Genomic DNA, 40905 nt, shown 5'->3' with positions numbered 1-40905 from the left:
TCCTTTATGCCGCATCCATCATGACCCTCGTCAGACGGATCGCACGCCGCTCATGAATTCTCGGACGGACTCTGAGGCCTGGTTAGTCGCTTGCTGGAACGCATCATCGCGGGCAAAGTGAAAGCCAGGTTGGCCGCCGTCCGACACGAGATCCCCTCTTGCGTCACTGCCGCAACACGCTCTCGCAGATGGTGCGAAAAGGGTCTCGTTATCGAGCTTAGCATCTTTGCCGGCCAGAATGATGAGCCTGATTTGTACCAAAAAGGGAATTGCGTCTAGATCGTCCTGATCTAGCGGAATGGACGGCCACGTGTCGTGTGATCATCCACGAACGATCGCCAGCGGTACGGCGCCAACCGCTGAGGCTGGTCAGTCGGACAGATTGGCGAACTAACTGGCTTCCTGATCGTGCAGTTGTGGGCCAACTGCGCGTATCAACTCAGCAACAAGCATCACCGCGGTATCCATGTCAGTGCGACTGTGCCGGACGAGATGAAGCGAAACCGGCTCAAGGGCGATCGGCACCGGGCGGGAAGTCAGCCGAGCGGCGGCGCTGCCCACCATTACACCTGTCGGAAACGCGGCCAGCAGATCCGTCTCACACAACAGCTCCAGCGCGTGCAAAAAGGTGGGCGCAACAGTGGCAACGCGTCGCTGGCGCCCGATCCGAGTTAGCGCCGCGTCGATCGACCCCTGCCGGTCGCCGTGCCCAGAAACGACGACGTGGGGAAAGGCTAGCCAGCAGTCGAGGTCGAACCTTTCGGCCGCTGCTGCCGGATGGTCGCGTCGCATCATTACGGTATAGGGATATATGCCAAGCGGCTCGGTCCGTAGCAATCCGCGGGAGGCGGGCGCGACGGTAACAACGAGGTCCACCTCACCGCGTTCAAGTCGCTCGACTTCATCACCGACATGCCAAGGGTGAAAGATCAAGTCGATTCCCGGCGCCCGCTTCGCCAGCTCCACCGTCAACGCGGCGCCGAGCGCGGCGGCGAGAACGTCGAACGCGACGAGTCGGACCGCGCCGCGAAGGTCGGTCAAATTCGGCGGTCCGGCCGCAACGATGGCAGCCAGTTGGGCGAGAGCAGTCCGCAGAGGCTCGCGCATTGCCTCAGCACGCGGTGTTCGGCGAAGCCCGTTTGGCGGCGCGCGTGCCAGCAGCGGATCACCGAATAGCACTCGCGCCCGCGCAAGCGCGTTCGAGACGGCTGGCTGGGACAGGCCGAGCCGACCGGCAGCCCGACCTACATGCGCTTCGTCCAGCAGGGCATCCACAATCACGAGCAGGTTAAGATTGATATTACGGAGCTTCATCGCCTGAATACCATAGCATAACAAACATCATTTTGCCAAATGTCGGCCCAGCCGTCATTTTCGATGCGTTGAAGGAGAACGTCGAACATGACCACCCTGCTGCTGCTCGCCCATTCCGATTTTACCGCCTCACGTGCCAACCGCGCCCTGCTTGCCGGGCTGCACGACCAGTCCGGACTCGAAGTAGCCGAGCTTTACGCGCTTTATCCCAGTGGCCAAATCGACTTTGCGGTCGAGCGCGAACGATTGCTGCGCGCCGACAGACTGGTGCTTCAGTTCCCATTATGCTGGTATTCGACACCACCGCTGCTCAAACATTGGCAGGATGCGGTATTGACGCCGATCTTCTATGGGGAGCCGGATACCGCCGCATTGACATCGGGTCTGCCCGTGCTCGCGGCGACCACGACAGGGGGTCCATCAGCGAGCTACCGGCCGGGCGGCCCGGCCGGGACGATCGACGAGCTGTTTGCGCCACTCAGGGCCACCGCGCGCAAATGCGGCTGGCTGTGGCAACCGCCGTTCGCGCTCCATGACGTGCGTACCCTCGATGACGCCGCGCTGACGCGCGCGGGCGAGGACTACAAATCGGCAGTCCTTTCGATGCCCATGTTAGAACGGCGTTTGGAGGCTGTTACATGATTCGTGTTGACCGACTCGAAGCGCAGACCTTCCAACTGACGAGCGGACGCTATTTTGGAGGTGGAGAATATCGCGTAGCTTGAGCCGACGGAGATTGCGTTAAAGCATACGGTTCCTTTCTCCAGCAAGCGCTCCGGTATTATCGGCAAGACCGAGAAAAGATAATTGGCAGGGAGCTGTTGCCGTTCAATGATCGGATGGCGCATCGCTCAACACCACCGAAAGCCATTCTAGATGTGAACCGCGCATTTTATAGAGCGGACTGAGCGCGAAGCGTTCAGCCCAGTCGAATGAGCAGGTGGTGAACACCATTGTGCTCATGATTGCCGGTTACCAATACGGTTTGGTCAACCAGTGGGTGGAAGGGATAGGTGGCCCTTGCTTCGAAAGCCAGAAACCCGGCATCATGAACCCGGCTCGGAGGGTGGTGGACGGACATAGGCCACGTTGGCACCTTGCTGCAGACCTGCAAAATGAACAGCGTCGATCCGCTCCACTGGCTATCTCAGACCTTGACCCGCATTGTTCAAGGCTGGCCGGCAGCCGATATCGAGGCGCTTATGCCCTGGAACTTCAAGCCTGACGCCATCGGCTGACCGCTTACACATTGCTGCAGGTCCTGTGATAAATAAATCGATCGTGAGGTGACGCTGCGAACCGAAAATGAATCAACATCCACCTCGAAAAAGTGGGATGATGGCGCAAGCACTGAGCGATGATCTTCGAATTGGCGAGACGGCATCGCGCTCGAAGTACACTGTTTCGCCAAGGTGATTGCGGGGCCGTAATCGCTACGCATGCTTTAAAACAAGCGGCAGGAATACAAGATCAAGGATTTCAATGATTGCTTGGTCGGAGATGGGCGCCATTGTCATGAATATCTCATGCCTTGCCAAGTCCGTTGGTACGGACACCACTCGTGGGGACAACTTGGTGGGATCGACCTCTCCGCGATCAACGCCACGCTGCAGAATTTCCTGGACGATGCGCGATTCGCCCGAATCGTTGACGATTAAGCATCTCAGGTTTGAGAAGTTCGACTGATTCAGCGTCAGGTCATTCCTCATATCGACCATGAACTTTACCGGAGCTGGGGTCGCGCGCTCGGACCACTTGCGGAGAAGGAGAGCCAGTTCCTCCCGCACGCTTCCCAAATCGGGGATGGTGACCGGATTTTCGGCAAGGTAACGTCCGAGCGCGGCGGCTACCAGTTCAGCGCGACTAGGCCATCTTCGGGCAAGGACCGGGCGGCTCGTGCCCGCGCGTTGCGCAACTCCCTCCAACGTGAAGTTCGCATAACCTTGTTGCTCGAGTTCGAGCCAAGCAGCTTCCAGCAATGCATTCTCGAGCGCTGCGCCACGCCGCCGCTCTGCTTTAGTTTTCTGCATTTCGCTAATCGAGACGTCCGAATCCTGACGGTTTGTAGGTACAAGGTGTACCCTATTCGGGCTCCACCAACAATCACTGGATATCCCAGAACCGGCCGGCCGACCCGTCCATAAAATGCGGCGCGAATCTTGTGCGGGTGTGCGTGGTGCGCGGACAGGTTGGAAGTAGCCGGCCTGAAGGAAAATGCCGACAACGCCAAAACGCGCCGCAATAGGCGCTGCCTGCGTATTTGACCGTTTACACGGTCATTACTCATGTCACCGCCACAAACGAACTCGCGGCCGGTGCGTCTGCGGTCGCCAGCATGATTCCAAGGGCCGTTGGCGTGCCTGTTCCAGTTCCGCGACTTCCAATCGGGCTTGGAAGTCTCACCATAGAAGCGGAGGACTTCCAGTCCGACGAGGGGGCAGGAAGCGACGATGGTATGGGCGCGTGGTGCCAACGCGCTCCTCAGTTCGCCCACCGTCTCAAAGGTTGGAGATGCGTATGCTCTCGGGTCGGATTTCGGGGATGATTTCAGCCATTGTTGGTGACTGGAGAAACACCGTTCGGCAAGATCGGAAATGTACCGTCCATGGATCGGATTGGTTCGCCACTAGGCGGCAAGTCTAAACATGCTGCATGCCGAAGTGTCCGGACGCGATTCCGGCTTGGTGGGAATGATTCTGGTCGATCGGTTTAGCCCCGAATGTACGGAGGCGCTCGGGCTGAGCGCGACACTGGAGCCTTATCTGATTGAGAATTTTGGTGCCATCAAGGCCATCGCGGCGACAGACGGATAGGCCGTCGACCTCAGACAATAAGATGCACAGTGAATCTTATTGAAAGGCAAACCACTTCGCCGTAAGATACAGACAGCATCTTAATTGTCCGGAGCTTTATAATGGATGATGATGGAAGCCAGTCGGGCCGCAGGTTCAGCGTTTTGATTTCCGGTGCGAGTATCGCCGGTCCCACACTTGCATATTGGCTTTCGAGATATGGCTTCAACGTCACGGTGGTGGAGCGCTCTGAAGCCGTTCGAGGGGGTGGCTACGCGATCGACGTGCGTGGAACGGCGGTTGACGTCGTGGACCAGATGGGGATCTACCCCCAGCTCCAGGCGGCGCACATCGGCTCGCGAGAGATAACCTTTCTCAATCCAGACGGCGATGTAGCGGGCCGCATCCGACCCGAGGAATTGACGGGCAGCGAGGAAGGCAGAGACATCGAACTACCACGCGGCAACCTCACCGAACTGCTCTTCGCTCTCACGCAGCGAGAGTCGATTCAATATTTGTTCAATGACTCAATCGAGTCGATCAAAGACGATGGCAACGGCGTGGACGTGACCTTCAAGAATAGCGAGCCGCATCGCTTCGACGTGGTCATCGGCGCGGATGGTCTTCATTCGAACACGCGACGGCTGATTTTTGGTCCGGAAGAGCCGTTCAGTCGATATCTCGGATATTGCTTCAATGGCTTCACGATGCCGAACTTTCTTGGCCTGTCGCATGAATCAATCGCATTCGCCACGCCAGGCAGGTTCGCTGTCCTTTCGGCGTCCGGAGATACCGACACTCTGCACGCTTTCCTGACATTTGCTTCCGAGGCCCCGCCCATCACGGCAAGCCAAGATGAAAAGAGTCAGCGCCGCTTGACGGCGGAAATGTTCGCCGGCGTCGGTTGGGAAGTGCCTCGTCTTGTCGACGCCCTGCAAAAGGCGGATGACTTCTACTACGATGTCGTCAGCCAAATTCATCTTGAGCAATGGTCCAAGGGCCGCGTCGGGCTTGTGGGCGACTCCGCTTTTGCGCCTTCATTTCTTTCCGGCCAGGGTTCTAGCATCGCACTTGTCGGGGCGTACATCCTCGCTGGGGAACTGGCGATCAATCAGGACCCGACCCGTGCCTTTGCAAGCTATGAAAAGCTCATGCGGCCCTTCGCTGAGGCTAATCAAGCATTGGCTGGTAGCGGCGCGTCTTTCCTGCTCCCCCGTACTGAGGATGAGCTAAACGCACGCAATCGAGCTCTCGCTGGCCGTCAGGCGCAGGGCAGCGGAACGATGCCCGGTGATGATTCCCGGACCGTGCATAGCTCGCTTCGCCTGCCGGATTATAGCGCTGCGCTAGTGCCTGAGATCGACGGCAGCGACTGAGGCTGACACTTCAGGAGCATCCTCTGGAAGAAAGGGCCGAGGCGCCTTTTCTTCCGCTGGCGCGGGAGAAAGGGCGATAGCGGCGCAAGTTGAAAGCATTCGCCTGGTGCCGGATATATCGCTCGACCTTCGCTAGTTGCGATACCCTATCTTGGTTTCAACAACCGGCAGCAGCCGGCGGGCGGCCGATATTATGAATGTATCTCAATTGGAGGCAAGCCGACAGATGCTGCAGGTACTACGACTCATCCTCTTCGCGCGAAATTCCTCAAGCTCCTGAAAGCGGTCGATGTCGTCGAAAATCGACTTCAATAGAGCGAGCGCCGGATATAAGATGCTGCCAGCTGTCGCCTCTTCACGATATCCCTCGGTCTGTCGAGGATGAACCGCCAGCTCCCCATAGTCACGGAGGATACACGTGTAAGCAATGCGCAATGCCGCGGCGTGCATCAGCGTTTCAGGATCCACACGGTCTTGCCCATTTGCGAGGCGGCAATCCCGCTCGTCGTTCGAGTCAGCGCCAGGCACCTCTCCGCTTCGCTCTGTTCCGGCCTGATGCAGATTCCCCCAGGCACAGCCCGCCATGTGGGATGGATAGTCGCTATGTTGTCGCTAATGGTTCCACCGCCGTCAGGACGTAACACAAGGATGTTGGATGCTCTCCGCTTTACGATGAACATCTCCCACGGCTTGCCGTCGGCGACCACGCCGGCTAGAAAGTCTTCGCCTAAGGCCGGTCGAGCCACCAGAGACAGAAGGGCGATGACGAACGCGATGAGGAAGCGGCGAGGGCAGGGATCGGCGACCAGGCGCTCTGTGGACATGACATTCCTTTCGGATCTGAGGGCTCGTCGTCGACGTGCCGATGTTGTGCTCCCGACGGGTCCGCCCGGATGTGGAGTTTTGGAAAAAGGTCCGGAGGATAATGGCCGTGGCTAGGTCGAACGGGCCGTGGCCACTGTAACCGACCGTCACTCATCAATGCTGTATTCCTTTCGAAATTGGAAATCTTTGGACCCTCGCGCGTCCAGGGCTGGTTGGGTTTCAAGGGATCAACTTCCCCAAGGGCGTGCATCGGAGGATCGCCTCGAGCGTTTCGGGGTCGGCGGCAAACGCGGAATACGGCATCAGCGCGGACACTGCGGCTCAGACCAAGCCGGCAATCCGCTTCTTCTATGCATGGCGAACATCCTGGCTCATAGATTTCTCCTGTCTCAGGTCGAGGCGCCGCATTTGCGGCTCGTCGGCGACCGTGAAGCCGAAGAATTGCGAGGGCATTACGCATCCGAAGATCAACCCAGCGCTCTTCTTTGAAATGACGTTGCCCGAACGGCGAGTAGGACGTCGACAAAATGGCGTCTGAACGAGCCGCTCTTTCAACGAGAATGAACGCCGACGTGCCGCCGGCGCGAAGCCGGCGGCACGTCGATTTTCACATTGCCCGTCTCAAGTGATCAGGGCGCCACGACCGGCTTCGGCTTTTTGTCGACCCATTGCGGCGGGGCACCGTATTTTGAGGCAACGACGCCCATTAGTCCCGGAGCACGGCCGAACGTTTCGCAGGCCGCATATTTCGGTTTTCCGCCAAGCCACGACTTGACGCGCTGCCGCGAAGGTATCGAGAGGTTCAATCCCTTCGGCTCTTTGCCCGTGATCAGTATCCGCGAGAAGTCACTTGCGAACTTCGTCGCCAGACCGTAGGCATCTCCGACCTGCGACACGCGGGGATTGTCCTGGATCGAGTTCGCGCCCCGCGCCCAGATCATTGCTGCGCTCTGGATTCCGCCGCTGTCGACCGCTTCAGCCTCGACCGCAAGCCCGCCCAATCCGAACGGCAGACGCGGAATGCTGACAGGCAGCGCGAAACCGGAGCCGACGCTGACCGCAGTCGCAACACCGGCCATCGCCTTGTTGGTCGGGACGATATCGGCGACGGTCGAATGAATGGTCAAGTCCGCCTGCTGATCGGCTGCAACCATCTGGTACTTGTCGCTGAGCGCGACGCAGAGCGCCCGATCGAGTGCGTTCGTCACCAGAAAACGGTCTGCGTCGGACTTGATCTTGGATGCAGCACTGAAGGAGAAGGTCGTCGGCAGGATCTTTACGGTTTTCACCTGCGCGAGATGGCGGCCGTCGACATAGATCTGCTTTTTTGCCAGCGTCCCTTTGGGAGGGCTGAGCTTGCTGTAGGAGCCGAGTGTACCGGCCTGTTTGATCGGCACGGACGTGCATCCAGCAGCCGCAGCGGCCAGAAGCAGCATGATCGACGACAGGAAAAAGTGTCCGATCGAAAAGGGGAATGACAGGCGAAATTTGCTGGAATTGCTGCGCACGCTCACTGGCCTCCGTCGTTGACTGTGCGAAGGACAGTGGTCAGCAACAATTGCCGCAGCATTACAAAAATCGACAGGGCTGGCCTTGCCGCACCGGGCGCAGGAAGAGGCGTCGGGGCAGCAACGAACGGCTAAGCCAAGACAGGCGAGGGACCCGGCCGTCAGATCCGGATCGTTACTTCGGTTCCCGTCGGACCGCTCTTTAGGCTGACACCGCCGTCGTGATTTTCGACGATCTGCTTGACGAGGCTCAGACCCAAGCCGGCGCCCTTGCTGCTGGGAGCAACCCGGTAGAAGGGTTGGAACACCAGTTCCTGCTGATCGGCGGGAATGCCGCTTCCCTCGTCGGTCACGCCGATCCGGCCGTCGGCGGACACCGAGATGGTGATTGCGCCGGTGTTGCCGCCATATTCGATCGCATTGCGGACCAGATTGCTGATTGCGCGTTCCAGGGCGGAGGGGCTGCCCTGGCGCACGAGACGTTCGACGTCGCTTTGCAGGGAAATCTGATAGCCGGCCCCGATCGCCAGCGGGGCGAGGTCGGCCACCACCGTCTGGGCGATTTCGACGAGATCGACCGTCTCATGGAGGTCGGTCGCCTGGTCGTTTCGTTCGAAAGCAAGAAGCTGTTCGGCCGTGTCGGCCAGGCGCGCGACGTCTTTAAGCATCCGCCCGCGTTCCACGCCTTCCGGCATTCCGTCGATGCGGGTCTGCATGATGGCGATCGGCGTCCTGAGCTCATGGGCAGCATCGATTAGGAAGCGCTGGCGTTTTCGAAATTCGCTCTCAAGTCGCTCGAGCGCACCGTTGAATGCGATGACGAGGGGAGCAACTTCCCGCGCAACCCCCTCGACGGGCAAGCGCGTATCCGGTCGGTGCGGCTCGATCTCCGAGGCTTTCTGCGCGACGTCGCTTACCTTTGCAAGGGCGCGTCTGACGATCTGCGGAACGGCAAGAAAAATCGCAGGCAGCGTGATCGCGATCAACGACACGTAAATCGGATAGGCTCGCAGAAACAACGCCAGGACCGGCCAGCCTTTGCTGCTTGCGCCGCCGGAGAGTATCCTGACCTCACCGATCGCCGTTTCTGCGCTGTCGATCGTCGCGATCTCTCTGGTGACGGCCGATCCTCGGATGTCGGCATCATCGAACAAATGCACCAGCCCCGCCAATTGGGCGTAGGCCGGCGGGATGGTTCCATAGGAGACATGAGCGCCTTCTGTGGTGGCCGCGACGAACCAGAGCGTGGCATTCTGCTGCTTGAGGGCCTGAAGCCCTGGCGTTTCCCGCAGCAGGAAACGTCCCTGATCGTCGCGTGCCGCAGCTTCGCTGATGACCGCCCCGACCGTTTCCTCCATCGCCATGTTCGGCGACATGATCGTGGTCGCCCATACGCAAAGCCCGATGATCACCGCGGCAACCACGGCGACGATCACCAGGCTGAGCTGCCAGCTCAGCCGCCACCACAGAGAGGGGTTCGATGTTTTCGCCACGCCTGTTATTCGTCCTTCAGCAGATATCCGACCCCGCGGATGTTATGGATGGCGATGCCGGCGCCGGCATCAAGCAATCGCTTGCGCAGCCTCGAGATATGCGCGTCGAGCGCGTTGGACTGGATCTCTTCCTCGTAGTTGTAGACGGCGGCCTCCAGTGTCGAGCGCAGGACCGTCTTGTCTTTGCGCTTGGCGAGCGCGACGAGAACTAGAAGTTCACGCCTTGGAAGATCGAACGGAGCGGCATCGATCGCGACGCTCAAGTTGAGCGGATCAATGCTCATACGCCCGACGGTCACGACAGGTTCGGCAAGGTTCGTCGGGCGGCGGAGCACCGCCCTGACGCGCGCCATCAGTTCCTCGACAAGAAACGGTTTGCCGAGATAGTCGTCGGCGCCGATGTCCAGACCCTTGACGCGCTCCAACGGCTCGTTTCTGGCCGTCATCACGATGATCGGCGTATCTCGCCCCGAGCCCCGCAACTTCGGAATGAGCGTCAGTCCTTCGCCATCGGGCAGACGACGGTCGAGGAGGATGGCGTCGTAGTCATTCTGTAGCGTCAATTCGAAGGCATCGGCAAGGCTCGCCGTTTGGTCGGTGACGATGCCATGCTTGCTCAGCGCGACCGCGAGCGCCGCGGCCAGTTCCCTCTCGTCCTCGATCAAAAGAAGTCTCATCGTTCCGTCGCTTTCTCTCGCTGCCTTCTCAACCGCCAGGATTGCGGCAGCATTACAAGAGACGAAGGACTTATGCGCGCATTATCGCTCCAGGGCGCACCGGCGTCGTCATTCCATGTCGGGCATCGTAGGGATAGTTCGGATGGTCCTTGAGATGATCGTCGGGAATGTCGAGGAGTCTGGCAACCGCCGCGGCCTCGAAACACCAGTAGCCGAAATACTCGTCGTATTTCGAAAGATGGTTCTCGTGCCAATGAGCGTCGCTCTTGGCCGTGTACCATCGCTGCACGAAAGCGCCGAGTTGCAAGGCCCGGTCCTCGCCCTCCACAATAAAGCACCGATATAGGCTCGAATAGGGATCGGGCCAAAGCAGCCGCCGGGACGGATCGTGAGGCCGCCTTCCGAGATATCCCGCGAGCGCGTCAACCAGCGCGTCGCAGAACAGTCCCTGCAGCGGCGCATGCGCGAGAAATTCCAGCACAAGGGTGCATTTGTGGCGAGGGACTTCGAAGAGAATGCACCAGGCAAGGATGCGGCATAGTTCGTCGATCGTAGCGCCTTGAAGCCTGCGATCGCCGGGTCGCCCGCCGAAAAGTCTGTTCAGCCGAAGGATCATCGACAAGGCGTCGAGTGCGCTGTGGACCAAATCTAGCACCTCGGCATGTGCGCGATGCGCCGAAAAGCCGGCGACGGCGTTTTGACAGGACGTGCGGAACAGATCCCACGCAAACCCCAACCGCTTGTGAGGGTCGAGCCGGGGGTCGTCGGCGCTGAAAGCAAGCTCCTCGGCGAGTTCCGCGTTTACCGCAAGGTAGGTGGTAAAGTATCCTTGGCTCTTGATTTGATGTTTCACGTCTTTTTTCGCTGCGGGTCTCACCTCGCCGGTCCCTCCGGATCGATCAGGACAGTGCGGGCCTCGTCTTCGGAAGAAGACCGCCCTGTCTTTCTCGGACTGGCGACGTCGAAGAGCCGCTTTACGAACGCAGCCGTGTCGAATCGGCTTGCGGCTTTCGTGTCGTCGGCCCGTGCGGCGCTCTGGAAAACAAAGGCGTCGATATTGACCACCGGAAGCGCGGTGATTTGGCGTATCGTCTGGATACCGGTCGTGTGGGCCGCTGTCACGTCGAAGCGTCCGATCCCCGCCGCATCCTGAAGTTCGGACACCGTGACGGCCGTCGTGACGGCCATGCCGTGAGACGTCAGCAGTTCGCCGATGCGGGCGGCGATATCCGGCTGTTTGGCATAAAGGAGGACGGCGATCGGTCCTGGTTCGCGAGACGATTGCACTGAAAGATCCGATGGAAGACGCTGCCGGTCGGCAGAGCTGGTTGCGATGTAAAGCCAACATCGCGGCGATCGGCTTGCCGCGATGTCTTTTGGTGGCGCCTTAGAACCGGTAGCCGACGCCGAGCATGGCGAAGGGCTGGACGTCCTCCTTGACGATCGGACTGTCTTTGACATCCCCCAGCAGGAAGCCCGCGCCCGCGGCCCCAGTGACCATCCAGTGCTCGGTCCACAGATACGTGATCGTTCCCTTGATATCGACGCGCTTGAAACTGGCCTCGGCTTCGTACTCGGCGAGACCGGAGCGCGCCGACTGGGCGGCGTTGATCCCGAAATAGGATTCCATGTGCTTGTCGTCGGCCCAGGTGCCCGAGAGATCGGCCGAGAAGATGAATCGTTCGTACTGATAGGAGGCTTTCGTTCCGATGGTGCCTGTCAGCCCCTCGCTGCCGCCGATCGTTTTGTCGAGCGCAGCATAGAACTCGAAAGGCCCCGTCTCGAAGCTCACCAGGCCTCCGACCACACCGCCCGGATCGATATCGCCCAGACCGCGAAGGTAATCGGAATCGTCCTCCTTTCGGCCCATGTCGACGCCGCCGGTGATGGCGAACCGGAAACCGCTCTGCTTCCAGACGTCGACCTTCAGCCCGTCCGTATCGAGGAAGACGCGGTCGCCGAATTGCGCGGAGATGAGCGGGAAAGGCTGGACCTCATATTCGTCCGACCCTTCGTACTCGGGAAGATAGACTGCGCCGAAGCCGGCCGTCACCTTCCAGTCGTGAAGCTTTCCGCGAATGCCGCCGACGCGTTCCTCCTCCTGGCTCGCGACGGGGATGTCGGCTTCCCCGGTATTGAAGTCGGCGGCGAGCGCGGCGGCCGGAGACAGCATCCAAGCCATCGCAAGCGCCGCGAACGCTATATTGGTCTGCCTTCGGTCACGCATTGAGACGAAAGGGACACGCGCGAAGGCTTCGGACCTCGCTGTTTCATGGCGAAGTCGTTTATCTGTGGTCACTTGGATATCTCCTGTTTTGACTGCGCAGAAACCGCAAGCAGGCGGTTTGCGCGAGAAGAGTGGGGGAGGAGAATTGCCGCTGCATTACAACGCGAAACTCCAAACGCTGGAGGCGGTACCGACAGCCGCAGCGCGGCGGTGGACTGACTGCGGGCGAGGCCGGCGAGCCAAGCAAGCGGTCTCGTCTGCTTGCTGCTATTGAAGCATTCGCCCGGAAATGATGATCAGCATGACGATCGGACCACCGAGCAGCGCTGCGAACATCAGCGCCGAAAGCAACACCCGCCCGAAAAGGCGCGATAGAAATCTCTTCTTGCCGCCCATCGAGCTATCTCGCCTGCGTGGCATCGGAACGCTGCCGTGAAGCCCTGCGTGGGCGGCGCGTGACCCTAAGCCTTACGCTGTCGATCAATGAGAGGACGACAGGAACGACGACGAGCGTCAGGATGGTCGAACTGAGCAGGCCGCCGATCACGGCGTGCGCCATGGGCGCCCGCTGTGCGCCGGCGCCTACAGCCGCCATGGCGAGCGGCAGCATGCCGAAGATCATCGCGAGCGTCGTCATGACGATTGGGCGCAACCGCACCATGCCGGCATTCTCCAGCGCTTCGCAGAGCGGCAGTCCGCGCCGGCGTTCCCGGTTGGCGAAATCGACCAGCAGAATGCCGTTCTTGGTCACGAGCCCCATCAGCATGATGAAGCCGATCATCGAGAACATGTTGATCGTGCTTCCGGCGACCAGCAATCCGGCAAGCACGCCCACGAGCGATAGGGGAAGCGCCGCCATGATGGCGATCGGCTGACTGAAGCTTTCGAATTGCGACGCCAGCACGACATAGATGAAGATGACCGCCATGACCAGCGCCTTCAGCATGCTGGTCGCCGCCTTGCCGATGTCCTCGGCATCTCCGCCGAACTTGATCCGGTATCCGGACGGCAGCTTCTGGCGGGCGACGAGGGCTTCGAGATCCTCCGTCGCATCTCCGACTACCCGGCCGGAAACGTCGGCAGCGATCCTGACCTCGCGCATTTGGTCCAGGCGGCGGATTTCCGATGCGGCCGGAGCGAGATCGATGTCGGCGACCTGATCGAGCCGCACCAGAGCGGGCTGTGCGTCTTCGTGCGAGCTCGACGATTTAAGCGTCAGCTGACGGATGGCGGCGAGGTTCGCGCGCTGATCCTGCGGGAGCCGCACGACGACATCGCGGGTTTCTCCAAGTTCGTCCGACCATGTGGCGACGTCTTCGCCGCCGACAAGCGCCGAAAGCATGTCCGCAAGCATTGCGAGATCGATGCCGAGATCGCTTGCCTGCTCGCGCTTCAGGCGAACGGACAGGATCGATTTCTCCTCCTCGGCGCTCGAGTTGATGTCGACGATGCCGGGAATGCCACGCATCCCGGCGATCAGGTCCGCGGCAACCTTGTCGAGCACGGTTCGGTCGTCGCCGAGCACGCTGATTTGGATCGGGCTTGCACCGCCGGCGAGACCCTCCTGGATGATCGCAATTTCGATCCCGGGAATGACCGAGAGCCGCCTGCGGATGGGATCCGCCAATTCGACAGGCGTGCGCTCGCGCGCCTCATGCGGCACGAGGCTGACCAGCAGGGTGGCCTTATGCCTGCCCGGGCTGCCGCCAGTGTTGACGGTCGAATAGACCAAGGCCACCTCCGGAAACTCCCGCAGAGCCGTCTCCACCTGGCCGAGTTTCGCGGTCGTATAGTCGAGCGAGGAATCGGCCGGCGTCGTGACGGTAATCTGGAATCGGCCTTCGTCCCCGGCGGCGACGAATTCGACGCCGACGAGCGGGACCATGAAAATGCTGCCGACGAAGATGGTGCCAGTCAGCCCCAGGACAATGAGACGATGGCGCAGCGTCCAGCGGATGATCAACCGATAGTGTTCCGAAAGCGTCTTGAAGCCGTGGTCGAAGCGCGCGACAACCCGGCCGACGGGACCGCGTGCCGCATCCGGTGCGGCGTCCGGATCATGCCATACGCTGGACAGCATCGGATCGAGCGTGAAGGCGACAAAAAGCGAAATCAGGACGGCCGCCGAAACCGTCACGCCGAACTCGTAGAAGAAGCGGCCCACCATGCCTTCCATGAAGGCGACCGGCAGGAAGACCGCGACGATCGTTGCAGTGGTCGCCAGGACCGCCAAGCCGATCTCGCGTGTTCCGTCCAAGGCGGCGCGAAAGTGCGACTTGCCCATATGCAGATGCCGCGTGATGTTTTCGCGCACAACGATCGCATCGTCGACCAAGATGCCGATCGACAATGTCAGGGCGAGCAGGCTCAGCATGTTCAGCGTAAAGCCCAGAAGGTCGATGACCGCAAGCGTTCCGATCATCGAGATCGGCAGCGTCAGGGCCGTAATGACGGTGCTGCGCCACGAGTTCAGGAACAGAAACACGATGGCGACGGCCAAGGCGGCGCCTTCGATCAGGGTCGAGCGGACCTCGGCCAGCGACTCTACGATTGGCTTCGATGCGTCCTTGACGATCTTGAGCTCTACGTCCTGGCCCGCGAATTCCGCGCTGAGCTGACCGAGCCGGGCGCGTACGTCGGCAACGACCTGCGCGGTGTTGGCATCCTGGACCTTGACGATATCGGCCGCGAGCGAGGTGACGCCGTTGATGATTGCCCGGCTTTCCGGATCCGCCGGATCCGTTTCAATGGCGGCGACGTCGGCAAGATGGATGGCGGCTCCCCCCCGTCGGGCGACGATCACCTCCAGAAATTCCCTGGGGACCCGTACCCGACCGCGGATTTGCAGTCCGCGCTCGGAGATCCCGTTGATCATGCTGCCGGCAGGTCGGTTCCGGTTGTTGGCCCTGATCGCGTCGACGACCTCATTCACGCCGATGCCGAGGGCGTTTAGCCTTGTTTCGTCAAGGCGGATGACGACCTGCTGTTTTTGTCCGCCGACCAGCGTGACCTGTCCTACGCCGGAGACGGTCGCGAGTGCACGCACGAGATGCCGTTCGGCGAGGCTGGTCAGGTCCGGCACGTCGAGTGAGGTCGAGTTGATCACGACGGAAAGAACAGGCTCGTCCGAGGGGTTGAATCGCGACACGACCGGCGTATCGGCTTCGTCCGGAAGTTCCGCGTTAAGGGCGGCGACCTTGTCGCGGACGTCTTGCGCCGCGATCGCGCTTTCCACTTCGAGCTTGAAGCTTGCGATTACCACCGAGCGGCCCTCGTAGGAGGTCGAGGTGACTTCCTCGATTCCGCCGATCGTGCTGAGGGCTTCCTCGATCGGCTTCGTCACCTCGATCTCCACGGTTTCGGGGGAAGCCCCGGCATAGGCGGTGGTGACCACCACGACCGGAACATCGACATTGGGAAACTGATCGACGCCGAGCCGATTGTAGGAGAAGAGCCCGAGCACCACGAGGACCACCATCATCATGGTGGCGAAGACGGGATGGTCAACGGAAACGCGCGTCAGAAACATCTCAGCCAGCCTCCGTCATCCTGACGGCGAGGCTGGGATGCAGCTCCCGCAAAGGGGCGGTCACGACGACGTCGCCGCGCACAAGCCCTAGGATCTGCGCCGTCTCGTCGTCGTGCCATCTGGAGATGACGGTCACCGGCTGGCGAACGAGGAGGTCGTCGGACAGCTTGAGGACGTAGGCACCGTCCCGGTCCTGCCGGAGCGAGGCGATCGGAACGGCGATCGCATCCTCGGCCTGACGCACGAGGATCGTACCGGTCACGAACATGCCTCCCTTCAGGCGCGGATCCTCGTGCGCCAAGCGGATATAGACGGCGACGGAGCGACTGCCCTCTTGGGCCGTCGGATTGATCCGGGCGACCGTCCCTAAAATTGTCTGCTGCTCGATGCCGTCGATGCGCAGTTCCGCCTCTTGCCCGACGGCAACGCGCGAAACGTCTCGCGTCGAGACCAGGACCTTCGCCTCCATCACGCTAACGTCGACGAGCGTCAGGAGCTCCGCATCCGCCCCGACGCGCGCGCCGCGGCCGACGGACAATTTCGAGACGGTGCCGTCGAAGGGAGCAAGTACATCGGCGTCGCGCAACGCGATGCGGGCGATTTCCACCTGCGCCGAAAGGCTGTCCAGCCGCGCCTTTGCGGCGCCGACCTCGCCTCTTGCCCTTTCGAGCTGCTCCTGGCTTGCGACATTCTTGCCGGCCAGCTGTTCGATCCTGGCAAGCGATTGCATCGCCAGAAGCAGGTCGGACACCGCCCCCTGCCGGTCGGCTTCCTTCTGATTGAGGACCGAATGGAGATCCTCGACCTCGAACCGGACCAGGACGTCGCCGGCCTTGACCGCCTGACCTTCCCGGACGTCGGACTGAACGATGCGGCCGCCGCTTCGGGCGCGCAGGGTCGCCTGGTTGAACGGGCGGATTTCGCCGCTGACGCGAAGACGTTCGGAAAGAGCCATCGGCTCAACCTTGGCGATTTCCATCGGGGAGAGTTCGAGCGGCGGTCTGGCGCTCGCCGCTTCCACGGAGGCAACGACCTTTTTCAGGCGATCGTTCGGATCGCTCGTGCCGCCGGCCGGATCAATCGTGACGATGGCGGCATAAGCGCATGCGAGAAGTGCTGCCGCCATCATCGATCGCCTCGTCCATTTAAGTGTCATTGTCGAATCCTCATTGCGACCGAGCATATCCTGGCGCGCGACTGGCGCCGGCATGTTCATCGCTTGGCCTTAGAACTTGGAGATGGACAATTGCGGCAGCATTACCTTCCGATTTCGACCTGCGCGCTTGTGCGCATGCGGCCGTGCCTTCTTGAACCGGCGGAGGCAATGGCTTTCAGTCTCTCACCGAAGCCCTCTTTGCCGATACCGACCGCCGACCATTTCATTTGGAAGCGCTCCAGCCGCTGCGGCGTTGCACTACCGCAAGGGGCAGGGGGCGACGGTGGAGCCAGCCCATCGAAAGTGCAGTGTCACGTGCCCGTCGCGTTGATACGCCACCCATTCGGACATCTGGGCCGGGTTCGGAGCCCAGGCAGCCATTTGAAGCGGACTGATCCCGGCAACGCAGTCGTCGGTTCACTATTCCGCGAAACGCAAATTTCCGCAGACACCCTTCGACGAGCTACGTCTTTTCGCCACGCCGTATTTCGCGGCCTGTAGCGGCCTTTCTTAGTCGACCTTGAGTGTCTCCTGGCACATTTGCGAAAACTTGTCGCGCGAGTTCTTCAGGCAGCTTTTGATTGTGAGGGGGTTTAGCCCTCCGCATATCTGCTTCATTTCCTGCTGGCAGATGTGGGCTGTCACCCAAAAAGCCTGGCATTCCGGAGACAGCTTAGATTTATTTTCTTCCATGCAGTTTGAGATGGCATCCGGCGTGAGCCGCCAAGGTCGAAGGCAAAGGGACCGCATTTTCGCTCCGCAGATTTCCTTGACCTGAGGACTCGGCGGCGCGGCCACTACTGATTGCGACGACATTAGAAGGATGCCGAGCAGCACGGCGGCATGAGTGCAAAGGTCTCGAACCGAGGTCAATGACATACTCATGCGGAAGCATCTTTGAAGTCCACGGTGGCGCGCAGGACAAGTTCGGCTTGGTATCGCGCGCACGTAGCCCGCACACAACGTGCATAAATCAGCGCTCACCGCCCATGAACGGAGATCGCGGCTCATCGCTTCGATCTCATCTGCGGCGAAAGTGGCATAAGGGAATAACAAGGTCGCAACCACCGAAGCGAGACCCGAGATCAGTTTTATCAAAATATGGCTATGGTCGTCGCTCATCGTTTCCTCTTACTCGAATGGTGAATTGCAAATTAGCTTCGATGTGACGATCATCCTCGTGGATTGCAGTGACATTACAGGACAACAAGATCTGCCCACGGTATCGCTGTCTCTATTGAATGCGAAGCGGCCGATGTTCGATATGAAGCTGTGCCGCTGCTCGAGGCATCGTTCGGCAGCCGTGCCATGACCACTACAATGAGATGCTGCAGCGACATCCAATCTGCTTGAAGCAATTCCCGAACGCTGTAGCTGGACATCCGGTCGTTGCGGCCTCTGCACGGCCAAGCACAGGAAGCGAACTCCGTGAGGTTCTGAGTGGGCTCGGCGGGATTTGTCGGACCTTCTGCTTTACCAGCAAGGGACTGGGCGTGAAGCCTCCCCAGATCAGGATCCATTTCAGTCTGGGCCGACGTGCGTTATCGTTATGACAGCGCGAGCGGCCAAGGCTGTCCTCAGTCTGATTAGTTCCTGTGGAAGCGCCAATGCCCACGGCATCATAGCGAGATTGATAGCCAGCATGGTCGCAGTAGCACCGATATTAATGCACTTCGTTCACTAATGGCCCGTGTCAAACGTCGCTACAGGACAGTTTGTTGAAGTTTTACAACAGCTTGCTTACGACGGAAGCGCGAGGTGACGGCAGTGTCCATCTTCGACTGCGGAACGACGCACGTTGACTGCATCAAACTTCGCGAGAACAACGAGCTTCAACTTCTTGGGTGATTTACCAACATCAAACGTTCGAAGAGGCGCTCGTGTTCAAGAAAAAATATTTAGCGGCCATCGCTATCATCCTCGCTCTTGCAAGCCAGACAGGCGCCGCCGATCACGAGATCATTCGCGGTTATATTGTTAAGCCTGGAGCCACAGTAGAAACGGTATTTGATAAGGGGTTCTGGCTTGAGGGGCCTGCCGTTGGACCAGATGGCCGCGTCTATTTCAGTGACATCACCATGACCTTTAACACGAACATGGGCGCGGGCACTATATGGGCTTATGATCCGAAATCCGGAGCCACTTCGGTCTTCCGCTCACCAAGCGGGATGTCAAACGGCATCAAGTTTGACCGGGCAGGAGGCATGATCGTCGCGCAAGGTGCGGATTTCGGCGGACGTCAGCTCATCCGCACCGACCCAATCACCGGCCTCAGCAAGATAGTAGCAGGCCTCTACGAAGGTCGCCCCTTTAATTCTCCCAATGACCTGGATATTGATGAGCAGGGACGAGTATATTTCACCGATCCAAGATATTTTGGCCGTGAGCCGATTGAGCAACCGGTCATGGGAATCTACCGCATCGAGACGGATGGAGCAGTCAAGCTTCTATCTGCAGAAGCGAGGCGACCGAACGGCATTGTCTTATCGCCCGATGGCAAGACGTTGTACGTGTCCGACAATGATATCGGGATGAGCGACATCCGTGTGAGAGGGAGCGGCGTCCCGGTGCCCAATGGCGTCATGCGGATCTTGTCGTTCAAGATCGACAAGGAAGGGAATGTCGGAAAAGCTCATGTCTTCGTCGATTTCGGTGAGGAGCAGGGTGCGGATGGATTGACCGTCGATCGAGAAGGAAATTTGTACGCCGCAGTCCAGAGCGCGACGCGGTTTGGCGTTCGCGTCTATGATCCTAAGGGAAGGGAGATCGCTTCGATTCGTACGGAGAAGCGGCCGACCAACCTCACTCTTGCGACAATAGAGTCGCGTACAGATCTTTATATAACAGCCGGAGGCGCCCTCTACCGGATTGAGACAACCGTACCGGCGCGCCGATACAAGTAGGTGTGACCAAAAGCTGCAGTAGCCGATAACTCGGGATCGGCTGGCCGCCACCCTTCGCCTCAAAGGCGGGTGACGCCGCATAAATTGCTACGGCACGCTACGATCACAGCGTCGTTGGAGGTGCGCGACGGCACGCTCCGGGCGCTTCTGGCGGTCACCGACTTCGCAAACCTTGCGAAGCCGCAACAGGCGAGCTCTCGCTTCTCTGAGCTCATTCGCCCTTTTCCTTACCATGCGCGACTTTCATCAAAGATGGCAAATCATTCATTTGATGTGAGGCCGAGGCGGCCGGATAAAATCCATCGCGGGCCGCAGGCTCCGCCAAAGTGGGGCCGTGATGGAAGGAAGAGCATTGACCCAAGACGTATCGATTGAAGCGCATGGCGCTGTTTCTATTATCCGAATCAACAGGCCCGGCCACCGCAATGCGCTCACTCTCGACGTGGTCAGGAAGCTACAGGATGCCTTCGCGGATTTTGATCGATCCGAGCAGCGTGTAGCGGTTCTTTGTGGCGAGGGCGACAACTTCTCGATGGGTTCCGATCCCACGCTGCCGGTCGCCGAGTTGTGGCGCTGCATGCCGACCATCGGCCTTCGGACTGAGAAGCCAATCATTGCTGCGGTCAACGGGGAATGTCGAGGGGCGGCGTTCAGCATTGCCATGATGGCGGATATCACGATAGCGGCCGACAACGCCGCGTTTTGTTATCCGAAGGGTATTCATGGCGCGACGGGAGCACTTGTCGCCAGCCTCGCCTGCCGAATACCACACAAATACGCGATGGAAATCATGCTGATGGGGGGCGTCATTTCGGGGCGCCGAGCATTTGAGATGGGGCTCGCCAATGCTGTTGTTCCCGATGGTGAACATGTTTCGACGGCACTTCAGTGGGCCGAGGTGATGGCGACGCGGGCCCCGATGGTACTCGCGCTTCTCAAGCAGTTTGTTGGGCAAACCCTACCCAAGGGACCTTCGGAGATTCAGGCGATAACCATTCGCGACCTTACCATGGTGCGCACCAGCGATGATTCAGCTGAAGGCAAGAGAGCGATGGCCGAAGGAAGGACGCCGGTCTTCCAGGGGCGATGATGGCGGCGACATTTCTCGATAAGCTTGCGAAGCGTGTCCTTGACGTTCGTTCACGGGATGGATTGTTCATCAATGCACAAGCCATTGGTCCTCGCGTGAGCGCAGGGATTGTCTTCGTGCACGGTTTCGCCCAATGTCATCTGTCGTGGAAGCGGCAATTTCAAAGTGCTTTTCTGAAGGACTACCAGCTGGTGTCCTATGATCTACGGGGGCATGGCGGTTCGGTTGCCCCTGCAGCAGCCCGCTACTATGGCGATTCGCAGCTGGCCGTTGGTGATCTCGAAGCAGTGCTGGATGCGGCAGAGCTGGAAAAAGCAGTTCTTGTCGCATGGTCGGTTGGCGGACGGATCGCACTGGACCATCTGGCAGCGATCAGAAGCGGACGCATTGTTGGTGTCAACATGGTCGGTACCGCTCTGTTTCGCTACGACGATCAGGCACCCGGCGTCAGTGCCGGGCTTCTATCGCGGATGATATCAGACGATTTTATCGACGCGAACCTCGCGTCAATCGCCTTCCTGAAATCCTGCTTCCATCAGGCTCCGACGCCCGATGACTTCGAGGAAATGCTGGCCTACAACCTGATGATACCCGCAAGCGTCAAAAGATTGATGGTTGGCAGACAATGCCAGTCTCCCTCGATTGCGCAAACCATTTCAATTCCGATGCTGTTCACAGTTGGAAGGCACGACCGTCATCTCACGGTCGATGCGGTTCTGCGCACCGCGAAGCTCTTCCGCAATGTAGGTGTTTCGATCTACGAAAACGCCGGCCATGCACCCTTCTTTGAAAATGCGGCGCGCTTTGATGCTGAACTCGCAGCGTTTGCAGGTCCGCTCCTCACGTGATTGATACATCAAATTCATCAATCTCGCAAAACCAGTCGCTTGCGTAATAAACGGGAGGGTGGAATTTTTGCGCCGAGAGACGCTTGTAGAGGCGCTGATCTTGGGAGGAAAGACAATGAAGCTTCTGTCTGTATTCGGTGCCCTGCTTGGCCTGGCGTTGGCTGCCACACCAGCGGCAGCAGAAAAGCTGCGTATTGGCACGTTGACGGGGCAGTATCCCATCTACATCGCCATCGAGAAAGACTACTTCAGGGAGAAGGGGCTGGATGTCGAGATCGTCGAGTTCCAGGGGGCCCAACCCGTGGCCGTTGCGGTGGCTTCGGGCGATATCGATATCGGTGTGACAGCATTCACCGCCGGCTTTTACAATCTCGCAGCGCAAGGTGTCCTCAAGATCGTTGCCGGTGCCACCAAGGACAATGCCGACTACTACACGAACGTCATTTACGTGTCGAAGAAGGCCTATGACGGCGGGCTAAAGTCGGTCGAGCAATTGCCGGGCAAGGTCTTCGGCACGACGCAGGCAGGATCGTCGACACACCTGACGCTCGGCAAGTTCGCAGATCTCTACAAATTCGACATCAAATCCGTCGATGTTCGTCCCATGCAAACGGAGCCCGCTTCCCTTGCCGCACTCAGCACCGGCCAGCTCGACATGGTCATCACCCGTCCTGAGGTCGCTGCCAGTTTTGTGGATAGCGGCACGATCGTCAGGCTTCGTCCGGTCGTTGACTATTTCGCCTTGCAGTTTTCGGGCGCATTCACATCGCAGTCCTTCATCGGCAAGAACCCGAAGGCGGTCGAAGGTTTCGTGGCGGGCTATGTCAAAGCCATCGGCGAGTATAACGCGGTGTTTCACCGCAAGGGCCCCGATGGGAAACCGCTGAAGGACGGCAGGACGCGTGAACTCCTGGATATCGCGCAGAAATACGTCTTCAAAAACCAGCCGGATGCGGACGAGAAAATCTTGTCCAGCATACGCAATTACGTTCCCAACGGTGCGGTCGATGCGGCCGATATCGCCTGGCAGCTGGACTGGTACAAGCGAATGGGTTTCATCGACGACGTCAAGGCGTTGAGCGATGTCGTCAACGCCTCCTTCCTCCCGAAGTAAAAGGGAGACAGGCAACATGCGCCTTCACGTGCAAAACGTCAGCCACGACTATGGCTCGACCCGCGCTCTCGACGGTATCGGCTTCGTCGTCGAACCCGGACATGTGGCAGCCCTCATCGGTCCCTCCGGTTGCGGAAAGTCGACTTTGCTGTCGATCATCGGCGGCCTCCTGCAGCCGACCGCCGGTGGCGTCCTGACCGAGGGATCCCCGCGGGCAGAGTGCCTGAATACCATGACCTACGTGTTCCAAGACTTCGCTCTTCTGCCGTGGCGGACCGTCGAAGGCAATATCTCGGTCGTCCTCGAGGATCACGCGTTGCCGGCATCCGAGGTTCGCGATCGCATCGACCGGGTGCTTGCGACGACTGGATTATCCGATTTCCGGAAGGCATTTCCCAAACATCTGTCCGGGGGTATGCGTCAAAGGGTCGGCATCGCCCGCGCTCTTGCCGCCAGTCCCGCCGTCATGTTGATGGACGAGCCGCTTTCGGCCTTGGACGCCCAGACGCGCGCCCTTCTTCTCGACGAGTTTTCCTCGATCATCGAACGCTCAAATGCGACAATCGTCTATGTGACCCACAATCTGGCAGAGGCCGTTCATCTCGCGGACCAGATCATCGTCCTGTCCCGTCGGCCGGGCAGGATCAAGGAGATCGTCCGCATAGATCGCGCCGACCGGCGCAGCGAGACGGGTATGGCGCGCATTGCCCGTACCGAAAAACACATCTGGGACCTGATCCGGGATGAAGCGAGCGCCGCGGACAGGGAGGTCGGTCATGGCGATCACTAGCATCGATATAAGTCGAATGGACAGCGCGCTCAAAAGTCCCGTGCCCTTCCGGGCGAAAGGATTTGCGCCGCGGCGCTATTGGTGGACGGCCGCGGTGTTCTTCATTGCCGTGATCCTTGGTCTCGAACTTGGATCGCGCGCCGGCTGGATCACGCCACTTGCCTTTCCCGCTCCGTCGGCGATCCTGACCTCCCTGCACAAGCTGACTTTGAGCGGCGCCATCCCGCTGCATCTTGCTGCATCTCTTCAGCGCATCATCATCGGATGGACGCTCGGAACCGCGCTTGGGATATCGTTCGGCCTGGCGATCGGCCTCTTCACCTGGGCTCGCTCAATCGGCATATCGGTGGTGGCGGCCCTCTTTCCGATCCCGAAGATTGCCATCCTGCCCTTGCTCATCATCTGGTTCGGCATCGGCGAAGCGTCGAAGATCTGGACGATAGCACTGGGCGTCTTCTTCACGACCGTGATCAACACCTATACCGGTATCGACAACGTTCCGCGCAATATCGTGCGAATGGGGCAGAGCTTCGATATGAAGTACTGGTCGATCGTCCGGAAGATCATCATCCCCGGTGCGATGCCGTCCATTCTCGCAGGCTTTCGTATCACCCTTTCCGTATCGATCATCCTGCTCGTAGCCGCAGAGATGATCGGCGCGCGGTATGGGTTGGGTGCCTTCATCCTGGAGGCCGGCAATCTCTACCGGATCAACGATCTACTGGCCGGCGTGCTTGTTCTGGCCATGCTCGGGCTGCTGTTTTCCTTCTGCCTCTCGCAGATCGAGCAGCGGGTTCTCGGCTGGCGGTAGCGGAGTGGGAAATTGAAAGCGATCCGAAAGATGACCGCAGGCTTTGGCCTGTCTCTGGAAGACGTGCCAGCCGCTGAAGAACCGCGGAGCGGAGAGGTCAGGCTGCAGGTCGAGGCCGCAGGCATATGCGGAACCGACGTCCATATCTATGAATGGTCCGGCGGTTATGAATTCATGGAAAAACGCCTGCCGCTGACAATCGGGCATGAATTCTCCGGCAGAATTGCTGCAATGGGTGATGATGTCGAAGGGTTCGCGGTAGGTGATTTCGTAACTGTCGTACCACCGGTATTCTGCGGGAAATGCTCCGAATGCCAGGCTGGCAGGCCTGAGACCTGCCGCGATACCCGAGCCTTCGGAACCTCCCTCGATGGCGGTTTCCAGGCGGAACTCGTGGTTCCGGTCGAAAACGTCATCAGGTTGCCGGCGGGGCTGGATCCGCAGATCGGCGCGCTTGCGGAACCCTTTACCGTCGCCGCCGAGGCTGTTGCGAACGGAGACGTGAAAGCGGGAGACCGGGTGCTTGTCCTGGGGCCGGGGTTCATAGGCCAGGCCATCGCTCTGCTTGCTCGCGACGCCGGCGCGGACGTATTCATAGCCGGGAAAGACGATGAATCGCGCGCATCCGTCCTCGATAAACTTGGGTTTCGGCAGTTCGTCGATATCGGGCAAAATCCCTTGTCCACCAGCGTGACCATAGCTTTCGGCTCCGAGCTTTTCGATGTCGTCTTTGAGGCAACCGGTGTGCCCTCGGTCGTACCGGAAGGCCTGACACTGCTGAAGGAGCGAGGTGTATTCGTCGTCTGCGGCATTCACCCGGCTCCAGCCCTGATAGATCTTACGCGCCTTGTACGATGGAAGCATCAGTTGCGCGGCACGCAACGCGCCTTGCGCCGGAGGTGGCAGCCCGTCATCGATTTCCTGCATCGAAACCAGCATCTGGTTCGCCCCATGATAACCCACCATGTCTCGCTGGAGGACTTCTTCTCCGGGATCGAGACCGCGCACCGCCGCATCGGCTCGAAAGTCATGGTGCATCCTGGCGGGCAGGCTGCATCGCCTTGAAGGCCGTTACCACACACTCACATTCCGGATCGAGATAACTATGGACGAAAACCTTTCACTGGACACCGCGATCGTCACGGGTGGCGGCGGGTTGCTCGGCAGAGCCATTTGCCTGGAACTTGCCAGAACCGGATACAGGCGTATCGCCATCATCGATCTGGCGGAGCAGGCGGCCCGTGGTTCTGCCGAGGCGATAAGGGCCGAGTTTGCTTCCGTCGATGTTCTCACGATCACCGGCAACATCCTGGAACCGGGACTGCCTGACGACGTCATTGCGGACATCGGGCGGGACGGCCGCCGGTTGAGTTGCATCGTCAACAACGCTGCCGCCAACAGACCCGGTTCCGCTGCGACTGTGACGCGCGAGGACTGGGACCTGATGATGAGCGTCAACGTTGCCGGTCCGATGTTTCTCTGCCAGGCCGCCATTCCACATTGGCGTGAACATGGCCGGGGCGCCTCCGTCGTCAACATTTCCTCCCGCGCCTGGCTTGCCGGAACCGGCGTTGCCTATTCCGCCAGCAAGGCGGGCCTAATCGGACTGACCCATGCGCTTGCGGTGGAACTCGGGCCTTTGGGCGTGCGGGTCAACGCGGTTGGCCCCAGTTGGTTTGACAGCCCGTTCAACAAGCAGGCTCGCAACGAGGAAGAGCGTCTGCGCATCGCCGACGTGCAAGCCCGGATGTCTCCGCTCGGCCGTCATGTCAGGCCGGCGGATATCGCCGATGCCGTAGCTTTTCTCGCTTCGCCGAAATCATCTTTCATCACCGGTGAAACGATCTACGTCGCCGGCGGCGGCCAACTCGCCGTCAATGCCAGCGCGACGCGGGTGTTCTGACCGGCCTGAGACTGTGCGACTAGGCCGGACGGTCATTCTGCGGCCACGCCGAAGGGTGTACTCGTTTCGCCGGCCAATCCATCGCGCCTGACAATCTCCTGGGCAACAGCCTCGATCCGGCGCCGCAGCCACAGGTTGGCGGGATCGGTGGAATGCGATTCATGCCAGACCATCAAAATCGACTCGCTGGGAAGGTCGAGGGGCAGTTCGCTGATGCCGAGACCGAAATGCGGCGCGAGCGTCATCGCGGCGCGGCGCGGCACGGTCGCCAGCAACGGAGTCTCCCTGAGCATGTAGGGAACCACCAGAGCGTGCGGCGTGGTCAATGCAATGACGCGCCGGCGTCTGAGACGCTCCAGTTCCTTCTCGATCCTGGCATTCAGCACTGTCCGTGAATCGATCGAGACATGCGGAAACCGGACATAGTCGTCGAGGGACATATGGCCAGAAAGGCCGGTCCCCACCGGATCGAACAGCACGCTGTAGGGCTCCATGTCGCAGATGACCTTGCGCTTGTGATGGAATCCTCCGTCGGAAAAGATCCCGACAGCCAGATCGACCTGCGCCAGGTCGATCAGTTCGAGATCCTGACCGGAGTTGGCGCTGACGGTTTCGAGCCTCAGCCTCGGCGACATCGCAGCCAGGTCGGCAAGCAGGATCGGCATCATACTCATTTCGAGGTCGTCCGAGATCACGATCCGGAACGTGAGTTCATCGCGCAAAGGGTCGAATCGGATATTCGGTTCCGCCAGCCGCCGCACCGCTTCAAGCGCTTCCTGGATCGGTGCGATCAGGCTAATGGCTCGCGGCGTCGGCTGGACACCGCGGGGTACTCGCACGAAGAGGTCGTCCTCGAAGATCGTGCGAAGCCTCGAAAGGCTATAGCTTAGCGCCGGCTGACCGATGCCGAGGCGTTCCGCAGCACGGGTGACGTTGCCTTCGCGATAGATGGCATCGAACGCGAAAAGCAGATTGAGCTCCAGCTGCATCAGGACGTTGTTTCTCACGCGCTCGTTCCTCCCCATCATCTTTGAGAGAAAAATCTATCAGACTTCATCAAAGCGTTCGATGAGGAAGTTTGGGGGAATTGATTAGCGACGTTGCATAGTTGGCGGATACGCTCCGACAAACCCCGATGTCAGGTTCCGACATCCTCATCAACCATCCGGACAGGTCATCATGGAATTCGATCATTCAGCCGCATCCGCGGCAACATCTCCGCCCTCATCGAGGGGCGCATTTGCCCGCTCGGTCCCTGCGGCGGTGACGACAATCACCTTTACCGAAGGGCCGACATTCGACAGCCGTGGCAATCTCTACTTCTCAGACGTGCGAGGAAACCGCATCCTCAAGCTGGATCGGGAAGGTCATCTCGATGTGTATCGTTCGCCCGCAAATTTTGCCAACGGAATGGTGTGCGACGACAATAATCGTCTCTGGGTCTGTGAAGAAGGAGCCGGAGGGCAGGAGGGCCGGTCGCGCATCACCTGTACCGACCTGGAGACCGGCAGCTGCGAAATCGTCGTGGACGCGATCGACGGAGAACGATTGCGTGGGCCCAAGGACATTACCTATGACGGGCAGGGCCGGATTTATTTCACCGATGGCTCCCGCCCGTTTTTCCTGAAGGCTCCCGAAGCGGATGAACGCTACGTGCCCGGGTCTGGCGTCTATCGCATCGATCCGGATCGGACCGTCAGCCGGGTCCTGGACTGGAGTACGGTCGATGAACCGAACGGGATCGCGATCTCGCCCGACGACCGGTTCCTCTATATTATTGAAAACAACCCGCATGCCGGAGGGCGGCGACAGTTGATGGCCTTTGATCTGAAGCCGGACGGATCGGCTGGCGAGGGCCGACTTCTCCATGATTTCGGGACGGGCCGGAGCGGAGACGGTCTTTCCGTCGATGCCGAAGGTAATCTGTGGGTTGCCGCTGGTCTGAATGCTTTGCGGGGGCTTGCCGAAACGCTGGACAATCCCGCCGGGATTTATGTCTTTTCTCCCTGCGGACATTTGCGAGATATCATTCCCATTGCGGAAGATTCCGTAACGAACACGACGTTCGGAGGTGAAGATTTGCGAAAGCTTTACGTGACGGCGGGCAAGACGATTTACAGCTTCGACACGCGTTCGCCCGGTTTGCGTCGCTAGATGCCGGTAAACCCAGCACGAAGTGGACAAAGGGCGCTCCGGCGCCTTTTCGCTCAGATGGCGATGTAGGAGTGAAGGGCATGGATGTCCGCCCCGGCGATCCGGCCTTCCGCCGCGATCCGTCCTTTCGCCATCACATAGTACCGGTCGACGGCTCGGCGCACGAGCCCGAGGTTCTGTTCGATCAGGACGAGCGCAGTGCCTTCCGCGGCAACCGATGAGATGACCGCGGCCATTTCATCGACGATCACCGGGGCCAGACCCTCGCTCGGTTCATCCATCACCAGACAATCGGGATTGCCCATCAGGGCGCGGCCGAAAGCCACCATCTGCTGCTGCCCCCCGCTAAGCGCCGTGCCCGGCGTATGGGCGCGTTCTTTGAGAATGGGAAACAGCCGGTAGATTTCTTCCAGCGTCCAGCGGCCCTTTCGCCTCGGCGCCGAGCCCAGAAGCAGGTTCTCCTCAATGGTCAGGTTCGGCATGATCATTCGCCCCTGCGGCACGATGCCGAGCCCAAGGCGGGCGACGGTGAAAGGTCTTGCACGATTGATCTGCCGGCCGAGGACGCGGACGGAGCCGCTGCCCAGACGCGCCAGGCCAAGCATCGTATTGACGACCGTCGTCTTCCCGACCCCGTTGCGCCCGATCAGGGCAACGCGCTCGCCGGCACAGATCGAAAAGGAAACGCCGTGCAATACATGGGCGCCGCCGTAATAGGCGTGTACGTCGTCAAATTCTATAGCTGCGCTCATCCTTCGCTCCCAAGATAGGCTTTTTTGACGAGAGGATTGCTGCGAACGGATGTCGGCTTCCCGTCTGCGATGATTCTGCCGGTGTCGAAGACCGTGACGTGATCTGAAATTCCGAAGATGACTTCCATGTCGTGTTCCACCAGCAGGACGGTGATTCCGGCGTCGCGGGCGAGCGTGCGCAGTGTCTGCGCCAGAACAAGCGATTCTTCGCGGGAAAGTCCTGCGGCCGGTTCATCGAGCAGGAGCAGTTTCGGAGAGCCGACCAGCGCCAGTGCAAGGTCCAGTCGGCGCTGTTGACCGTAGCCGAGTTCCGAGGCCACGACGTCCTTGCAATCCAGAAGGCCGAAGGTGTCAAGGACATGATCGGCATTTCGGTCGTCGAACGGCCTGGCAGCAAGATCGATCTGATGACGCACGGTCAAAAGCGGAAAGATACTTGTCCTCTGGAACGAGCGGGACAGGCCAAGTGCGCGGCACTGGGCCGGCTTGAGCCCGGTGACATCCTTGCCAAAGATCGAGATCCGGCCTCCCGCCGGTCGCTTGCGGCCCGATATCGAGTCGATGCAGGTCGACTTCCCCGAGCCGTTCGGGCCGATCAGACCCCGGATTTCGCCCGATCCAACGTTGAAGGAAACACCCGCGAGCGCGTGGACGCCACCGTAACGGACATGCAGGTTTTCTATCGAGAGCGCAGGCGCGGTCATTTCGACGTCCTCCTATAGATGGCCGACAGGCGGCCGACAAGAGCAGCCGCACCGACAAGGCCGGTCGGCCAGACCGCCATGACGAAGATCAGGGCGCTGCCGAGCGGTAGCATCCAGTGATCCCCCAGAAAGCTGAACCTGTCGCGTATCGTGAAAAACAGAAGGGCGCCGGCAACCGGTCCCCAGGCTGCCGCGGTTCCACCGACCATCGCCATGATGATGGCCTGACCCGAGACCATGAAATGCAGGCTTTCCGGGGACATGAACCCGGTATAGATCGCAAAGAATACCCCGCCGAGCGCTGCCAGCGTCGCCGAGATGACGAAGATCAGGACCTTGGGAAAATAGATGTCGTAACCGATGAAGCGCGCACGTTCGGGATTTTCGCGAATGGCCAGCGTCAACTGGCCAAGGTGGGTTTTCTCGAACTTGGCGAGCAGGACGATGAAGACAATCGTGACAATGCCCATGATCACGAACATGTTGGATGGCGATTGAATAAAGCGAGTCGGAACGCCGAAGACCGTTTCCTGAATTGCGATGCTGAAGCCGTCTGCGCCCCCGGTGGGGCCGCGCATACGGTGGAAAAGCTCGAACACGCCCACATTGATGGCGAGCGTCAGCATGCTGAACGCTATTCCAGGAGAGCGCACGATGACCAGGCCGACAAGAAACGAAACAGAGATCACCAGCAGGAGGCCGCACACAATGGCGACCTCGATCGACATTCCCGAAAACGTGGCGAAGACGCCGATCGCATAGCCGGAAAGTCCGAACCAGGTCGCATGCCCGAACGAGAGATGGCCGTTGTGCTTGTGAATGAAGCCCGTGCCCATTGCGAGCAGTCCGAACATCAGCCCCTGGCTTGAGATCGCAATGAAGCGAGGGCTGAGCAGAAACGGTGCGGCGAAAACGGCGGCCACGGCGATGACGAGCCAGATGCCGGTCCGACGCAGGGATGCCCCGGTGCGGGCAGGCGCGGAATTGATGGCAATACCTGCCGGTGATGATTGATGTGTCATGGAGCCTCAGGACATACGGGCGCCGGCGATCCCCGTCGGCCTGAAGATCAGGACGGCGGTCATCAGCGCAAACGGAAGTATCGTTGTGAGGGCCGGCGCATGGACCGCGCTCAGTGCCTGTATCTGGCCAAGCAGCAGGGCAGCGATGATCGAGCCACCGAAACTGCCGAGCCCGCCGATCACCATGACAACAAAGGAATCGATGATGATAGCGTCACCCATCGCGGGTGTGAGAGACAGGAGCGGAGCCGCTGCGGCACCGGCAAGCCCCGCCAGTCCACATCCGACTCCGACCACCAGTGCGCCGACGAAGTCTGTATTTACCCCCTGAATTCCGGTTGCGATGATGTCCGTGGCGGAAGCGCGCGCGTAAAGGCCAATCCGGGTCAGCCGCAGCCACGCCTGCAACGCGGCCGCTGTGACCAGGGCAAGGACCAGAACGAATATGCGATAAACGGGAAACACGGTACCGCCGAGTTCGATCGCGCCACTGATGCTCACCGGTGGAGCAAGGCCGTAGCTCGCTCTTCCCCAGATCAACTGGATCCCGTCCGTCACGACCAGGAATATTCCGAACGTGATGATGAGGACGACGGCGTGCGGTTTGTGCTGCAGCGGGCGAAAGCAGATCCGGTCGAGAAACACGCCGATGATGCCAAGCGCGACGAAAGCGGTGATCAACGCACCCCAGAAGCCGATATGAGGTTCGACCGAAAATGCCACATATGCGCCGAGAGCGTAAAATCCGCCATGCGCGAAATTGACCACCTGGCGCAGGCCGAAGATGAGCACGAGCCCGGAGGACAGGATGATGAGTAGGCTGGCATAGACCAGCCCGTTGAGAACGTAGATCGCCATGAGGTCTGCTCTATAGGGGAAATGGCCCGGGCTTTGTTCGCGACGGGCCGCGGAGTGGAAAATTTACATCGCGCCCATCTTGCAATCGGGCGAAACCGGGCGAGCGACTACGTCTGGCTCGTATCGGGCCTGCGGAACCGCGGTTAAGGTCTTACCTGCCTGCTTGACCTCCCCAAACCATTTGGGTCGGAGCAACTGATTGTCTTCGCCCCGGAGCTTGAAGGTGCCGAGCAATGTCGGGACGTCCGAGCCGGTAAGTGCCTTGGCAATCTCCTTGGGATCGGTGCTACCGCTTTTTTCGACGCCGTGAAGAACAACCTTGACGCCCATGAAAGCTTCGGCCTCGTTCCGGGACGGCGCTTTTCCGAATTTGCTAGTCCAGCTCTCGACGAAGGCTTTGTTTTCCGGCGTTTCGATATAGGGCGAATAATCGAACTCGCCGAGAAAGCCGAGCATATTGGAGGCGGTTGCATCGATCGTTGGCTGTTGCAGCAAAGCAATGCCGGCAATCAGCCGACCTTGCCCCAACTTGTAGCCGGCGGCCTGATTGGCAAAATTGATACCATCTTGTCCGGCCAATGCAGTAAAGATGATTTCGGCACCCGACGCAGCAAGCTGCTGGATATAGGGACCGAAATCCTTGTTACCCAGCGGCGTAAGAATCGAGGCGACGACCTTACGGCCCTCCTGGGCGGCAATTGCCTTCAACGCCGCCGTCGAGTCCTGACCCCAAGCAAAATCGGCAGCGATGATAGCGACCTTCTTCTCTGGTCGGCTTTTTAGCCAGGGCTGGAATGCCGCCATGTCCATCGCGTCGGTCGGCAGCAGATGGAACAGGCGTGGCGAGCATCCTTCGCCGACGATACGGTTGGATTTCGCGAGGCCCGCTACTAGTATGCCGTCCCAGCGATCGAGCTGCTTGCCGAGCGCCAGCACGACGGAGGAAAATACGGGGCCGACAAGAATCTTGTATCCATCGAGGGTGAGCCGCTCGGCGACCCGCCGGGCGCCCTCGGGCGATCCCTCGTCGTCGGCGCTTTGCAGAACGACCTTGTTTCCCGCAACACCCCCCTTGGCGTTCGCTTCATCAACGGCGAATTGAGTGCCGCGCTGCATTTCCGCGCCGTTCGAAGCAAACGTGCCGGACAGCGTCGTCACCAGCCCGATCTTCACTTCGCCTGCCATGCCTGTGGCGGTCGACGCGGCGATCGCCGCCGCAACGCCTATCGAAAATATCCTTCGAGATGTCATGCTTCCCTCCCTCAAGCCGACGCGGTCATTCACGCCGAATATTGCTGCAGTCGTCGCGTCCTTTTCCGGCCCGGCAGGGCGGAATGCGGGTTTCGAGTTCGTAAAGCCCGGTCGTCGCGCAGATATAGAGACGTGGCCGACCGTCCGGCCCAATCGCCAGTTCGACGTTTGCCGGTGGTTCGGGCGTCGGGATTTCGCAGATCGTAGTTCCGTCCTGCGCCAGGACGAGAATGCCCGGTGTCCCGTTTTGCAAGGTCACGTAGATGTTTCCCTCCGCATCCAGCGTGATGCCGTCGGGACCTCCCGGGCCGCGATCGCTGAAATTTGCGACCATTCGTCTTCTCGAAGCAGCACCCTGCGCCGATAGATCGTAGGAAAGCAGGTTCGCATCGCCGTGACGCAAGACTAAGTCGGCACCCAGGCGGCGGTCGGCCAGGAGGAAGTCGTTCTCCGTCACATAGAGCGTGCGGCCATCGGCCGAAACGGCGATGCCGTTCGGACGAGAGGTATCCGCGGCAATCAGCGAGACCGAACCGTCAGGATCGATGCGATAGACGCCCATGACGGGCTGTTCAACGGGCTCGTGGCCGAAATAACGCGGATCGGTGAAATAGATACGGTCGTCGGGCGCAATCGCGACATCGTTCGGCGCGTTGAACGGCCTTCCCCGGAACAGGCCGGCGATGATCGTGCTTTTGCGGGTGACCATGTCGGTTCGTGTGAGGCAGCGGCCGCCGAAATCGGCGCCGTGACAGGCGACCAGCCGTCCATGGCGGTCGAAGGCGAGGCCATTGGACATGCCGCTCGGCGATTGGAAGACGACTGTCGAACCATCTCGCGGATCGAAGGCCATCAGGTGACCGCCCTGCATTCCCGTTCGCCAGGACTGCGTGATGTCGGAGAAAAATATCCTGCCGTCGGGAGCCGCAGCAGGGCCTTCCAGCCAGAACCCGCCTGAATAGACGCGGCGGATCTCTCCGCCCCGCGCGACGATCGCACCGTGATTTCCCGGAGCGATCGTCGCGGGAGCGGAAAGGCCTGGGAGGGTAGGGAACTCATCCTCGGTCATGCTCAACCACCGATTAGGATATCGGCCAATTTCTTTGGCATCGACGCGAAAGGAGAGTGACCAGCTTCAAGTGTGTGAACTATGAAGGGATTTTCAGGGTAACGTTCGTCTGCCTCACGAATCATCAAATCCTGAAGCGGCAGCGGCAGAGCCGTATCAAGCGTACACCGAATAAAAGCTCGCTCAATGCGGCCCCATGTTTCGGGCCGGCCCCGCGCATCACTCCCGAGAATGCGCACGGGCAGGTCAGGCGTCAACCCGTTGAGGTATGGCATCGCCTCCTCGAAAGACATGTCACTGTAGAATGTGCCGTGCAGCCTTTCGAGATAGGAAAGATCGCTGGATCGTGGATTGATCCGGACCACAGCGGTCTGCTGCGGATCGCCAATAAAACTATCGGAGCGGCTGGAGGCATTTTCCGGAAGGGCTATATAGGCCGGTGAGTTGGGATATTTCACAGGGACGTATGCAGAGACATAAACAATCCGGGAAAGGCGATCTGCAAGCAGATCGCCGGCTTTCGTGATCACCACGCCGGACATGCTGTGCCCGACCAGAGTAACATCCGCATTGTCATCGATTTCTGCGATGACGTCGGCAATCGTCTGCACACAGTCTTCAAGCGACACATCTCTGATGGCGGATGGTGACGCCTGAAGCCATTTAGGGTCTTGGGCGAGATAACCTGCCGGCAGTTGCGCCTTCAAGCCATGACCGGGAAGGTCGATACAGACAACATTTGCGCCGGCAGCGACCAGATGAAGCGCAACCGCGTTCCACTGCGCGTTACTGTGCCAGGCGCCATGGACCAATACAAAATAGCGGTTTTTCCGAAATGGCTTGACGTCTGTAGCAGTTGATAATTGGGTCATTGTCGCGAAGCCTGCACCTGTCATGATCGCCATGAATCCCCGTCGATGCATGGCATTGTCTTTCGTGTTGTCGTGATCAGCCGGCGGTGGGACGGGTCATACCCAAGATGGCTGGACCTTCTCCGATCGGATCCACGATAACGGTGTCGAATTCCGCGTTCCAATTGAACCTTCTCACAATTGTCATCGAATTCTTTGATGGCGCTGCATGTGAGGAAACCTTCGACACCGGAGAGACACGGTTGCACCCCATCCGGTATCTGCTGGCAGGGTCAGGCGATCGCCGCCTGCCGAGATTTCTGGAGGAAAGCTCCTTGAGCCTTCAGTCCGGATTGCAGTTCCACAATCGGAACGTCGGCGACTTCGACACCCCTGTCAGCAGCGATAGCCGCAGCCACTCCGGCTGCATGACCCGTCAGCCAGCACTGCGGGATTTCCCGCATAAAGGAATGGCTCGTCGCATCACAAGCAAGGTGCCTGCCAGGTGCCAGCAAACCTTTCACGTGACTGGGGACAATTGCGCCATACGGTACCGAGACGTTTGAAAATTTCGGGGCGAGGGACGGCGACACGCCGATCTCGTCGGCTGCGATGCGGCCGTCCCACATCTCGCGCGTGACACGATCAAGAGCAAGCAGCCGCCGGCCGTGACGCACGCCCAGTTGGGGTGCAGAGAGCATGATATAGGCGCCTTCGAACCCGGGCGCATGCTCCCTGTAGAACGCGAGGTGTTTGATCATCAACTTATGGCTGCGGATCTCGACTTCTGACAGATCCTCGACCTTCAGAGCCGAATAACCGGCGAGGCGGGGTCCCATGAACACTGCGATATCGTCACGCCAGGATACGGCGGGTTTCTCGAAGGACTGCATCTCCGCGCGGCCGCGCGCCATGAACTGGGAAAACTGTTCGGGCAATTCCGCGCGGAAATGCAAAAATGCCTTCATGTCCACACCGGCGAAAGTCCAGGCAGTGTTCATGCATCCATGAATATCGCGAGGGTCCACCTGCGTTTCGAAATCGGCACCCGACTGCGCGTACAGATCACCATCGCCTGTGCAATCGATGGTGACTTTCGCCAGGACCGCACGGCGTCCTTCCTTACTCTCGAAGATACAACCGCGCACCCGGCCATCCTCGACGATTGGCCCTGATCCCCAGGCATGGAAAATGGTATGAACACCGGCCTCCACGACCATCGACAGCGACTCCGCCTTTAGCCATTCCGGATCGAGCGTCGGCGAATGCGTGACGGTGTTATGATACGCTGCCGATCTCAGGGACCAGTAGGCTGCCTTGGCCGGATCGCGCGAGCCCCAATCCTGGCGCTGCGGTCCAGCGATCTTGTCGGGGCCTAGACGCGACAGCATCTCTTCGGCGATCCCCCGGATGACATGTTGGCCGTCCCAATCGGTCATCCGATCGATCCATATCACAAGCCCCCCGGTCGACAGCCCTCCCAGATGATTGTATCGCTCCAGAAGCACGACATCGGCACCGAGGCGCGCCGCCGCGATAGCGGCGGTCGTGCCGGCGGGGCCGCCGCCGACAACGAGGACATCACATTCCGTATGAACCGGAATTGATCGCGCTGGCTCTTCCATGGTGCGCGAGGATAGCTTTCGCCGGTTACTCTTCTTCACGTCGAAGGCTTCCGATCGAAAGAATAGACGCCCTCCATCTTCGCTCAACGATCCCATCGTTTATCCTCTTCTCGTATTTTGAATTACACCCCATCCACTCGATGCCTTGGGAAAGGCACGAGCAGCAAAGGCCGCCAGTTCGCTCGCGGAAACGTCAAGCATGCCCAACATCGGGAGGCTAAGAGCACTGGATTGCTCGATCAATTGAAGCTATTTTGGCTATTGCTGAATGAAATGAATGAATGGGGAGAGTTTGAGTGGATATCCTTGGGCTTCAGGCCTTTATCCAGATCACGGAATCGGGCAGTTTCCGAAGCGCAGCCGTCGCAATGAACTTGTCCCAGACGGCGTTGACTCACCGCATAAAGAAACTGGAGGCTGATGTCGGATTAAGCTTGTTTCAGCGAACAACGAGAACACTATCGCTTACACGCGCGGGACAGGATTTCTTTCCGAAGGCTCGTGAGCTTATGATGCGGCTCAATAGTGTGTACGAAGATCTGAAGATCGAGGGACGTAAAGCTCACGAGCGGGTAAGCGTCGGATGCTTGGGATCGCTTGGCGAACTGTACCTTCCTCGTGCTCTCGAAGTGTTCAAGGACAAGAATCCCGATGTCGTCGTGTCGATCTTCGATGGGCATGCCGGGGAACTTAGTGATCTTGTCGCGGCAGGAGACGTACAATTTGCATTGACGATTCTCGGAGCCCAGCGATGGGCAGAAAGACAGCGTCCGCTTTACGACGAAGACTTCGTCGCGGCCGTGCCAACCAAACATCCTCTGGCCGGCAGGGAAACCCTCGCTTGGGCAGATCTGGTGGGTTTTCCATTGGCACGGGTTGCACGAACAACGAGTCACGGCGTTATCCTCAGCGAAAGCCTTGGCGACCTCGCAGATAAGCTTAACTGGCATTACGAGGTGCAGCGAATCTACATGGCTTACGCTTTGGTGCGCGCCGGCCTTGCGATTACAATACTGCCTCCGGCTGCATTGCCGCCGCACGAGTCGGTGAAGCACATCCCGATCCATAGCCCGACGGTCCGTCGGACGGTCGGTTTTATTTCGCAAGAAGGAGTGCCTCTTCCACCACGTTCTCTACAGTTTCAGCGAGTCCTTCTCCGGGAAATCACGCGTGTCCAGAAGGCAGAGCGAATCAAATGATTGCCCCTGAACAGGCAACTGATACTCTAGTGGTGGGCAAGGATCTCGCCAAGGAAAGCTCGAGTTCGCTCGTGCTGGGGATTGGAGAAGAATGCCGACGGCGTGTTCTCTTCGACGATAGCCCCGTCAGACATGAAGATGACGCGGTCCGCCACCTGGCGCGCGAATCCCATTTCGTGCGTCACGCAGATCATCGTCATGCCGTCCTTGGCAAGCCCGACCATCGTGTCCAGCACTTCCTTAACCATCTCGGGATCGAGCGCGGACGTCGGCTCGTCGAACAGCATGGCAATCGGCTGCATGCAAAGCGCCCTGGCGATTGCGACGCGTTGCTGTTGACCGCCGGAGAGTTGCGCCGGATATTTCTGCGCCTGATTGGCGATCTTCACGCGCTCGAGGTATTTCATCGCCATTGCTTCCGCCTCTACCCTGCTTGCCCCCCGCACCCGCATCGGAGCCAGCGTACAGTTTTCCAAAACAGTCTTGTGTGGAAACAGATTGAATTGCTGAAAGACCATACCGACTTCACGTCGGATCACGTCGATCGATTTCTGATCCGCAAGCTGCGTGCCGTCGACGACGATCGTGCCTGATTGAATAGGCTCAAGGTGATTGATGCAGCGGATGAGTGTCGACTTTCCCGAGCCTGACGGCCCACATAGCACGATTTTCTCGCCACGCCTCACGGAAAGGTTGATGGACTTCAAAGCGTGGAAGGCGCCGTAATACTTGTCGACGTTTTTCATGCAGATAAGACTGTCTTGTGCGCTCACGGGAACCTTCCGCTTTCGATGAGGAGGTGGGCCTGAACGTTGATGCTCAGACCCGGTTGTGCTGTGGCGTTATTGCGCGGCGAAGGAGATACCCTTCAGTTCAGTCGGGAACTGAGGTACGTCGCTCTTGATCCATTTCTTGAACAGAGCGCGGTACTCTTCGGTCGTTTTATACGACTGAAAAAATTCGTTGAAAGCCGTGTTCCAGTCCTTCTCGCCGGGCCGCGTTGCCGCCCCGTACCATACCCCGCCGATGACGATCTTGTTCTCATATGTGCCGGGTGCCAGGCCTTCCAACCGATCAATTGCAAACTGATTGGCAGCGATCGCCGTCACCTGACCGGAAAGAAGCGACTGGATGGTCGCGGAGTCGTCGTCGAAGCGCCGAATGTCGGTACTCTTAGGAGCCACCGCACTGAGCAGTGTATCGAGCGTCGAAGAACGTGGCGTGCCCACGCTCACAGATGCTAGGTCTTTGGGAGCGGCGATCTTGGCGTCTTTCTTACCGACCACATACATCTTCGTTTCAAGGTAAGGTACTGTGAACTGGACCGACTTCGCGCGCTCTTCCGTCATGCCCAGGCCGGCAATCAGAATGTCCACCTTCTGGGCGAGCAAGGACGGGATGCGTGCCGCAAGCGAAAGCTGGGTATACTGCAATTGCAGGCCAAGGCTCTTGGCAAAAGCTTGTGCGATCTCGGCATCAAAGCCCTGCTGCGTGCCCGAGGTATCGACAAAGCCGAATGGCGGATTGTCGCCTGACACACCGACGATTAGTTTGCCGGATTTCTCGGCTTCGTCCAGGCTGCGCGCGTCAGCGCTTTGAGGCATTGCCGCTCCCAGCAGGAGTGCCAATGCGAATGCGGACATCATCGCCCTGCGACCAATCATTCCCCATTTACAATGTTCTACGTGTTTCATTTCATGCTCCTCCTGTAAGCTCCCGAATGAAAAGTTCAGCGACTGCCGGTCGCAAGTTGCCTCTCAAGCCGCCGTCCGAGCAAGGAAACCGGCCAGCAGATGACGAAATAGAGGGCTCCGACCACGCCGAAGACCAGCAGCGGTTTGTAGATGAGGTTGGACAACATCTGCCCCGAGCGGCTGAGTTCGACAAAGCCGACGATCGCGGCGAGCGACGTGCCCTTGATAAGTTGTACGAGAAAGCCAATCGTCGCAGGCAGTGACAGTTTGAGCGCCTGCGGAAGCACAATGTCGCGCATCTTCGATGCGTAGCCGAGGCCCAATGCGTGGCAGGCTTCCGATTGCCCGAACGGAACCGCCTGAATACCGCCGCGCCAGATGTCGCCAAGATAGGCGGACGCATGGGCGGTGAATGCGATCCCGACCGCAATCCACGGCGCGACTTCCAGCCCCAGAAGCGGGAGGCCGAAGAAAACCACGAATAGCTGCATCAGGAGAGGCGTACCTTGAAACAGGCCAATCCAGGCCCGGGCCAGCAATTGCAGGAATTTATGTTTTGAGGAACGGGCCAGCGCGATCAGAAAACCAAAAGGTATGCCGCCCACGAAACCGATCGCAGTCAGTAACACAGTCCATTTGAGGCTGTTCAGGAGAAAGATGAAATCGGTCAAGACCACGGCGCCCTCACTTCGTTGGGTAATGAAAGGCGCGTTGGCCTACGAGGTTCAGCAGCGCCATGACGCAGAGCGACAAAAGCAGATAGATGCCAGTGAGCGTGAAGTAGACCTCGAAGCTGCGAAAGGTGTCGTCCTCGATGCGCTGCCCGATCGACGTGAGTTCGAAAGCCGAGATCGAGGTGCAGATTGCAGTGTTCAGCGTCAGAAGAATGAACTGGCTCGTTAATGACGGATAGATCGCGCGCAATGCAGGTTTGAGGATAATGATGCGGAAGATATCCCTCGCCTTCAGTCCAAGCGCAAAGCCTGCTTCCCATTGCCCCTTCGGCACGGAATCGACTCCCCCCCGAATGATCTCGATTGCGTAGGCACCCCCGTTCAGACCGAGGGCCAGGATCGCTGTGTAAGTCTGGCTCAGTCGCACCCCGAGAAACGGTAGGGCAAAGAAGATAAAAAAAATCTGGATCAGAAACGGGGTGTTGCGTACGATTTCGACGAAGCTTGAGATCAAAAACGTCGAGATTGGCTCGTTTGCACGGCGGATCGCCACGCCTGAGATACCGATTGCAAGTGATAAGACCATGCCGCTCAACGCGAGCAGGATTGTGTAGGCCAGTCCCCAAGCGAGATCCGGCCATCGTTCGAACACGACCCAGAAGTCAAGATTGACGTTCATGGTTTCCTCTCGCGGCG

39 protein-coding genes and 1 pseudogene are annotated in these 40905 nt (G+C 59.4%); 14 read left to right on the top strand and 26 right to left on the bottom strand.

Annotated elements, in window-relative coordinates; genetic code table 11:
* Positions 1–390: 390 nt before the first annotated feature.
* The gene (locus ACMGE0_RS27535; protein ID WP_436819074.1) at positions 391–1314 is read right to left on the bottom strand and encodes a LysR substrate-binding domain-containing protein; all 924 of its coding nucleotides are present in this window, start codon (positions 1312–1314) and stop codon (positions 391–393) included.
* Between the two features lie 87 nt (positions 1315–1401).
* On the opposite strand from ACMGE0_RS27535, the gene ACMGE0_RS27530 reads away from it, so the two are divergent.
* Both ACMGE0_RS27530 and ACMGE0_RS27525 read left to right on the top strand, forming a co-directional pair.
* Positions 1402–1956 carry an NAD(P)H-dependent oxidoreductase gene (locus tag ACMGE0_RS27530; RefSeq protein WP_436819073.1) on the top strand — a complete coding sequence of 185 codons (555 nt, stop codon included), beginning with the start codon at positions 1402–1404 and terminating at the stop codon, positions 1954–1956.
* A 414-nt stretch (positions 1957–2370) separates the two neighbouring features.
* Positions 2371–2552: pseudogene (locus ACMGE0_RS27525) on the top strand (transposase domain-containing protein); the annotation flags it as partial.
* A 195-nt stretch (positions 2553–2747) separates the two neighbouring features.
* Here ACMGE0_RS27525 and ACMGE0_RS27520 read toward each other — a convergent pair.
* Complete coding sequence (locus ACMGE0_RS27520) at positions 2748–3344, bottom strand: TetR/AcrR family transcriptional regulator (protein ID WP_436819072.1); 597 nt, start codon at positions 3342–3344, stop codon at positions 2748–2750.
* 615 nt (positions 3345–3959) lie between these two features.
* Here ACMGE0_RS27520 and ACMGE0_RS27515 point away from each other — a divergent pair.
* Together ACMGE0_RS27515 and ACMGE0_RS27510 are read left to right on the top strand one after the other, a co-directional pair.
* Positions 3960–4127 carry a hypothetical protein gene (locus ACMGE0_RS27515; RefSeq protein ID WP_436819071.1) on the top strand — a complete coding sequence of 56 codons (168 nt, stop codon included), beginning with the start codon at positions 3960–3962 and terminating at the stop codon, positions 4125–4127.
* Between the two features lie 101 nt (positions 4128–4228).
* Positions 4229–5482, top strand: coding sequence for an FAD-dependent monooxygenase (locus ACMGE0_RS27510; protein WP_436819070.1), 1254 nt, complete (start codon positions 4229–4231; stop codon positions 5480–5482).
* A gap of 449 nt (positions 5483–5931) precedes the next feature.
* Here ACMGE0_RS27510 and ACMGE0_RS27505 read toward each other — a convergent pair whose 3' ends face one another.
* The 11 genes from ACMGE0_RS27505 to ACMGE0_RS27455 form a co-directional block, all read right to left on the bottom strand.
* The gene (locus ACMGE0_RS27505; RefSeq protein ID WP_436819069.1) at positions 5932–6306 is read right to left on the bottom strand and encodes a hypothetical protein; all 375 of its coding nucleotides are present in this window, start codon (positions 6304–6306) and stop codon (positions 5932–5934) included.
* 630 nt (positions 6307–6936) lie between these two features.
* Positions 6937–7743 (bottom strand): DUF3313 domain-containing protein, encoded by an 807-nt coding sequence (locus tag ACMGE0_RS27500; RefSeq protein ID WP_436819080.1) that lies wholly within the window; start codon positions 7741–7743, stop codon positions 6937–6939.
* 233 nt (positions 7744–7976) lie between these two features.
* On the bottom strand, positions 7977–9317 hold the full coding sequence (locus ACMGE0_RS27495) for a sensor histidine kinase (protein WP_436819079.1): 1341 nt from the start codon (positions 9315–9317) through the stop codon (positions 7977–7979).
* Positions 9314–9985, bottom strand: coding sequence for a response regulator transcription factor (locus ACMGE0_RS27490; RefSeq protein ID WP_436819068.1), 672 nt, complete (start codon positions 9983–9985; stop codon positions 9314–9316). Before ACMGE0_RS27490 ends, ACMGE0_RS27495 begins: the two co-directional genes overlap by 4 nt.
* Positions 9986–10055: 70 nt before the next feature.
* Positions 10056–10838, bottom strand: coding sequence for a PoNe immunity protein domain-containing protein (locus tag ACMGE0_RS27485; RefSeq protein ID WP_436819067.1), 783 nt, complete (start codon positions 10836–10838; stop codon positions 10056–10058).
* Between the two features lie 20 nt (positions 10839–10858).
* Positions 10859–11272: a hypothetical protein gene (locus ACMGE0_RS27480; RefSeq protein WP_436819066.1), complete on the bottom strand. Its 414-nt coding sequence runs from the start codon at positions 11270–11272 to the stop codon at positions 10859–10861.
* Positions 11273–11372: 100 nt separating this feature from the next.
* Entirely contained in the window at positions 11373–12167 is a 795-nt protein-coding gene (locus ACMGE0_RS27475; RefSeq protein ID WP_436819065.1) for a MipA/OmpV family protein, read from the bottom strand.
* Positions 12168–12479: 312 nt separating this feature from the next.
* Positions 12480–12608: a hypothetical protein gene (locus ACMGE0_RS27470; RefSeq protein ID WP_436819064.1), complete on the bottom strand. Its 129-nt coding sequence runs from the start codon at positions 12606–12608 to the stop codon at positions 12480–12482.
* 4 nt (positions 12609–12612) lie between these two features.
* Positions 12613–15741, bottom strand: coding sequence for an efflux RND transporter permease subunit (locus ACMGE0_RS27465; RefSeq protein ID WP_436819063.1), 3129 nt, complete (start codon positions 15739–15741; stop codon positions 12613–12615).
* 1 nt (position 15742) lies between these two features.
* Positions 15743–16897 (bottom strand): efflux RND transporter periplasmic adaptor subunit, encoded by a 1155-nt coding sequence (locus ACMGE0_RS27460; RefSeq protein ID WP_436819062.1) that lies wholly within the window; start codon positions 16895–16897, stop codon positions 15743–15745.
* 510 nt (positions 16898–17407) lie between these two features.
* On the bottom strand, positions 17408–18019 hold the full coding sequence (locus ACMGE0_RS27455) for a hypothetical protein (RefSeq protein WP_436819061.1): 612 nt from the start codon (positions 18017–18019) through the stop codon (positions 17408–17410).
* Positions 18020–18777: 758 nt separating this feature from the next.
* Between ACMGE0_RS27455 and ACMGE0_RS27450 the strand changes: the two genes are divergently transcribed.
* From ACMGE0_RS27450 to ACMGE0_RS27415, 8 genes are all read left to right on the top strand, one after another.
* Positions 18778–19800, top strand: coding sequence for an SMP-30/gluconolactonase/LRE family protein (locus ACMGE0_RS27450; RefSeq protein ID WP_436819060.1), 1023 nt, complete (start codon positions 18778–18780; stop codon positions 19798–19800).
* Between the two features lie 352 nt (positions 19801–20152).
* On the top strand, positions 20153–20890 hold the full coding sequence (locus ACMGE0_RS27445) for an enoyl-CoA hydratase/isomerase family protein (RefSeq protein WP_436819059.1): 738 nt from the start codon (positions 20153–20155) through the stop codon (positions 20888–20890).
* Complete coding sequence (locus tag ACMGE0_RS27440) at positions 20890–21738, top strand: alpha/beta fold hydrolase (RefSeq protein ID WP_436819058.1); 849 nt, start codon at positions 20890–20892, stop codon at positions 21736–21738. Before ACMGE0_RS27445 ends, ACMGE0_RS27440 begins: the two co-directional genes overlap by 1 nt.
* A 115-nt stretch (positions 21739–21853) precedes the next feature.
* A complete protein-coding gene (locus tag ACMGE0_RS27435; RefSeq protein ID WP_436819057.1) occupies positions 21854–22852 on the top strand; it encodes an ABC transporter substrate-binding protein in 999 nt (332 codons plus the stop codon).
* 16 nt (positions 22853–22868) lie between these two features.
* Entirely contained in the window at positions 22869–23642 is a 774-nt protein-coding gene (locus ACMGE0_RS27430) for an ABC transporter ATP-binding protein (protein WP_436819056.1), read from the top strand.
* Positions 23629–24453 carry an ABC transporter permease gene (locus ACMGE0_RS27425; RefSeq protein WP_436819055.1) on the top strand — a complete coding sequence of 275 codons (825 nt, stop codon included), beginning with the start codon at positions 23629–23631 and terminating at the stop codon, positions 24451–24453. Before ACMGE0_RS27430 ends, ACMGE0_RS27425 begins: the two co-directional genes overlap by 14 nt.
* Before the next feature lie 30 nt (positions 24454–24483).
* Positions 24484–25518, top strand: a complete 1035-nt coding sequence (locus ACMGE0_RS27420; protein ID WP_436819078.1) for a zinc-dependent alcohol dehydrogenase — start codon at positions 24484–24486, stop codon at positions 25516–25518.
* A 40-nt stretch (positions 25519–25558) separates the two neighbouring features.
* Entirely contained in the window at positions 25559–26356 is a 798-nt protein-coding gene (locus ACMGE0_RS27415; protein WP_436819054.1) for an SDR family NAD(P)-dependent oxidoreductase, read from the top strand.
* Positions 26357–26388: 32 nt separating this feature from the next.
* Here the strand turns inward: ACMGE0_RS27415 and ACMGE0_RS27410 are convergent, their stop codons facing one another.
* Positions 26389–27363 carry a LysR family transcriptional regulator gene (locus ACMGE0_RS27410; RefSeq protein WP_436819053.1) on the bottom strand — a complete coding sequence of 325 codons (975 nt, stop codon included), beginning with the start codon at positions 27361–27363 and terminating at the stop codon, positions 26389–26391.
* A 172-nt stretch (positions 27364–27535) separates the two neighbouring features.
* Between ACMGE0_RS27410 and ACMGE0_RS27405 the strand changes: the two genes are divergently transcribed.
* Entirely contained in the window at positions 27536–28510 is a 975-nt protein-coding gene (locus tag ACMGE0_RS27405) for an SMP-30/gluconolactonase/LRE family protein (protein ID WP_436819052.1), read from the top strand.
* A 53-nt stretch (positions 28511–28563) separates the two neighbouring features.
* Here the strand turns inward: ACMGE0_RS27405 and ACMGE0_RS27400 are convergent, their stop codons facing one another.
* The 8 genes from ACMGE0_RS27400 to ACMGE0_RS27365 form a co-directional block, all read right to left on the bottom strand.
* Entirely contained in the window at positions 28564–29262 is a 699-nt protein-coding gene (locus ACMGE0_RS27400) for an ABC transporter ATP-binding protein (RefSeq protein ID WP_436819051.1), read from the bottom strand.
* Positions 29259–29966, bottom strand: coding sequence for an ABC transporter ATP-binding protein (locus ACMGE0_RS27395; RefSeq protein ID WP_436819050.1), 708 nt, complete (start codon positions 29964–29966; stop codon positions 29259–29261). Before ACMGE0_RS27395 ends, ACMGE0_RS27400 begins: the two co-directional genes overlap by 4 nt.
* Positions 29963–30988 (bottom strand): branched-chain amino acid ABC transporter permease, encoded by a 1026-nt coding sequence (locus ACMGE0_RS27390; RefSeq protein ID WP_436819049.1) that lies wholly within the window; start codon positions 30986–30988, stop codon positions 29963–29965. The genes ACMGE0_RS27395 and ACMGE0_RS27390 overlap by 4 nt, the downstream gene beginning before the upstream one ends.
* A 6-nt stretch (positions 30989–30994) precedes the next feature.
* Complete coding sequence (locus ACMGE0_RS27385; RefSeq protein ID WP_436819048.1) at positions 30995–31846, bottom strand: branched-chain amino acid ABC transporter permease; 852 nt, start codon at positions 31844–31846, stop codon at positions 30995–30997.
* A 63-nt stretch (positions 31847–31909) separates the two neighbouring features.
* Positions 31910–33097, bottom strand: a complete 1188-nt coding sequence (locus ACMGE0_RS27380; protein WP_436819047.1) for an ABC transporter substrate-binding protein — start codon at positions 33095–33097, stop codon at positions 31910–31912.
* 25 nt (positions 33098–33122) lie between these two features.
* Positions 33123–34166 carry an SMP-30/gluconolactonase/LRE family protein gene (locus ACMGE0_RS27375; protein ID WP_436819046.1) on the bottom strand — a complete coding sequence of 348 codons (1044 nt, stop codon included), beginning with the start codon at positions 34164–34166 and terminating at the stop codon, positions 33123–33125.
* Between the two features lie 2 nt (positions 34167–34168).
* Positions 34169–35071: an alpha/beta fold hydrolase gene (locus tag ACMGE0_RS27370; RefSeq protein WP_436819045.1), complete on the bottom strand. Its 903-nt coding sequence runs from the start codon at positions 35069–35071 to the stop codon at positions 34169–34171.
* Positions 35072–35310: 239 nt separating this feature from the next.
* Positions 35311–36738 carry an FAD-dependent oxidoreductase gene (locus ACMGE0_RS27365; protein WP_436819044.1) on the bottom strand — a complete coding sequence of 476 codons (1428 nt, stop codon included), beginning with the start codon at positions 36736–36738 and terminating at the stop codon, positions 35311–35313.
* 200 nt (positions 36739–36938) lie between these two features.
* Here ACMGE0_RS27365 and ACMGE0_RS27360 point away from each other — a divergent pair, with 200 nt between their 5' ends.
* A complete protein-coding gene (locus ACMGE0_RS27360) occupies positions 36939–37841 on the top strand; it encodes a LysR family transcriptional regulator (protein ID WP_436819043.1) in 903 nt (300 codons plus the stop codon).
* A gap of 26 nt (positions 37842–37867) precedes the next feature.
* On the opposite strand, the gene ACMGE0_RS27355 is transcribed toward ACMGE0_RS27360, so the two are convergent.
* The 4 genes from ACMGE0_RS27355 to ACMGE0_RS27340 all read right to left on the bottom strand — a co-directional run bounded on the left by ACMGE0_RS27355 (position 37868) and on the right by ACMGE0_RS27340 (position 40888).
* On the bottom strand, positions 37868–38587 hold the full coding sequence (locus ACMGE0_RS27355; protein WP_436819077.1) for an amino acid ABC transporter ATP-binding protein: 720 nt from the start codon (positions 38585–38587) through the stop codon (positions 37868–37870).
* A 96-nt stretch (positions 38588–38683) separates the two neighbouring features.
* Positions 38684–39535 carry a transporter substrate-binding domain-containing protein gene (locus tag ACMGE0_RS27350; protein WP_436819042.1) on the bottom strand — a complete coding sequence of 284 codons (852 nt, stop codon included), beginning with the start codon at positions 39533–39535 and terminating at the stop codon, positions 38684–38686.
* 35 nt (positions 39536–39570) lie between these two features.
* A complete protein-coding gene (locus ACMGE0_RS27345) occupies positions 39571–40206 on the bottom strand; it encodes an amino acid ABC transporter permease (RefSeq protein WP_436819041.1) in 636 nt (211 codons plus the stop codon).
* A 13-nt stretch (positions 40207–40219) separates the two neighbouring features.
* The gene (locus ACMGE0_RS27340; protein WP_436819040.1) at positions 40220–40888 is read right to left on the bottom strand and encodes an amino acid ABC transporter permease; all 669 of its coding nucleotides are present in this window, start codon (positions 40886–40888) and stop codon (positions 40220–40222) included.
* Positions 40889–40905: the final 17 nt, after the last annotated feature.

The organism is Neorhizobium descurainiae (genome assembly GCF_051400715.1).
GTDB lineage: Bacteria > Pseudomonadota > Alphaproteobacteria > Rhizobiales > Rhizobiaceae > Neorhizobium.
This window is presented reverse-complemented; position numbering and strand designations above follow the sequence as displayed.

Excerpts from the sequence above, each read along its gene's own strand:
- ACMGE0_RS27535 (WP_436819074.1), bottom strand. The coding sequence starts at position 1,314 with ATGAAGCTCCGTAATATCAATCTTAACCTGCTCGTGATTGTGGATGCC.
- ACMGE0_RS27530 (WP_436819073.1), top strand. The coding sequence starts at position 1,402 with ATGACCACCCTGCTGCTGCTCGCCCATTCCGATTTTACCGCCTCACGT.
- ACMGE0_RS27520 (WP_436819072.1), bottom strand. The coding sequence starts at position 3,344 with ATGCAGAAAACTAAAGCAGAGCGGCGGCGTGGCGCAGCGCTCGAGAAT.
- ACMGE0_RS27515 (WP_436819071.1), top strand. The coding sequence starts at position 3,960 with ATGCTGCATGCCGAAGTGTCCGGACGCGATTCCGGCTTGGTGGGAATG.
- ACMGE0_RS27510 (WP_436819070.1), top strand. The coding sequence starts at position 4,229 with ATGGATGATGATGGAAGCCAGTCGGGCCGCAGGTTCAGCGTTTTGATT.
- ACMGE0_RS27505 (WP_436819069.1), bottom strand. The coding sequence starts at position 6,306 with ATGTCCACAGAGCGCCTGGTCGCCGATCCCTGCCCTCGCCGCTTCCTC.
- ACMGE0_RS27500 (WP_436819080.1), bottom strand. The coding sequence starts at position 7,743 with ATGCTGCTTCTGGCCGCTGCGGCTGCTGGATGCACGTCCGTGCCGATC.
- ACMGE0_RS27490 (WP_436819068.1), bottom strand. The coding sequence starts at position 9,985 with ATGAGACTTCTTTTGATCGAGGACGAGAGGGAACTGGCCGCGGCGCTC.
- ACMGE0_RS27475 (WP_436819065.1), bottom strand. The coding sequence starts at position 12,167 with ATGGCTTGGATGCTGTCTCCGGCCGCCGCGCTCGCCGCCGACTTCAAT.
- ACMGE0_RS27470 (WP_436819064.1), bottom strand. The coding sequence starts at position 12,608 with ATGGGCGGCAAGAAGAGATTTCTATCGCGCCTTTTCGGGCGGGTGTTG.
- ACMGE0_RS27465 (WP_436819063.1), bottom strand. The coding sequence starts at position 15,741 with ATGTTTCTGACGCGCGTTTCCGTTGACCATCCCGTCTTCGCCACCATG.
- ACMGE0_RS27460 (WP_436819062.1), bottom strand. The coding sequence starts at position 16,897 with ATGACACTTAAATGGACGAGGCGATCGATGATGGCGGCAGCACTTCTC.
- ACMGE0_RS27455 (WP_436819061.1), bottom strand. The coding sequence starts at position 18,019 with ATGAGCGACGACCATAGCCATATTTTGATAAAACTGATCTCGGGTCTC.
- ACMGE0_RS27440 (WP_436819058.1), top strand. The coding sequence starts at position 20,890 with ATGGCGGCGACATTTCTCGATAAGCTTGCGAAGCGTGTCCTTGACGTT.
- ACMGE0_RS27435 (WP_436819057.1), top strand. The coding sequence starts at position 21,854 with ATGAAGCTTCTGTCTGTATTCGGTGCCCTGCTTGGCCTGGCGTTGGCT.
- ACMGE0_RS27430 (WP_436819056.1), top strand. The coding sequence starts at position 22,869 with ATGCGCCTTCACGTGCAAAACGTCAGCCACGACTATGGCTCGACCCGC.
- ACMGE0_RS27425 (WP_436819055.1), top strand. The coding sequence starts at position 23,629 with ATGGCGATCACTAGCATCGATATAAGTCGAATGGACAGCGCGCTCAAA.
- ACMGE0_RS27420 (WP_436819078.1), top strand. The coding sequence starts at position 24,484 with ATGACCGCAGGCTTTGGCCTGTCTCTGGAAGACGTGCCAGCCGCTGAA.
- ACMGE0_RS27415 (WP_436819054.1), top strand. The coding sequence starts at position 25,559 with ATGGACGAAAACCTTTCACTGGACACCGCGATCGTCACGGGTGGCGGC.
- ACMGE0_RS27405 (WP_436819052.1), top strand. The coding sequence starts at position 27,536 with ATGGAATTCGATCATTCAGCCGCATCCGCGGCAACATCTCCGCCCTCA.
- ACMGE0_RS27400 (WP_436819051.1), bottom strand. The coding sequence starts at position 29,262 with ATGAGCGCAGCTATAGAATTTGACGACGTACACGCCTATTACGGCGGC.
- ACMGE0_RS27395 (WP_436819050.1), bottom strand. The coding sequence starts at position 29,966 with ATGACCGCGCCTGCGCTCTCGATAGAAAACCTGCATGTCCGTTACGGT.
- ACMGE0_RS27390 (WP_436819049.1), bottom strand. The coding sequence starts at position 30,988 with ATGACACATCAATCATCACCGGCAGGTATTGCCATCAATTCCGCGCCT.
- ACMGE0_RS27385 (WP_436819048.1), bottom strand. The coding sequence starts at position 31,846 with ATGGCGATCTACGTTCTCAACGGGCTGGTCTATGCCAGCCTACTCATC.
- ACMGE0_RS27380 (WP_436819047.1), bottom strand. The coding sequence starts at position 33,097 with ATGACATCTCGAAGGATATTTTCGATAGGCGTTGCGGCGGCGATCGCC.
- ACMGE0_RS27375 (WP_436819046.1), bottom strand. The coding sequence starts at position 34,166 with ATGACCGAGGATGAGTTCCCTACCCTCCCAGGCCTTTCCGCTCCCGCG.
- ACMGE0_RS27370 (WP_436819045.1), bottom strand. The coding sequence starts at position 35,071 with ATGGCGATCATGACAGGTGCAGGCTTCGCGACAATGACCCAATTATCA.
- ACMGE0_RS27365 (WP_436819044.1), bottom strand. The coding sequence starts at position 36,738 with ATGGGATCGTTGAGCGAAGATGGAGGGCGTCTATTCTTTCGATCGGAA.
- ACMGE0_RS27355 (WP_436819077.1), bottom strand. The coding sequence starts at position 38,587 with ATGAAAAACGTCGACAAGTATTACGGCGCCTTCCACGCTTTGAAGTCC.
- ACMGE0_RS27350 (WP_436819042.1), bottom strand. The coding sequence starts at position 39,535 with ATGAAACACGTAGAACATTGTAAATGGGGAATGATTGGTCGCAGGGCG.
- ACMGE0_RS27340 (WP_436819040.1), bottom strand. The coding sequence starts at position 40,888 with ATGAACGTCAATCTTGACTTCTGGGTCGTGTTCGAACGATGGCCGGAT.